The organism is Paraburkholderia sp. USG1 (assembly GCF_031570135.1).
In the GTDB taxonomy this organism is placed as follows: domain Bacteria; phylum Pseudomonadota; class Gammaproteobacteria; order Burkholderiales; family Burkholderiaceae; genus Paraburkholderia; species Paraburkholderia dioscoreae.
The window spans coordinates 1-57,671 of sequence record NZ_JAMWXW010000012.1 but is presented as its reverse complement, the minus strand read 5'-3'; the positions used below and the strand labels follow the sequence as shown (position 1 = coordinate 57,671).

Annotated in this window: 39 protein-coding genes and 4 pseudogenes; 15 read left to right on the top strand and 28 right to left on the bottom strand. The window is 63.1% G+C overall.

What is annotated here, in order from left to right:
• Positions 1-155 precede the first annotated feature (155 nt).
• Positions 156-1,865: a ShlB/FhaC/HecB family hemolysin secretion/activation protein gene (locus NE850_RS17310; RefSeq protein ID WP_007182280.1), complete on the top strand. Its 1,710-nt coding sequence runs from the start codon at positions 156-158 to the stop codon at positions 1,863-1,865.
• Positions 1,866-2,111: 246 nt separating this feature from the next.
• Complete coding sequence (locus tag NE850_RS17305; protein ID WP_007182281.1) at positions 2,112-2,597, top strand: DUF2147 domain-containing protein; 486 nt, start codon at positions 2,112-2,114, stop codon at positions 2,595-2,597.
• Positions 2,598-2,765: 168 nt separating this feature from the next.
• Here NE850_RS17305 and NE850_RS17300 read toward each other — a convergent pair whose 3' ends face one another.
• The 5 genes from NE850_RS17300 to NE850_RS17280 form a co-directional block, all read right to left on the bottom strand.
• Positions 2,766-3,215: a transposase gene (locus NE850_RS17300; protein WP_007182282.1), complete on the bottom strand. Its 450-nt coding sequence runs from the start codon at positions 3,213-3,215 to the stop codon at positions 2,766-2,768.
• A gap of 163 nt (positions 3,216-3,378) precedes the next feature.
• A complete protein-coding gene (zapE, locus tag NE850_RS17295; RefSeq protein WP_007182283.1) occupies positions 3,379-4,476 on the bottom strand; it encodes a cell division protein ZapE in 1,098 nt (365 codons plus the stop codon).
• An 88-nt stretch (positions 4,477-4,564) separates the two neighbouring features.
• Positions 4,565-5,995, bottom strand: a complete 1,431-nt coding sequence (gene lpdA / locus NE850_RS17290; protein ID WP_007182284.1) for a dihydrolipoyl dehydrogenase — start codon at positions 5,993-5,995, stop codon at positions 4,565-4,567.
• Positions 5,996-6,145: 150 nt separating this feature from the next.
• Positions 6,146-7,429, bottom strand: coding sequence for a 2-oxoglutarate dehydrogenase complex dihydrolipoyllysine-residue succinyltransferase (gene odhB, locus NE850_RS17285; RefSeq protein WP_007182285.1), 1,284 nt, complete (start codon positions 7,427-7,429; stop codon positions 6,146-6,148).
• Between the two features lie 140 nt (positions 7,430-7,569).
• Entirely contained in the window at positions 7,570-10,431 is a 2,862-nt protein-coding gene (locus NE850_RS17280; protein WP_310698979.1) for a 2-oxoglutarate dehydrogenase E1 component, read from the bottom strand.
• Between the two features lie 546 nt (positions 10,432-10,977).
• Here NE850_RS17280 and NE850_RS17275 point away from each other — a divergent pair.
• On the top strand, positions 10,978-11,985 hold the full coding sequence (locus tag NE850_RS17275; protein ID WP_310698978.1) for a hypothetical protein: 1,008 nt from the start codon (positions 10,978-10,980) through the stop codon (positions 11,983-11,985).
• 161 nt (positions 11,986-12,146) lie between these two features.
• On the opposite strand, the gene typA is transcribed toward NE850_RS17275, so the two are convergent.
• On the bottom strand, positions 12,147-13,973 hold the full coding sequence (gene typA / locus NE850_RS17270; protein ID WP_007182288.1) for a translational GTPase TypA: 1,827 nt from the start codon (positions 13,971-13,973) through the stop codon (positions 12,147-12,149).
• A 319-nt stretch (positions 13,974-14,292) separates the two neighbouring features.
• On the opposite strand from typA, the gene NE850_RS17265 reads away from it, so the two are divergent.
• The 4 genes and pseudogenes from NE850_RS17265 to NE850_RS17250 form a co-directional block, all read left to right on the top strand.
• Positions 14,293-14,811, top strand: coding sequence for a MarR family winged helix-turn-helix transcriptional regulator (locus NE850_RS17265; protein ID WP_007182289.1), 519 nt, complete (start codon positions 14,293-14,295; stop codon positions 14,809-14,811).
• Between the two features lie 49 nt (positions 14,812-14,860).
• Complete coding sequence (locus tag NE850_RS17260) at positions 14,861-16,369, top strand: efflux transporter outer membrane subunit (protein WP_007182290.1); 1,509 nt, start codon at positions 14,861-14,863, stop codon at positions 16,367-16,369.
• A gap of 81 nt (positions 16,370-16,450) precedes the next feature.
• Positions 16,451-17,698, top strand: coding sequence for an EmrA/EmrK family multidrug efflux transporter periplasmic adaptor subunit (locus tag NE850_RS17255; RefSeq protein WP_310698977.1), 1,248 nt, complete (start codon positions 16,451-16,453; stop codon positions 17,696-17,698).
• 1 nt (position 17,699) lies between these two features.
• A pseudogene (locus NE850_RS17250) lies at positions 17,700-19,292 on the top strand (DHA2 family efflux MFS transporter permease subunit); the annotation flags it as partial.
• A 129-nt stretch (positions 19,293-19,421) separates the two neighbouring features.
• On the opposite strand, the gene truB reads toward NE850_RS17250, so the two are convergent.
• The 9 genes from truB to NE850_RS17205 form a co-directional block, all read right to left on the bottom strand.
• The gene (truB, locus tag NE850_RS17245; RefSeq protein ID WP_007182293.1) at positions 19,422-20,357 is read right to left on the bottom strand and encodes a tRNA pseudouridine(55) synthase TruB; all 936 of its coding nucleotides are present in this window, start codon (positions 20,355-20,357) and stop codon (positions 19,422-19,424) included.
• Between the two features lie 93 nt (positions 20,358-20,450).
• Positions 20,451-20,816: a 30S ribosome-binding factor RbfA gene (gene rbfA, locus NE850_RS17240; protein ID WP_007182294.1), complete on the bottom strand. Its 366-nt coding sequence runs from the start codon at positions 20,814-20,816 to the stop codon at positions 20,451-20,453.
• 218 nt (positions 20,817-21,034) lie between these two features.
• Positions 21,035-24,004, bottom strand: a complete 2,970-nt coding sequence (gene infB, locus NE850_RS17235; protein ID WP_007182295.1) for a translation initiation factor IF-2 — start codon at positions 24,002-24,004, stop codon at positions 21,035-21,037.
• A 93-nt stretch (positions 24,005-24,097) separates the two neighbouring features.
• Positions 24,098-25,573, bottom strand: a complete 1,476-nt coding sequence (nusA, locus tag NE850_RS17230) for a transcription termination factor NusA (RefSeq protein ID WP_007182296.1) — start codon at positions 25,571-25,573, stop codon at positions 24,098-24,100.
• On the bottom strand, positions 25,570-26,028 hold the full coding sequence (gene rimP, locus NE850_RS17225; protein WP_007182297.1) for a ribosome maturation factor RimP: 459 nt from the start codon (positions 26,026-26,028) through the stop codon (positions 25,570-25,572). Before rimP ends, nusA begins: the two co-directional genes overlap by 4 nt.
• A 549-nt stretch (positions 26,029-26,577) precedes the next feature.
• Positions 26,578-28,458, bottom strand: coding sequence for a 23S rRNA pseudouridine(2605) synthase RluB (rluB, locus tag NE850_RS17220; RefSeq protein WP_007182298.1), 1,881 nt, complete (start codon positions 28,456-28,458; stop codon positions 26,578-26,580).
• 64 nt (positions 28,459-28,522) lie between these two features.
• A complete protein-coding gene (gene scpB, locus NE850_RS17215; protein ID WP_007182299.1) occupies positions 28,523-29,731 on the bottom strand; it encodes an SMC-Scp complex subunit ScpB in 1,209 nt (402 codons plus the stop codon).
• A gap of 383 nt (positions 29,732-30,114) precedes the next feature.
• Complete coding sequence (locus tag NE850_RS17210; RefSeq protein ID WP_165185643.1) at positions 30,115-31,341, bottom strand: pyridoxal phosphate-dependent aminotransferase; 1,227 nt, start codon at positions 31,339-31,341, stop codon at positions 30,115-30,117.
• 311 nt (positions 31,342-31,652) lie between these two features.
• Complete coding sequence (locus tag NE850_RS17205) at positions 31,653-32,555, bottom strand: LysR family transcriptional regulator (RefSeq protein ID WP_007182301.1); 903 nt, start codon at positions 32,553-32,555, stop codon at positions 31,653-31,655.
• A 409-nt stretch (positions 32,556-32,964) separates the two neighbouring features.
• On the opposite strand from NE850_RS17205, the pseudogene NE850_RS17200 reads away from it, so the two are divergent.
• Together NE850_RS17200 and NE850_RS17195 are read left to right on the top strand one after the other, a co-directional pair.
• A pseudogene (locus tag NE850_RS17200) lies at positions 32,965-33,360 on the top strand (transposase); the annotation flags it as partial.
• A 313-nt stretch (positions 33,361-33,673) separates the two neighbouring features.
• On the top strand, positions 33,674-33,928 hold the full coding sequence (locus tag NE850_RS17195) for a hypothetical protein (protein WP_007182302.1): 255 nt from the start codon (positions 33,674-33,676) through the stop codon (positions 33,926-33,928).
• 338 nt (positions 33,929-34,266) lie between these two features.
• Here the strand turns inward: NE850_RS17195 and NE850_RS17190 are convergent, their stop codons facing one another.
• Complete coding sequence (locus NE850_RS17190) at positions 34,267-34,590, bottom strand: hypothetical protein (protein WP_007182303.1); 324 nt, start codon at positions 34,588-34,590, stop codon at positions 34,267-34,269.
• A gap of 265 nt (positions 34,591-34,855) precedes the next feature.
• Between NE850_RS17190 and NE850_RS17185 the strand changes: the two genes are divergently transcribed.
• The 3 genes from NE850_RS17185 to NE850_RS17175 all read left to right on the top strand — a co-directional run bounded on the left by NE850_RS17185 (position 34,856) and on the right by NE850_RS17175 (position 36,612).
• Positions 34,856-35,575: a YdcF family protein gene (locus tag NE850_RS17185; protein ID WP_232064138.1), complete on the top strand. Its 720-nt coding sequence runs from the start codon at positions 34,856-34,858 to the stop codon at positions 35,573-35,575.
• Positions 35,576-35,823: 248 nt separating this feature from the next.
• A complete protein-coding gene (locus NE850_RS17180) occupies positions 35,824-36,063 on the top strand; it encodes a hypothetical protein (RefSeq protein WP_007182305.1) in 240 nt (79 codons plus the stop codon).
• A 291-nt stretch (positions 36,064-36,354) separates the two neighbouring features.
• Positions 36,355-36,612, top strand: coding sequence for a hypothetical protein (locus NE850_RS17175; RefSeq protein ID WP_007182306.1), 258 nt, complete (start codon positions 36,355-36,357; stop codon positions 36,610-36,612).
• Positions 36,613-36,715: 103 nt separating this feature from the next.
• Here NE850_RS17175 and NE850_RS17170 read toward each other — a convergent pair whose 3' ends face one another.
• Positions 36,716-37,006, bottom strand: coding sequence for a putative quinol monooxygenase (locus tag NE850_RS17170; protein WP_310698972.1), 291 nt, complete (start codon positions 37,004-37,006; stop codon positions 36,716-36,718).
• Between the two features lie 545 nt (positions 37,007-37,551).
• On the opposite strand from NE850_RS17170, the gene NE850_RS17165 reads away from it, so the two are divergent.
• Complete coding sequence (locus NE850_RS17165) at positions 37,552-38,874, top strand: EAL domain-containing protein (protein ID WP_007182308.1); 1,323 nt, start codon at positions 37,552-37,554, stop codon at positions 38,872-38,874.
• On the opposite strand, the gene arfB is transcribed toward NE850_RS17165, so the two are convergent.
• Positions 38,871-39,275 carry an alternative ribosome rescue aminoacyl-tRNA hydrolase ArfB gene (gene arfB / locus NE850_RS17160; RefSeq protein ID WP_007182309.1) on the bottom strand — a complete coding sequence of 135 codons (405 nt, stop codon included), beginning with the start codon at positions 39,273-39,275 and terminating at the stop codon, positions 38,871-38,873. The genes NE850_RS17165 and arfB overlap by 4 nt on opposite strands.
• A 151-nt stretch (positions 39,276-39,426) precedes the next feature.
• On the opposite strand from arfB, the gene NE850_RS17155 reads away from it, so the two are divergent.
• A complete protein-coding gene (locus tag NE850_RS17155) occupies positions 39,427-40,068 on the top strand; it encodes a VC0807 family protein (protein WP_007182310.1) in 642 nt (213 codons plus the stop codon).
• Between the two features lie 92 nt (positions 40,069-40,160).
• Here the strand turns inward: NE850_RS17155 and NE850_RS17150 are convergent, their stop codons facing one another.
• The 3 genes from NE850_RS17150 to recC are packed head-to-tail and all read right to left on the bottom strand — an operon-like array spanning position 40,161 to position 49,344.
• A complete protein-coding gene (locus NE850_RS17150) occupies positions 40,161-42,275 on the bottom strand; it encodes an AAA family ATPase (RefSeq protein WP_310698971.1) in 2,115 nt (704 codons plus the stop codon).
• Entirely contained in the window at positions 42,272-45,964 is a 3,693-nt protein-coding gene (gene recB, locus NE850_RS17145; protein WP_310698970.1) for an exodeoxyribonuclease V subunit beta, read from the bottom strand. Before recB ends, NE850_RS17150 begins: the two co-directional genes overlap by 4 nt.
• A complete protein-coding gene (gene recC / locus NE850_RS17140) occupies positions 45,961-49,344 on the bottom strand; it encodes an exodeoxyribonuclease V subunit gamma (protein ID WP_310698969.1) in 3,384 nt (1,127 codons plus the stop codon). Before recC ends, recB begins: the two co-directional genes overlap by 4 nt.
• Before the next feature lie 203 nt (positions 49,345-49,547).
• Between recC and NE850_RS17135 the strand changes: the two genes are divergently transcribed.
• Complete coding sequence (locus NE850_RS17135) at positions 49,548-52,181, top strand: FUSC family membrane protein (protein WP_007182314.1); 2,634 nt, start codon at positions 49,548-49,550, stop codon at positions 52,179-52,181.
• Between the two features lie 135 nt (positions 52,182-52,316).
• On the opposite strand, the gene NE850_RS17130 is transcribed toward NE850_RS17135, so the two are convergent.
• The 7 genes and pseudogenes from NE850_RS17130 to NE850_RS17105 all read right to left on the bottom strand — a co-directional run bounded on the left by NE850_RS17130 (position 52,317) and on the right by NE850_RS17105 (position 57,510).
• The gene (locus NE850_RS17130; protein WP_007182315.1) at positions 52,317-52,526 is read right to left on the bottom strand and encodes a hypothetical protein; all 210 of its coding nucleotides are present in this window, start codon (positions 52,524-52,526) and stop codon (positions 52,317-52,319) included.
• Between the two features lie 169 nt (positions 52,527-52,695).
• A pseudogene (locus NE850_RS17125) lies at positions 52,696-54,231 on the bottom strand (ShlB/FhaC/HecB family hemolysin secretion/activation protein); the annotation flags it as partial.
• Positions 54,224-54,490 carry a hypothetical protein gene (locus NE850_RS39485; RefSeq protein ID WP_405044850.1) on the bottom strand — a complete coding sequence of 89 codons (267 nt, stop codon included), beginning with the start codon at positions 54,488-54,490 and terminating at the stop codon, positions 54,224-54,226. The pseudogene NE850_RS17125 and the gene NE850_RS39485, both read right to left, overlap by 8 nt.
• An 825-nt stretch (positions 54,491-55,315) precedes the next feature.
• Positions 55,316-55,472: pseudogene (locus tag NE850_RS17120) on the bottom strand (IS3 family transposase); the annotation flags it as partial.
• Positions 55,473-55,667: 195 nt separating this feature from the next.
• Positions 55,668-56,123, bottom strand: a complete 456-nt coding sequence (locus NE850_RS17115) for a hypothetical protein (RefSeq protein ID WP_310698968.1) — start codon at positions 56,121-56,123, stop codon at positions 55,668-55,670.
• A 39-nt stretch (positions 56,124-56,162) separates the two neighbouring features.
• Entirely contained in the window at positions 56,163-56,411 is a 249-nt protein-coding gene (locus NE850_RS17110) for a hypothetical protein (protein WP_310698967.1), read from the bottom strand.
• A 262-nt stretch (positions 56,412-56,673) separates the two neighbouring features.
• Complete coding sequence (locus tag NE850_RS17105; RefSeq protein WP_310698966.1) at positions 56,674-57,510, bottom strand: hypothetical protein; 837 nt, start codon at positions 57,508-57,510, stop codon at positions 56,674-56,676.
• Positions 57,511-57,671: the final 161 nt, after the last annotated feature.

Here is a 57,671-nt window from a genome sequence, read left to right as displayed (position 1 = left end):
CTCCGCGTTTTTTCACGCAAGGCTCAAGCCTCACGGAGCACGTGACGTAATACATGCAAGCATCGCAGTACGCGTCGAGCCACCTATAAGCGTTCGCGACCCGCCCGGCCAGGCGGAGCGTGCGCGACACAAGAACGGCATACGAGGAAAATCCGATGAAACTCGGGTATGGCAGCACATGGACCGTCGTACTCGCGGCGATTGCGGCGAGCGCCCTGCAGATGCAGGCACACGCGCAGTCCCGCCCAGGCGGTTCGGCGGTCGGCGGCAATCCGATGGATTCGCTGCCGCAGATCAAGGCACCCGACAAGGGGCCGAACGTGACCGTGCAAGTCGCGCCGCAAGCGCCCCAACTCGAGGCATTGCTCGCCCGCCACATCACGCCGTCGCGTGTTCAGGTGGAGGGCGTGAAGTCCCTTCCGTTCGACGACGTCGCCCAACGTTTCGCGCCGCTCGTCGGTAAGGACACGACCATCGGCGATCTGATCCAGGTCGCCAATGGCGTCACGAAGCTCTATCAGGACCGCGGCTTCGCGCTCTCGTTCGCGTTCATTCCGGCGCAAACATTCGAAGGCGGCGTGGTGCGCGTGACGGTGGTGGAAGGCTACGTGTCCGCGGTCAAGGTGACGGGCAAGGCCGGCGCCGTGGAAGACAAGATCCGCGCGATCGCCGATCACATCACCGCCGACCGGCCGTTGCGGCGCGCCACCTTCGAGCGTTACGTGAACGTGCTCGGCCTGCTGCCGGGCGTGAAAGTCGCGGCCAATGTGCCGCCGCCGCAGAACACCGACGGCGCCACCACGCTCGAACTGAACGTGGAGCGCAAGCCATTCGACGTCAGCACCGGGATCGATTTCAATCACCCCGGCGTGCAAGGCTTGCTGACCGCCACCGAAAACGGACTGACCTCGTTCGGCGAACAGTTGAGCGTGTCGGCCTTGCTGCCGAAGGGGCGTGACAACGTCACCTATCTCGCTGCCCACGGCGCGGTGCCGATCGGCAGCAACGGGCTGATCGCGAAGATCGACGCCTCGCACTATCGCGGCAATCCGACCGACAATCCCGGACTCCCCTCTTCCATCGAACGCACGGTGATCAACGACAAGGTGGGCGGCTCGCTGGCGTATCCGATCCTCTTGAGCAACACACAAAGCGTGATCGGCACGGCCTCGGTCTATGCGTCGCACGACGAGGATCGCTACCATAACCACGACACCGGTGCGCAGCTCGGCTTCCGCTCGCAAATACGGGTCATGCAGTTGCAGGCCGACTACACCAGCGTGCAGACCGGCCAGGTGCGCCGCGCGAGTGTCAACGTGGCGAAGGCGTTTGACATTCTGGGCGCATCAAAATCCGGCGACTCGAATGTGCCGGGCTCGCCCGTTACCAATCCGGCGTCGATCAACTTCGTGCGCACCGGCGCCAGCTTTTCGCAAACCAACGAGTGGCCGTTGAAGATCGGCACGGCGGTCTCGCTGACCGGTCAGTACAGCGGCGTGTCGCTGCCGACTTCGGAGCAGATCTCGTTCGGCGCGCAGCGTTTTGCGCAGGGCTATCAGCCGGGTGAAGCATCGGGAGATTCGGGCTGGGGCATGATGCTGGAAGTCAACCGTGCGTTCACGCCGGGCTTCACCTATCTGCGCACCCTCACACCCTATGTCTCGTTCGACATGGCGCGCGTCTTTCTACATGCGGGCACGCCCTCGCCGTCGAAGCTTTCGTCGATCGCTTTCGGCTTCCGGATCTCGGATGCGAAGTACTACAGCCTGGATTTGTCGGTGGCCAAAGCGATTGGCGACGCACCGGTGGAAAGTGCGTCACGCAGCCCGCGCATCAACGCGACATTCTCGTACCAGCTGAACTGATCCGCAAAAGTGCCGCGTCCTGATTAGAGGGTCCACTATCAAACGGGGCGCGCACTTTCACGTATTCTGCGCTGACGATGTTGCGACCAGCGGCGCGCAAGCCGCATTCCACGGGTGGCGCATCAGGGAAATAGAAGTAGAACCTGAGGGACCAGGCATCACGGCGGCCCAGGTCAGAAGAACGCCCGAGATGCCGATAACGCCGCGCGACCATGATCGCGCCGTCTTTAATCAAGGAGGAAGACAATGACGCAATTCACACAACGCGCTCGCGCAATGGCGCTTCGCACGGTCAAACACGCCGCGCTCGCCGGCGTATTGCTCGCCAGCGCCATGACGGCTATGGCGCAGGCCGACAGCCCCGTAGGGACGTGGCAAACCATCGACGATCACACCGGACAGCCGAAAGCGCTCGTGCAGATCGCGCAGGACGGCAGCGGTTCGCTCAGCGGCAAGGTGATCAAGGGGCTCGGCGCCAACGACCAGCCGGATCGCCGCTGCACGGCATGCACCGACGCGCGCAAGGATCAGCCGATCCTCGGCATGACGATCATCAGCGATATGAAAAAGGACGGCGACGCCTGGGACCACGGACAGATTCTCGACCCGGAAAACGGCAAGCTCTACAAGTGCAAGATGCACCTGGAAGACGGTGGCAACAAACTGGTCGTGCGTGGCTATATTGGCGTCTCGCTGCTCGGCCGCTCGCAGACGTGGGTGCGCCAGCAATGATGCGCGGGTAGTTCAGGTTTGACGCGCTGATGCGCCGCGGCTCCAGCCGGGCTCATAGCGACCGGCGCGTTGGGGCTCCTGGCAGAGCCCTGGCAGAATCACCTGAACCGGCCGACGATCACAATCGCTCGACCGGTTCTTTTGCCTGAAGACACCCGCTTGAATCGTTCATGCAGCGTGTTTGAACGGCGAATTGAACGCGAACGGCGAGGACGGCAGCGGCTGGGGTGATGCCGGGCTGTACACCGCGGGCGCGACGACCGGCGCCTTTTCCGCCTCAACGCTCTTCTGTTCCGCATTCACATGCGAACGCATGCGCGCTTCCATCAGCGCACAAAGCTCTTCGCTCGCCGCGCCGAACAGTTGCTCCATCACGCGTTTGAGCACACCGGATTCATACCACGCCTTGAAGCGCCGATGGCAGGTTTGATACGACGGGTATCGACGCGGCATGGCGGACCAGGTGGCGCCGCTGTACATGACCCACAGCACGCCGTTGAGCACCGAGCGCGTATTGGCGAGCGGCCGGCCGCGCAGCTCCGAACGCGGACGCAGTTCCGGCAGCAGCGGTGCGATACGTTGCCATTCTTCGTCGTTGATATCACGGTGGGGATTCATGGTTTCTCCTTTGTCAGAACGTTGACAAAAGATATCCAGTCGTCCGCAGCCGGAAAATAAGACCAATCCGAATCTTGAAAATACGCCGCGTAAAGGCGCCTCGTCGGCCAACGCAGCGCGATGATCTATCGCAAAAGCACCGTCGGCCGTGCCTGGCCGCGCCTCAGGTTAGCGACGTATCGACGATCCGCCGTGGCGCGTCGAGGTATTCCTTCGACTGCATTTCGACGATGCGCGACACCGTGCGCGTGAATTCGTTGGCCATCGGACCGTCGACATACAGTTGCTCGGGCGGCACCGCGGCGGACATCAGCAGCTTCACCTTGTGGTCATAAAACACGTCGATCAGCCAGGTGAAGCGGCGCGCTTCCGAGGCCATACGCGCCGACATCTGCGGCACGCCGGAGAGGACTACGGCGTGAAAGCGGCTCGCCAGTTCCAGGTAGTCGTTCTGCGAGCGCGGTCCGCCGCACAAGGTGGCGAAGTCGAACCACACCACGCCGTCGGCACGGCGCAGCGCCTTCAACTCGCGTTTTTCGATATGCAGGATCGGGCTCTCGTCGGGGACCGCGGCGAGGCGCCCGAACGCGTCGCGCAACGCCTTGTCGGCGGCGGCGCCAAGCGGCGTGTGATACACCTCCACCTGAGCCAGCGTGCGTTGCCGGTAGTCGATGCCCGCGTCCACGTTGATCACGTCGAGCTTTTCCTTGATGAGTTCGATCGCCGGCAACATCCGGTCGCGATGCAGTCCGTCCGGATACAGCGTGTCCGGATCGTAGTTGGACGTCATCACGAACTGCACGCCGTTTTCGAACAGCTTGTCGAGCAGGCGGTACAGGATCATCGCGTCGGCGATATCCGACACGTGGAATTCGTCGAAACAGATCAACCGGTAGCGCCTGGCAATCCGGCGCGCGAGTTCGTCGAGCGGATCGGCCGTGCCTTTCAGTTCTTCCAGCTCTCGATGCACTTCACGCATGAACTCGTGGAAATGCAAACGCGTTTTGCGCTGCACCGGCACGATCATGTAGAAGCTGTCCATCAGGAAGCTCTTGCCGCGCCCTACGCCGCCCCACATATACACGCCACGCGGCAGGTCCGGGTGGATGATCAGCTTCTTGAACGCGTTCGAGCGGCGCGACTTGTACTCGGTCCACTCTTCATAGCACCGCTGCAGACGGTCGACCGCCGCGCGTTGCGCCGGGTCCGATTGGTAACCCCGCGTCTGCAGTTCTTTTTCGTAGTATTCGGTGACGTTCATGTTGTGCTGCAAATAGAAAGGCGGGAGGGAGTGAACCCGCCCGCCTTTGTGGTAATGCCGGAGTACTGTCAGTCAGGCGTGCGCGTGATTACATGTTCAGCGCGCGCTTGTCGACAGCGAGTGCCGCCTCGCGCATGACTTCCGACAGCGACGGGTGCGGATGGCAAATGCGGCCGATGTCTTCCGACGCCGCCTTGAATTCCATCGCCACCACGGCTTCCGCGATCAGGTCCGATGCGTTCGCCGAGATGATGTGCACGCCGAGCAGTTCGTCGGTCTTCGCGTCGGCGATCATCTTGACGAAACCTTCCGCCTTGTTGATGCCGAGTGCGCGGCCGTTCGCCATGAACGGGAACTGGCCCGTCTTGATCTCGCGGCCTTCAGCCTTCAGTTGCTGTTCCGTCTTGCCGACCCACGCGATTTCCGGTTCGGTGTAGATCACCCACGGAATGCAGTTGTAGTCGATATGCGGCTTCTGACCGTCGATGATTTCAGCGACCAGCACGCCTTCGTCTTCAGCCTTGTGCGCGAGCATCGGGCCACGCACCACGTCGCCGATCGCGTACACGTTCGGCACCGCCGTCGCGCAATGCTCGTCGACGTCGATAAAGCCGCGTTCGTTCGCCTTCAGGCCGATCGCTTCGAGGCCGAGGTTGTCGGTGTTCGGCACGCGGCCGATCGACACGATCAGGCGATCGGCTTCGAGCGTCTGCGCGTTGCCGTCCTTGTCCGTGTAGGCGATCGTCACGCCGTTGGCGGTCGTCTTCACTTCGCCGACCTTCACGCCGACGTGGATGTCCAGACCCTGCTTCTTGAACTGCTTGGCCGCTTCTTTCGCGAGCGCCTGGTCGGCCGCGCCGAGGAATTCCGGCAGCGCTTCGAGCACGGTCACTTCCGCGCCCAGACGGCGCCACACCGAACCCAGTTCCAGACCGATCACGCCAGCGCCGATCACAGCCAGCTTTTTCGGCGTGGATTCGAAGCTCAGCGCGCCTTCGTTGTCGGCGACGATCTTGTTGTCGACCGGAATGTTCGGCAGATGGCGAGCCTTCGAACCCGTGGCGATGATCACGTTCTTTGCCGTGACCACTTCGGTTTCGCCTTCGCCGCTCACTTCGATCTGCACGCCGGCGTCCGTCTTGCCGGTGAACTTGCCGTGACCCTTGAGCCACGTGATCTTGTTCTTGCGGAACAGGAATTCGATGCCCTTCGTCATCTTCTCGACGATGCCTTCTTTACGGGCCATCATCTTCGAGATATCGACCTTCACGTTTTCCACGGAAATGCCGTGGTCGGCGAGGTGATGCGATGCGTTTTCAAACTCTTCCGACGACGCGAGCAGCGCCTTCGACGGAATGCAACCCACGTTCAGACACGTGCCGCCGAGCTTCAGCGCGCCGGCCGGGTTCTTCCATTTTTCGATACATGCGACGGTCTTGCCGAGCTGCGCTGCGCGAATTGCGGCAATGTAGCCGCCGGGGCCTGCGCCGATCACGACGACGTCAAATTCTTTGGACATGACAATCCTTTGGATGGCGGAACAGCGCGCCGCCACACTTCGTGGCGCGCGCCTTTCCTGTACTGCGGAATGCGAAAGACGTGCTGCCTGCCTGATGCTTATATGGTGCCGGCTTGCACGATGACAAGCCGGCACCGCCCGGGCCGGCGCTTACAGGTCGAGCAGCAGGCGAGCCGGGTCTTCCAGCGCATCCTTCATGGCGACCAGCGACAGCACCGCTTCGCGACCGTCGATGATCCGGTGGTCGTACGACAGCGCCAGGTAGTTCATCGGGCGGATCACGATCTGGCCGTTTTCGACCACAGCGCGTTCCTTCGTGGCGTGCACGCCCAGAATTGCGGATTGCGGCGGGTTGATGATCGGGGTCGACAGCATCGAACCGAACACACCACCGTTCGAGATCGAGAACGTACCCCCGGTCATTTCTTCGATCGACAGCTTGCCGTCTTTCGCCTTCTGGCCGAATTCGGCAATCTTCTTTTCGATTTCGGCGAGGCTCAGCTGATCCGCGTTGCGCAGGATCGGCACCACCAGACCGCGCGGCGAACCGACAGCGATACCGATGTCGAAGTAGCCGTGATAGACAATGTCGTTACCGTCGATCGACGCGTTCACCAGCGGGAACTTCTTCAGCGCATGAACCGCCGCCTTCACGAAGAACGACATGAAGCCGAGCTTCACGCCATGTTCCTTTTCGAACTTGTCTTTGTACTTGTTGCGCAGATCCATGACCGGCGCCATGTTCACTTCGTTGAACGTGGTGAGAATGGCGTTGGTTTGCTGCGACTCGAGCAGACGCTCGGCGATACGCGCACGCAGACGCGACATCGGCACGCGTTGTTCCGGCCGGTCCTTCAGCCATTGCTCAGCCGAAGCCGGCGCCTTCACGTCCGGCAGCGACGGCTTCGCAGCCTTCGGTGCGGCGGCCGGAGCCGGGGCAGCAGCCTTCGCAGCCGGTGCGCCCGCGCTCAGCACGTCGCCCTTGGTGATGCGGCCGTCGCGGCCCGTGCCGGCGACGTCGCCCGCGCCCAGACCCTTCTCGGCCATCAGCTTGCCGGCGGCCGGCGAAGCAGCGGTGTTCGCACCCGTTGCGGATGCGGCTTGAGCCGCCGGAGCCGGTGCAGCGGCGGGCGCCGGAGCGGCTTGCGGAGCGGGCTTCACTTCGGCTTCGACAGCAGCGGCGCTTGCCGTGCCTTCGGTGTCGATCTTGGCGATCACCTGATCAGCCGTGACGGTGTCGCCGTCGTTCGCGATGACTTGCGCGAGCACGCCGGCCGAGGGTGCCGGCACTTCGAGCACGACTTTGTCGGTCTCGATTTCGATGAGAATTTCGTCTTGAGCAACAGCCTCGCCGGGCTTCTTCTTCCACTGCAGCATCGTGGCTTCCGAAACCGACTCGGAGAGCTGGGGAACCTTGACTTCAACAATAGCCATTATGAATATCCTGAATACGTATCGGGTGACGGCGCGCGATCTGGGATCCTACGACCGCCTGCGAACCTCGAATGCCGCAATTGATCTTTTCGGATGCGGCACGGGAAAGCGCACTGCGCTTTCCCGGTTCGGTCTGGTGTTTATTTAGCGATCGACGCGCTCTTCAGCCGGCCGAAAGCGCCTTCGATCAGCGCCTTCTGCTGCTCGTAGTGCTTCGCGTAATAACCGACTGCCGGCGAGGCCGAAGCCGGACGTCCGCTGTATGCCAGCTTCTGCCCTTCCTTCATGCCGTCCTTCAGGTGGTGCTCGATGTAGAACCACGGGCCTTGATTCTGCGGCTCGTCCTGCACCCACACCACTTCGGTCGCGTTGTCGTACTTCTTCATTTCCGCTTCGAACTGCTTGTGCGCGAACGGATAGAGCTGTTCGATACGGATGATCGCGACGTCGTTCGACTTGGATTCGCGGCGATGTGCGAGCAGGTCGTAGTACACGCGGCCCGAGCACGCGACCACGCGTTTGACCTTCTTCGCGTCGATGGCTTCGTCGACTTCGCCGATGATCGGCTGGAACGCGCCCTTCGCCAGTTCGGACAGATCCGACACGGCTTCCTTGTGGCGCAGCAGCGACTTCGGCGTGGCGACGATCAGCGGCTTGCGGAACAGGCGGATCATCTGACGGCGCAGCAGGTGGAAAATCTGCGCCGGCGTGGTCGGTTGAACGACCTGCATGTTGTGGTCTGCGCACAGTTGCAGGAAACGCTCGATACGTGCCGACGAGTGCTCCGGACCCTGACCTTCGTAGCCGTGCGGCAGCAGCATGGTGAGACCCGACACGCGGCCCCACTTCACTTCGCCCGACGAGATGAACTGGTCGATCACGACTTGCGCTCCGTTCACGAAGTCGCCGAACTGCGCTTCCCACGCGACGAACGTATTCGGCTCAGCGGTCGAGTAACCGTATTCGAAGCCCAGCACTGCTTCTTCCGACAGCACCGAGTCGATCACCGTGAACTTGGCCTGACCTTCGGCGATGTTCTGCAGCGGTACGTACGTGCCGTCGTTCCAGCGCTCGCGGTTCTGATCGTGCAGCACCGCGTGACGGTGCGTGAACGTGCCGCGGCCCGAGTCCTGACCGGTCAGGCGAACTGCATAGCCCGACGCGACCAGCGACGCGAATGCCAGGTGTTCGCCCATGCCCCAGTCGAGCTTCGCTTCGCCACGGCCCATCGCGCGACGGTCATTGATGACGCGCTCGACCAGCGGGTGAACCTTGAAGTTTTCCGGAATCGTGGTGATGCGCTCAGCAAGGCGCTTCAGTTCCGCGAGCGGCACTGCGGTATCGGCGGCGTCGGTCCACTTGCGGTTCAGGAACGGCACCCAATCCACCGCGTACTTGCTCTTGTAGTTCGAGAGCACCGGGTCGACCGTGTGATGACCTTCGTCCATGGCCTTGCGGTAAGCCTTGACGTATTCGTCCGCGTCGGCAGCCGTGATCACGCCTTGCTGCACCAGTTTTTCAGCGTACAGCGCGCGCGTGCCCGGGTGCTTGGCAATGGTCTTGTACATCAGCGGCTGCGTGACGGCCGGCGTGTCCTGCTCGTTGTGACCCAGCTTGCGGAAGCAGACGATGTCGACGACGACGTCCTTGTGGAACTGCATCCGGAAGTCGATAGCCAGTTGCGTAGCCAGAACCACCGCTTCAGGATCGTCACCGTTCACGTGCAGCACCGGCGCTTCGATCATCTTGACGACGTCCGAGCAGTACAACGTGGAGCGCGAGTCGCGCGGATCCGACGTCGTGAAGCCGATCTGGTTGTTGATGACGATATGCAGCGTGCCGTGCGTGCCGTAACCGCGCGTTTGCGCGAGGTTCAGCGTTTCCATCACCACGCCCTGGCCCGCGAAGGCCGCGTCGCCGTGGATCTGCACCGGCAGCACTTGCAGGCCGCTGTCGTCGCCGCGACGGTCCATACGGGCCTTGGCCGAGCCTTCGACCACCGGGTTGACGATTTCGAGGTGTGACGGGTTGAACGCGAGCGACAGGTGAACCGGGCCGCCTTCGGTCGAAACGTCCGACGAGAAACCCTTGTGGTACTTCACGTCGCCAGCCGGCAGATCGTCGACGTGCTTGCCTTCGAATTCGGCGAACAGGTCGGCCGGCATCTTGCCGAGCGTATTGACCAGCACGTTCAGACGGCCACGGTGAGCCATGCCGATGACGATTTCCTGAACGCCGTTGGCGCCGCCGTGACGCACGACTTCGTCCATCGACGCGATGAAGCTTTCGCCGCCTTCGAGCGAGAAGCGTTTCTGGCCGACGTACTTGGTGTGCAGGAAGCGCTCGAGGCCTTCAGCGGCCGTCAGGCGATTCAGGATGTGCTTTTTCTTTTCGTTCGAGAAGTTCGGCGTGGAACGGATCGATTCGAGCTTCTCTTTCCACCAGCGCTTCTGTTCCGGATCGCTGATATACATGTACTCGGCGCCGATCGTGCCGCAGTACGTGTCGCGCAATGCCTTGACGATCTCGCGCAGCGAAGCACGCTCGAATCCGAAATACAGATTCGTGGCGCTGAACTCCTGGTCCATGTCGGCTTCGGTGAAGTCGTAGAACGCCGGTTCGAGTTCGGGAATAGCGGGACGTTCGCGGCGCTTCAGGGGATCGAGGTTGGCCCATTGCGAGCCGAGGAAGCGATATGCGCCGATGAGGGACTGCACATAAACCTGCTTGCGAGCGGTAGCGAGATCTTCGCCGCCACCTGCTCCGCGCGGGATGAAGGCATTAGCCTTGGCCCGTTGAGCAAACGATTCGACGATCGGGCCGTGGGCCACGTCGTTGGCATTGCTGCCATCCGATGCAGGGACGTTCTGCAACGCGTCGAAATAGCTACGCCAGTTCTCGGGCACTGACGCCGGATTATCGAGATACGCTTCGTACATTTCTTCTACGTACGGAGCATTGCCGCCGAACAGGTAAGAGTTCGACTGGAATTGCTTCATCATTTTTACGCTCACCTTTCTTCGAGTTTCTCGAGAAATAGCGGGTTACAGAACCTTCCGCGACACGGCCTGACCGTTTAGCGGATTGCGCGAATCAAGTCTTGCTTGGAAGGACCTAAAACTTTGCACCCGGGGAGCATATCACAGAACAGATGGTGCAGATAGCAGACGGACGGGAGCTCAAGCCCCTCGTGACGGGGTTTTGCGGGTGTTTTCCAGAGTTCGCAACAGTGCATGACAGTGTCCGCAAGAATGTCCCGGCTCGGCAAACGGGCGCGGGAAACACAGGAAGAACACGCACACCTTGCGCAGTGCAACCTTATCGTTTCGCCGGCGAGCAGGCGTGATCCGGCCGGCGACCCGCTTCCGCACAAACCGCGCCACGTCGCGCAGTATCCGGTCAGCACCCTGCGCCGGAAGATGTCTCACAGAATGATCCGGCGCTATACCGTTGCGTCTCGAACGCATTCATGTCCCAAGTCATCAAGGCGCACGCGGGACAGCGCGCAATTACTTCCATGATGTTTCACGATCGAAAAGGCAAGCCAGATGAAACTCACCGTTAGCAGCATAAGCGAAGTGACACAAAGCCAGACCTTCCAGGCTAACAGCCCCATGGACTCGAAGTTGCTCCATGCGGCCCCTCAGTCCAGGATGTATCCCGCCCACATTGCGCTCGGCGATGGACGTACCACAAAGAATTCAGCGCAAGCCGATGCGCCGCTGGATCGACAAAAGCGCGGTCAAGTACTGGGTGCATGCGCGAAATCCAAATTCCGGGAGTGCAAGGGAGGCGACGCGCTTGAGGAGCATTCATCACGGCACGAGAAGTTCGATCAATTCGATCACGATCGAACAAAAGGCGGAAAGGACGGAAAAGGTACCTGCGATGGCATTGTTCGCGAAGCGATGCGCCGCATCGATCATGCCACGGATGGCGCAGCAGAACCGGATACATTGCCGTCCGCGGTTCACAATATGAACAATGCCATGGCCAGCAACACCGCTGGAAATCCCGGCGAAATCTACGACCGCATCGATCAATTCCAGACGGGGCAAACTCCGCTTCCCCTCGCGAACTATCGCCTGTCGTCGTCTGTCGACATCAACCCCACCCACGACGCGACGCGTAATGACCGCATCAACAGTCTGATCGGAAGCATGAGCGCGGACAACAACATGCCTGAGGGCGGCCTCGCATACATACGTATGGGCATTCAAGCTGGTGACGCAATGAACGGCCCCGAGAGGTACGGTCACGTCCTGCTTGCCCAACATCTTCCAAACAACCATTACGCCATTTTCGATCCAAACAACGGCGTCTTCACTTACGATAACAAAGAAAAAATGATAAACGCCCTGAAGGGATACATGCAAACAGCATACAACGAAGGTGGTCAGGCAGTCGCACCAGACAGCATTCGCTTTTACACTCCGCACAACGCGCGGGACTTTGGATCAGCGCAGGTAGTCACTAAGTTTCCCGGCCTCGGCAACGGCTTGCCTGAGCCCGGTGGATTGCTGAATCACTTCGGCCTTCCCAACCCCGAGCTTTAAGCCCTGATTCCTACAGCACCAAGGTTACAACCGGGCAACCTCACGAATCAGAGCTAGCCCATAAACGAAAAAAGCCGTTCCGGGCATGCCCGGAACGGCTTTTTTCATGTGCCCAACGCAGGTATCGGGAACAGCGTTCCTTCAATCCGCCCGTAACTCGCTCAGTCCACCGCGCCCTTACGGCTTGCGCTGCGGCGCTCGTGTTCCTTCAGGTAACGCTTGCGCAGACGGATGGATTGCGGCGTGACTTCGACCAGTTCGTCGTCGTCGATGAATTCGACCGCGTATTCCAGCGACATCTGGATCGGCGGCACGAGGCGCACCGCTTCGTCCGTACCCGACGAACGCACGTTGGTCAACTGCTTGCCCTTGATCGGGTTCACGACCAGGTCGTTGTCACGGCTGTGAATGCCGATGATCATGCCTTCGTACAGCGGCTCACCAGGGGACACGAACATACGGCCGCGATCCTGCAGCTTCCACAATGCGTACGCGACTGCCGCGCCGTCGTCCTGCGAAATCAGCACGCCGTTGCGACGCTCGCCGACCGCGCCTTCCTTGACCGGCTGATACGAGTCGAACGTGTGGCTCATCAGACCCGTGCCGCGCGTGAGCGTGAGGAACTCCGACTGGAAGCCGATCAGGCCACGCGCAGAAATACGATACTCCAGACGCGTACGGCCACGGCCATCCGACGCCATGTCGAGCATTTCGCCCTTGCGGCGACCGAGTTCTTCCATCACGCCGCCCTGGTGGCCGTCTTCCATGTCGACCGTCAGGTTTTCGTACGGCTCGTGCTTCACGCCGTCCACTTCCGTCATCACCACGCGCGGGCGCGACACGGCCAGCTCGTAGCCTTCGCGGCGCATGTTTTCCACCAGAATGGTCAGGTGCAGCTCACCGCGGCCCGCCACTTCGAACGTGGTTTCGTCGCCGGTTTCTTTCACGCGCAGCGCGACGTTGTGGTTCAGTTCCTTCATCAGGCGGTCACGGATCTGACGGCTCGTGACGAACTTGCCTTCGCGGCCGGCCAGCGGCGACGAATTGACGAGGAAGTTCATGGTCAGCGTGGGTTCGTCCACGGTGATCATGGGCAGCGCTTCCGGTTGTTCCGGTGCGCAGATGGTCACGCCAATGCCGATTTCTTCAATGCCATTGATCAGCACGATGTCGCCGGCTTCAGCCGAGTCGACCTGCACGCGCTCGAGGCCCTTGAACGACAGCACCTGGTTGATCTTGCGGTTCAGGATCGCGCCGTCGGGGCCCGAACGCACGGCCACCGACATGCCCGGCTTGATCGTGCCGCGCGTGATACGGCCCACGCCGATACGGCCAACGTACGACGAGTAATCCAGCGACGTGATCTGCAATTGCAGCGGAGCCGACGGATCAGCCGGGCGAACCGGTACGTGTTGCAACACCGCCTCGAACAGCGGGCGCATATCGCCTTCGCGCACGTCCGGCGTCAAGCCTGCGTAGCCGTTCAGACCCGACGCGTAGACGATCGGGAAGTCGAGTTGTTCGTCGGTTGCACCCAGCTTGTCGAACAGGTCGAACGTCTGGTTGATCACCCAGTCGATCCGCGCGCCCGGCCGGTCCACCTTATTGATCACGACGATCGGCTTCAGGCCGAGCGCCAGTGCCTTCTTGGTCACAAAGCGCGTTTGCGGCATCGGGCCTTCGACGGCGTCGACCAGCAACAGCACGGAATCGACCATCGACAGCACGCGCTCCACTTCGCCGCCGAAGTCGGCGTGGCCCGGGGTGTCGACAATGTTGATGTGCGTGCCTTCGTATTCGACCGCGCAGTTCTTGGAAAGAATCGTGATGCCACGTTCTTTTTCGATGTCGTTCGAGTCCATCACACGTTCAGCGATCTGCTGGTTGTCGCGGAAGGTGGCGGTCTGGCGGAGCAGCTGGTCGACGAGCGTGGTCTTACCGTGGTCGACGTGGGCAATGATGGCGATGTTGCGTAGGGCGCGAGTCATAGGAACCTGGAGACAGTTGAGTGCGCCAGCAAAGCAGCATTGTGTACGAAGCCAACAAAGCCCAAAGCGCACTTTTGGGAACCCAACATTATAGCACGCGTAAATGAAGCTTTCTGGCATTCCCTGACGGGCCGACCGGCTTCCATTGCGCGGCGCATCGGAAATCGAGCCTAAGCAGGCGAGCGAAACCTACGCGAAATCGCGCGGATTGTCGCTTGAGCAGGAAAAGACCCTTGTCTAAGCTGTAATAACACTTGCCGCGTCAACGAACCGACCACTATACTACTGCCTAGTCAACCATTGCATTCGCACGAGAATCATGACAGAGCCGTCCACCCCACCTACGCCGGACGTCATCAGCGAGTATCAGTTTGGCGAAAGCGTCGGTTATCTGCTCTCGCGAGTGAAATCGACCATGTCGAACCTGATCAACCAGCGCAGCATGGCCGAGTTGGGCATTACCAGCCAGCAGGGCAGCATCCTGTTCATGGTGGCGAGCGGCAAGTGCCTGCTGGCGGCCGAACTGGCTCGTGAATACGGCATCGACGCAAGCGCCATCACGCGCCTGATCGACCGGCTGGAAAAACGCGGCCTGCTGACACGGGTGCGCAGCAATGAAGATCGACGGGTCGTGCGCCTCGCACTGACACCGGAAGGTCTCGCGATCGCCGCCAGAATGCCGGCTATTTTCAACGGCGTGCTGGACAGTCTGCTCGGCGGTTTCACCCCGGAAGAAGTAGGTTTTCTGAAGAGCATGCTGCGTCGCGTGCTCGTTAATTCCGGCGAACAAACGGGACTAACCCGTGATGCAGCAAGCAATTTTGACAGTAAATCGTAAGAAATTGCTTGCAGTGTCCATCATTACATTCCACTCCAAGAGTCGAGCGATGAAATCCCTTTCCCTGCCCGCGCCCGCGTTTTCGAGCCGGGCCGCTGTCGCCGCCGCGGTGACGGCGCTTGCCCTTACGGGGTGCGCGAACTACTTCGGTATGAAAAGCGACAAGCAGATGTCGTCGCCGGCCCAGTACGAGTCCGCGCAGAGCCTGCCCGCCCAGGGCGGCCAATGGCCGTCGCTCGACTGGGCCAATCAGTTCGGCGACCCGCAACTGCCCAGGCTGATCGCGGAAGCGCTGGAAGGCAGCCCGTCGATCGCGCAGGCGCAGGCGCGTATCGCCAAGGCCTCGTCCTATATCGAAAGCTCGCGCTCGGCGCTGTATCCGAAGGTCAACGGCAGCTATTCCTGGAATCGCGAACTCTTCTCCGCGAACGCGCTCTACCCGCCCCCGTACGGCGGCACCTGGTATAGCGAGAACAATGTGCTCGCGAGCGCTTCGTGGGATCTCGACCTGTGGGGCAAGAATCGCCAGCGTCTGGGCCAGGCCGTGTCGCAGGAAAAGGCCGCGGAGGCCGACATGCAGCAGGCACGCGTGACGCTCGCGGCGTCGGTGGCCAGCACCTACAACCAGCTCGCGCAGTTGTATGCATTGCGCGATATCGCCGCGCGTGAAATCGCCAATCGCGAGGATATCGGCCGCATCACCAACGGCCGCGTCACCGCCGGCCTCGACACCAATGTCGAGCGGCAAACCGCGAACGGCAATATCGCAACTAGCCAGGCCAATTTGACCGACCTCGACGGCCAGATCACGGTCGTGCGCTACCAGTTGGGCGCACTGCTCGGCAAGGGCCCGGATCGCGGCCTGCAGATCGCCCAGCCGGCTCTGACCAGGGGCGACGCCGTGGCGCTGCCGGACAATCTGCCCGCCGACCTCGTGGCGCGCCGCGCGGACATTGTCGCCGCGCGCTGGCAGGTCGAAGCCGCGATGCACGACGTGAAGGAAGCGAAGGCCGAGTTCTTCCCGGACGTCAACCTCGCCGCCGGTTTCGGCTTCGACGCGTTCGGCTGGGGCCGCTTCCTCACCTCGGCCAGCCGGCAGATCCAGTTCGGCCCCGCCATTCACCTGCCGATCTTCGACGCCGGCGCGCTGCGCTCGCAACTGCGAGGCCGCTACGCCGACTTCGAGCTGGATGTGGCGAACTACAACCAGACGCTGATCAGCGCGCTGTCGGACGTCGCGACGCAAGTGTCGTCCATCAGATCGATCGACCAGCAGCAAGGCGACGCGCAGCGCGCGCTCGACGCTTCGACCAAGGCGTATCAACTGGCTGTGATCCGCTACAAGGCCGGCCTGTCGCCGCAGCTGCAGGTGTTGACCGCCGACCAGAACCGCCTCGCCGCCGAACAGACAGTGACCAACCTGAAGATGCGCCGCCGCGATATGCAGATCGGCCTCATCAAAGCGCTCGGCGGCGGTTTCGACGCGACGCAGACCGGTCTCGTGGTGCCGACCGATGCCCCGGCATCGGCGGCCACCGCGACCGCGGCGGCCAATTGAGCGCGTGAACCACGGCCAGATCGAACACACGCACGAACATCCGAATAAACGACGACGTCTGAGAGAACCCGGAGCACATCAATGAGCACCCCCCAGCAGCCCGCGGCTAACCAACAGCCGAATCAGCCGGCACAACCGGCGAACAACGGCAAACGCAAGCGCATGATGACGCTGCTTGTGATCGTGATCCTGATCGCCGCGATCGCTTACGGCCTGTACTACTTCCTCGTCGCGCGCTTCCACGAAGACACCGACGACGCCTACGTGAACGGCAACGTCGTCCAGATCACGCCGCAAGTCACCGGCACGGTCGTCGCCGTGAACGCTGACGACACCCAGACGGTGAAGGCCGGCGATCCGCTCGTCGTGCTCGATCCGGCCGACGCCCGCGTTGCGCTGGAACAGGCTGAAGCGAATCTCGCGCAGACGGTGCGCCAGGTGCGCGGCCTGTTCGCCGACGACAATCAATACCAGGCGCAAGTGGCCCAGCGCCAGTCCGATCTGTCGCGCGCTCAGGACGACCTGAAGCGCCGTCTGACGGTCGCGCAAACCGGCGCCGTGTCGCAGGAAGAAATCTCGCATGCCCGCGACGCCGTGAAGAGCGCGCAAGCCGCCGTCGACGCCGCCCAGCAGCAACTGGCGTCGAACCGCGCGCTGACCGCCAACACCACGATCGCGAATCACCCGAACGTGCAGGCCGCCGCCGCCAAGGTCCGCGACGCGTACCTGAGCAACGCGCGTAACAACCTGCCGGCGCCGGTCACGGGCTACGTGGCGAAGCGCTCGGTGCAGGTCGGCCAGCGCGTCTCGCCGGGCACCCCGCTGATGGCGATCGTGCCGCTCGGCGGCGTGTGGGTCGACGCGAACTTCAAGGAAGTGCAGCTCAAGCACATGCGCATCGGCCAGCCGGTCGAACTGACGGCCGACGTGTACGGCTCGTCGGTGGTGTTTCACGGCAAGGTGGTCGGCTTCTCGGCGGGCACGGGGTCGGCGTTCTCGCTGCTGCCCGCGCAGAACGCCACCGGCAACTGGATCAAGGTGGTGCAGCGTCTGCCGGTGCGGATCGCGCTCGATCCCAAGGAACTCGAACAGCACCCGCTGCGTATCGGCCTGTCGATGCAAGCCGACGTGACCATCAAGGACGACAACGGCGGCCAACTCGGCCAGGCACCGAACACGGTCTATCAGACCAACGTGTTCGAGAAGTATGGTGACCAGGCCGACGCGGAAATCGCTCGCATCATTTCGGAAAACGCAGGCCCGAACGGCGGCTCGCAGAAGTCGGCCCAGGCCGGCGGCGCGAAGCCTGCCGCTGCGAAGCTGATGTAAGCCGCGCGACGAATCAGACAAGGCTTCTTCAATGGCTCAGGCTCAGGCGCAAGTCCCTCATCCGCCGCTCGAGGGCGCGCAACTGGTGATCGGCACCATCGCGGTGTCGCTCGCCGTTTTCATGAACGTGCTGGATACGTCGATTGCGAACGTATCGATTCCATCGATTTCCGGCGACCTCGGCGTGTCGTCCGACCAGGGCACGTGGGTCATCACCTCGTTCGCGGTCGCCAACGCGATCTCCGTGCCGCTCACCGGCTGGCTGACCGACCGTATCGGCCAGGTGCGCCTGTTCATGGCGTCGATCATTCTGTTCGTGATCTCGTCGTGGATGTGCGGGCTCGCGCCGACCCTGCCGTTCCTGCTCGCTTCGCGCGTGTTGCAAGGCGCGGTGGCCGGCCCGATGATCCCGCTGTCGCAAACGCTGCTGCTCGCGAGCTATCCGCGCGCCAAAGCGCCTATGGCGTTATCCATGTGGGCGATGACCACGCTGATCGCGCCGGTGGCGGGCCCGATTCTCGGCGGCTGGATTTCGGACAACATCTCGTGGCCGTGGATTTTCTACGTCAACATTCCGGTCGGTGCGATTGCCGCCGTGGCGACGTGGATGATCTTCCGCAACCGCGATTCGGTTATCAGAAAGGCGCCGATCGACGGCGTCGGTCTCGGCCTGCTGATCGCCTGGGTGGGGTCGCTGCAGGTCATGCTCGACAAGGGCAAGGATCTCGACTGGTTTTCGTCGACGACCATCGTCGTACTGGCGCTGGTCGCGGTGATCGCGCTCGCGTTTTTCATCGTGTGGGAATTGACGGCCGAGCACCCGGTGGTCGACCTGTCGCTGTTCAGCCGGCGCAATTTCACCGGCGGGACTGTCGCACTGTCGATCGGTTACGGGCTCTATTTCGGCAATCTGGTGCTGCTGCCGTTATGGCTGCAAACCGATATCGGCTACACGGCGACGGAAGCCGGTCTGGTCATGGCGCCGGTCGGCCTGTTCGCCGTGCTGCTGTCGCCGATCACGGGCAAGGTGCTGCCGCGCACCGATCCGCGCTATATCGCGACCCTGTCGTTCCTCGTGTTCGCGCTGTGTTTCTGGATGCGCTCGCGTTATACGACCGGCGTCGATACGTATTCGCTGCTGCTGCCTACCTTGATTCAAGGGATCGGCATGGCCGGGTTCTTCATTCCGCTGGTGTCGATCACCTTGTCGGGACTGCCGGGCAACCGGATTCCGGCGGCGTCGGGCCTGTCGAATTTTGTGCGGATCATGTGCGGCGGCATCGGCACGTCGATCTTCCAGACCGCGTGGGATCACCGTACGATCATGCATCACGCGCAACTGGCCGAACAGGCCAACGCGTACAACCCGGTGTTCGACCAGTCGATCCGGCAGATGGGCGCGGCGGGCTTCAGTCAACCGCAGGCGTATGGCCTGTTCAACACAATGGCGACGCAGCAGGCGGCGCAACTGGGTGTGAACGATCTGTTCTTCGTGTCCGCCGGTATCTTTGTCGCGCTGATCGCGCTGATCTGGATCACGAGGCCTGAGCGCGCCGGTGGCGACGCAGGTGCGGCGGCCGCCGCGGCACACTGATTGTCGGCGCCAGTCGCCGCAGCAGACGATATGAAAAAAGGCGGGACCGCTCGACAGCGGTCCCGCCTTTTTTCTGCACCTTCGATCGGCCGTGCGCGTCGCGCACACGGTCTACTGTCAATGCGGTATTTAGCTTGCTGTGGTGACGACCAGCCGCTCGGGCGCCAGCACGCCCTCGCCCTGCTTCGCGACGCCAAGCAGACGCCCTTGCGCGGCGTACACCCGAACACGCGGCGCATTCACCGCGTCGCCCGTGATGGTCAACTCGGACAGTTTCAACCGCTGACCGTGTAGAAAGCGGCGCGTCGCGTCCTCGTTTAGCTGCACGAGCGGGAATGTGGACAGCAACGCATCTACCGGCTGCAGCCAGGCGTCGCGCTCGCTTTCGGTGGCGTCGGACAACGCGTCGAGCGTCACCGAATTTTCGAGCGTCAGCGCGCCGACGCCCGTGCGTCGCAGCGCCACCAGATGCGCGCCGCAACCCAACGCCTCGCCGATATCTTCGGCCAGCGTGCGCACATACGTGCCCTTGCTGCATGTCACGCGAAACGTCACATCCGGCAACGCGCAGGCGAGTATCTCAAGCTTCAGGATCGTCACCTGGCGCCCTTCCCGCTCCAATGTCTGGCCCGCCCGCGCGTACTCGTACAGCGGCTTGCCGTCACGCTTGAGCGCCGAATACATCGGCGGAACCTGGGTGATTTCGCCGAGGAATGCCGGCAGCACCGCGTGAATCGCCGCCTCGTCGCACGTTACTTCACGTGTGTCGATTGCTTCGCCTTCGGCGTCGCCGGTGGTTGTGCGAATCCCGAGGCGCATGGTGGCTTCATATGTCTTGTCGGCTTCGAGCAGGTCCTGCGAAAACTTGGTGGCTTCGCCGAAGCAAAGCGGCAGCAAACCGGTGGCCAATGGGTCGAGCGTACCGGTGTGGCCCGCTTTTTTTGCCAGATAGAGACGCTTCGCGCGAATCAGCGCGTCGTTGCTCGACAGGCCGAGCGGCTTGTCGAGCAGCAGCACGCCGTCGAGCGCGCGACGCGGCACGCGGGGGCGTTGAGATGCGGTCATGACGGAAGGACGAAGTCTTCGATGAATTCGGAAAACAGCACTGAGCGCAGGGCGACTCGGGCAAGGCAGCGAGCGCCGCGGCTAACAGCGCGCTCAGTCTTCTTTCGCGCGATTGGCGTTCGCCTCGTCGATCAGACGCGACATCTCGACAGCCCGCTCGATCGTCTTGTCGTAATGGAAATGCAGCGTCGGCACGGTATGAATATGCAAGCGCTTGAACAGCTGATTGTGCAGATGGCCGGCCGCATGCGTGAGCGCTTCGAGCGTCTGTTGCGGATCGCCGGTGAGCGTCGTGAAATAGATCTTGGCGTGTGCATAGTCCGGCGTCAGCTCGACACTTTGAATCGTGACGATACCGATGCGCGGATCCTTGACCTCGCGCAGCAGCTCGGACAAATCGCGCTGGATCTGATCGGCGATCTGCACGTTGCGATTAGGAGAAGAACGTTTCTTAGGCATGGTGTTATGTGATCCGCATCTAACGGATGCAAAAAAGTGATTCGCGCCGGCGTGGTGCGGGCCTTGGTGCGGCCTTTTTATTCAGACGGCATCAAGGGCGGCCCGAACGACCGAAAGCTTGACGGCGGGCGCTCTGCGCGACAAACGTGTAGCACCAAAAACAACGGGCGGAGCGGGCGTTAAAGCCCGCTCCGCCCCCTAGAGCCGTGCCGCGTGAATTACAGCGTACGCGCGACTTCGGTGATCTCGAAGACTTCGAACTGATCGCCTTCGACGATGTCGTTGAAGTTCTTGATCGACATACCGCACTCGAAGCCCTGACGGACTTCCTTCACGTCGTCCTTGAAGCGCTTGAGCGAATCGAGCTCGCCCGTGAAGATGACAACGTTGTTGCGCAGCACGCGCACCGACGACGAGCGCTTGACGAAGCCGTCCGTGACCATACAGCCGGCCACCGCGCCGATCTTCGGTACCTTGAAGACCTGACGCACTTCGACCGTACCCGTGACGATTTCGCGCTTCTCCGGTGCCAGCATGCCCGACATCGCGGCCTTCACGTCATCCACTGCGTCATAGATGATGTTGTAGTAGCGAATATCGACGCCGTTGCTTTCCGCCAGCTTGCGAGCCTGCGCGTCCGCACGGGTGTTGAAGCCGATGATGACCGCCTTCGAAGCCGTTGCCAGGTTGACGTCGGACTCGCTGATGCCACCCACGGCGCCGTGCACGATCTGCACGCGCACTTCGTCGGTAGAAAGCTTGAGCAGCGACTGCACCAACGCTTCCTGCGAACCTTGCACGTCGGCCTTGACGATGAGCGGCATGTACGCAACTTCGCCTTCGCCCATCTGTTCCAGCATGTTCTCGAGCTTGGCGGCCTGCTGCTTGGCCAGCTTGACGTCGCGGAACTTGCCTTGACGGAACAGTGCGACTTCACGCGCCTTGCGGTCGTCCGGCATGACGATGACTTCTTCGCCAGCCTGCGGGACTTCCGAGAGACCCTGAATTTCGACCGGGATCGACGGACCCGCCGACTTGGTCGGCTTGCCGGTTTCGTCGAGCATGGCTCGCACGCGACCGTAAGCGCTACCTGCCAACACCACGTCGCCGCGGTTCAGCGTACCCGACTGCACCAGGATCGTTGCAACCGGACCCTTACCCTTATCGAGCTTCGCTTCGATGACGAGACCCTTGGCCGGCGCGTCGACCGGTGCCTTCAATTCCAGCACTTCGGCTTGCAGCAGCACGTTTTCGAGCAGATCGTCGATGCCCGCGCCGGTCTTGGCCGACACCGACACGAACGGCGAATCGCCACCGTATTCTTCCGGCACGACGCCTTCAGCGACGAGTTCCTGCTTGACGCGCTCCGGATTCGCATCCGGCTTGTCGATCTTGTTGATCGCGACGACGAGCGGCACGCCGCCTGCCTTCGCGTGGGCGATGGCTTCCTTCGTTTGCGGCATCACGCCGTCGTCGGCTGCCACCACCAGAATCACGATGTCGGTCGCCTTCGCACCGCGAGCACGCATGGCCGTAAAGGCTTCGTGACCCGGCGTGTCGAGGAACGTGATGACGCCGCGCGGCGTTTCGACGTGATAGGCGCCGATATGCTGCGTAATCCCGCCCGCTTCACCCGCTGCGACCTTGGCGCGGCGAATGTAGTCGAGCAGCGACGTCTTGCCGTGGTCAACGTGACCCATGACCGTGACGACCGGCGGACGCGGCAGCGATTCCGCATCCGACACTTCGCCTTCGACCAGCATGGCTTCCGGATCGTCCAGCTTGGCCGCAACCGCGTGGTGGCCCAGTTCCTCGACGATGATCATCGCCGTTTCCTGGTCCAGCATCTGGTTGATCGTGACCATCTGGCCGAGCTTCATCATCGACTTGATGACTTCCGACGCCTTGACCGCCATCTTGTGCGCCAGATCGGCGACCGTGATGGTTTCCGGCACGTGCACTTCACGCACGATCGGTTCGGTCGGCGCCTGGAACGTGGTGTTCTGATCCTGATGCTTGCCGCGACCCTTCGGGCCACCGCGCCAGCCGCGATCGACACCGCCGCTCGTGTCGCCACGCGTCTTGATGCCGCGGCGCTTGGCTGCGTCGTCCTGCCAGCCGCCTTTGCCGCCGCCCGGCTTCTTCTTGTCGCCGGCGGAAGGCGTGGTCGTGGCAGCGGGAGCCGCAGCAGCCGGCTTCTTGGCTGCCGGACGGGCCGGTGCCTCGCCCGCCGGACGCGCCGGCTTGTGCAGCGTGCCTTTGGCTTCCGCGGCCTTGGCCGGCTCAGCGGGCTTCGGTGCCGGTTCCGGCGCCTTGACCTGCGCCTTGCGCGGCGTGTTCATCATTTCGCGAATCGCGCGCGCTTCGGCTTCAGCCGCGGCACGGCGCTTGGCAATTTCTTCCTGCTCGGCACGCGCTTTCTCGGCAGCCTGACGCGCTGCGTCTTCTGCTTTCTTCGCGGCTTCGCGTTGCGCTGCACGTTCTGCGGCAGCGCGCTCGTCGTCCTGCTCGCTTTGCTTGGCGACCACCGGCTCCGCTGCCTTGGCCACTACCGGCTCCGCCTTTGCGGCTGCCGGTTGCGCGGCTTGCGCGGGCTTCGAAGCCTGTGTCTGCTGCTCGCGAGCCGCCGCCTCGGCCGCAGCCGCTGCGCGCTTCTTCGCTGCTTCTTCTTCGGCGCGGCGACGCTCGGCTTCGGCAGCCGCTTCACGCGCCTGACGTTCCGCTTCTTCGCGTTCGAGTTGTTCCTGGCGAGCCTTCAGCTCCTGAGCCTGCTTTTCGAGCAGTTCGGCTTCGTGACGAGCTTCCTCTTCACGACGCTGGAGTTCGAGATCGTCGACGTCGGCCTCGGCCACATGATTCGATGCATCTCCGTTTTCGGCGGAGGTTTCGTCGCGGCGGACGAAAGTGCGCTTCTTACGCACCTCGACCTGAATGGTGCGAGCTTTGCCCGTCGCATCGGATTGCTTGATTTCCGACGTATGCCGTTTCGTCAGCGTGATCTTGCGCTTGTCAGCATCAGTCGAGCCGTGAGACTTGCGCAAGTGGTCGAGCAGACGCGCCTTGTCCGTTTCGGACAAGCTGTCGTCTTCGCTCGCTTTTGTGACGCCCGCCGCCTGCAGCTGCTCAAGCAGCACGCCTGCAGGCATTTTCAGTTCCGCGGCAAATTGGGCTACGTTGTTACTCGCCATTCATTCCTCTTAATGCAAGGACCGATTCCTTGCGGTTAGCATCGGGTCATGCGGCCTGACGGCCGCTTCAATTTAGTGCGCCATGGTCATTTCTCACTGGAACCAGTGTTCACGTGCTTTCATGATCAACGCCTTAGCGGCATCCTCTTCCATTCCGGTCATCTCGACCAGTTCATCCACAGCCAGCTCGGCGAGTTCGTCGCGCGTCTGGATCTGATGTTCGGCCAGTTTTGCGAGCAGGTCGGCGTCCATACCGTCCAGGCTCTTCAGGTCGAGCGCTACATTTTCGACCTTTTCTTCATTCGCGATCGCCAGCGTCAACAGCGCGTCGCGCGAGCGATTACGCAGTTCGTGAACGGTGTCTTCGTCGAATGCCTCGATTTCGAGCATTTCGTTGAGCGGCACATAGGCGATCTCTTCGAGGCTCGTAAAGCCTTCGTCGATCAGGATGTCGGCCACTTCTTCGTCGACATCGAGACGCGCCATGAACAGGTCACGCAGTACGCCGCGCTCCTGATTCTGCTTCTGCGCAGATTCGTCCGGCGTCATGATGTTGATCTGCCAGCCGGTGAGTTCGCTGGCAAGACGGACGTTCTGGCCGCTGCGGCCGATCGCGACCGCCAGTTCGTTTTCGTCTACGACGACGTCCATCGAATGCTTTTCTTCATCGACGACGATCGACTGGACGGCTGCCGGCGCGAGCGCGCCGATCACAAACTGTGCGGGATCCTCCGACCATAGCACGATGTCGACGTTTTCGCCACCGAGCTCGTTACGCACAGCCTGCACGCGCGAACCGCGAATGCCGACGCAGGTGCCGATCGGATCGATGCGCTTGTCGTATGCGACCACGCCGATCTTGGCGCGCACGCCCGGATCCCGCGCGGCTGCCTTGATTTCCAGCAGGCCCTGTTCGATTTCCGGCACTTCCATCTCGAACAGCTTCATCAGGAATTCGGGCGCCGTACGCGACAGTTCGATCTGCGGACCGCGAGCGGTGCGATCGACCTTCGCGATGTAGGCGCGCACGCGGTCGCCCACGCGCAGATTTTCCTTCGGAATCAGCTGGTCGCGGCGCAGCAGCGCCTCGACACGACCAGTTTCGACGATGAAGTTGCCTTTATCCAGGCGCTTCACCGAGCCGGTCATGATGTGCTCGCCGCGCTCGAGGAAGTCGTTCAGGATCTGTTCGCGTTCGGCGTCGCGCACCTTCTGCAGGATCACCTGCTTGGCGGCCTGCGCGCCGATACGGCCGAACTCGATCGACGGCACCGGCTCTTCGATGTACTCGTCGAGCTGGATCTCGGGCTTCTGCTCGCGTGCTTCGAACAGCAGGATTTCCTGATCCGGTTCCTGCAAACCGGCTTCGTCCGGCACCACTTTCCAGCGGCGAAACGTTTCGTGCTCGCCGCTTTCACGGTCGATATGGACGCGGATATCCGCATCTTCTTCGAAGAGTTTCTTGGAGGCCGAAGCGAGAGCCGCTTCGAGCGCGGCAAATACCACGTCTTTGTCGACATTCTTCTCGCGTGCCAGCGCATCCACCAGCATCAACACTTCGCGACTCATTGTTTGCGGCTCCTAAAGTCAACTTTCGGAACGAGGCGTGCTTTGTCCATGTCCGCGAGCGTGAAATCGAGCATCGCGGCGCCTTCCTTCCCTTCAAATTCCAGACCGATCGTCTCGCCTTGCGGAGCATGCAGGATGCCCCGGTACGATTTCCGTCCGTCCAATGGCTTTTTCAATGTGATTACCACTTCGCTGCCTGCGAAGCGTTCGAAATCCGCCAGTTTCTTCAGCGGGCGGTCGAGACCGGGCGACGATACTTCAAGCCGCTCGTAATCGATATTTTCGACCGTCAGAACGTGCTGGAGCTGACGCGTGACTTTCTCGCAGTCTTCGATCGCAATGCCGGCCGGCTGGTCGATATAAATACACAACATGCCGCGCCCGGTGCGCTCGAGATCGACGAGCTCGTAGCCGAGTCCCACGACCGTGGTTTCAATCAGTTCCGTCAGTTGCACAATGCCCTCTTAGATGTTCGCGCAGCGAGCCTGCCGCCTGTTCTGCAAACAACCAATGCGGGCCGCGCGCCAAGCCGGCGCACGTTCGTGCTACCCGAGATGCCGAACCACTGAGAACTGAGCGGCAAAAAAAAATGGGCTAAACGCCCATCATCTTATTACCGGTGGTCGCACCTGAGCCGCACATAAAAAGCCGCACGCCCAGCGACTTCGCGATTGTAGCCATTTTTCAGGACAAACGCAAACCGCAGAACGCCGCCCAACGCGCATTTCCGCTTGATTTCATGCGAATCCTGCAACGATATGGCGACACTTCCGGCCTTTTGCAAGGCGGCTCGCGCCGCCCCGTATTCACACGGGACCGGCGGGGCAAGTGAAATCCGCCCCCATTTCCACCGATGCTACGGTTTTATGTGCCGCATGAAAACTGAGAGAGGCACGAAACTCAGGTCGCGTCGATCGACAATGACGGTGGCTGGAGACAATCGCTAAAGAACGATCAGTGGCCGACCGCCATGCATGACCCGCTTATCGCTCGACGACCACTGCTCAACGGCCGCGCGAACGGCCGCGCGGTGCGCCGCCACCGCGATTTGCACCGCCGGGGCTGGCGTTTCCGCCGCCCGCGCGGTTGGCATTGCCGCCCCGATTGCCGGCCGGCCCGCGGTTGTTGCCGCCATTGCCCGGATTGGCACCCGCACCGCCGACACGCTTGCCGCCGCCTGCCGCACGATTGCCATTGCCCGACGGCGCGCGGTTGCCGTCGACTTCACGGCCGCCACGCGGGCCGCCCGCACCCCCACCCCCGCCCATCGGGCCGCTGAAGCCGCCGGCGCTGCGGCCGGCGCCGCGATTGCCATAGCCGCCGCCGAAACCCGCGCCCGCGCCACCAGCAAAACCGCCGCCTGCCGCACCACCGCGCCGACCCTGGCCGCGTGGCGGCTGCTGATCGAAACGGCCATGCGACATCAACACCGGCTCACGGTTAATAAAACCCATCGACGTTTGCATCGGATCCGGCTGCTTGCGCTCCGGCGCCGCGTTGCGGCTGCCTCGCTCTTCGGTCGGCGCCTTCAGACCCACCGACGCCATCAGCGCACGCACCTGGTTGTCTTCCAGCTCTTCCCAACGGCCGCGCTTGAGGCCCTTGGGCAGCGAGATCGGACCGTGACGAGTACGGATCAGGCGGCTGACCATCAGGCCGGCCGCTTCGAACATACGACGCACTTCGCGGTTACGCCCCTCGGCGAGCGCGACGTGGTACCAGTGATTGGTACCTTCGCCGCCGCCGTCGCGAATCCGCAGGAAGTTCGCCGGGCCGTCGTCCAGTTCGACGCCGTGCAGAAGCTTCTGACGCATGCCTTCGGCCAGTTCGCCGACCACGCGCACCGCATATTCACGCTCGACGCTATAACGCGGGTGCATGAAACGGTTCGCCAGATCGCCCGACGTGGTCAGCATCAGCAGACCTTCCGTGTTGAAATCGAGACGGCCGACCGCCAGCCACTTGGCGGTTTTCATCGGCGGCAGCTTGTCGAACACCGAAGGACGGCCTTCCGGATCGGCATGGCTGACGATTTCGCCGGTCGGTTTGTGATACAGCAGCACACGCGGCGGCTTGTTGGCCAGCTTGCGCTTGACCGGCTTGCCATTGATGCGAACCTGGTCGGTCGGCATGATGCGCTGGCCGATATGAGCCGGCTCGCCATTCACCGACACCCGGCCGGCGACGATCAACTCCTCCATGTCACGGCGCGAACCCATGCCGGCTTCAGCCAGCACTTTGTGCAGCTTCGGTGCGTCGTCGTCCGCGGCGAGCACGCGCTTGGGCGCGGCCGGCTTGCCACGACGCAGCATCGGAGCGCGCACCCCGCCGGTGGCGCTGTTGTCCGCGTCGAACGCGGGCGACGTGACGTACGAGAACAGATCGTCCTGACCGGCTTCCGTCGCAACCGCCGGCGCTTCACCGCCGCGGCGGTTCTGACGCTGGCCGCCTTCGCGCGGCTGACGCTCGCGCTGGCCTTCGCCCGGTGCGCCTTCACGTGCGGCGCCTTCACGCGGTGCGCCTTCGCGGCGCGCGCCGCCTGCATTGCGCCGCGATCCCTGACCCTTGGCACCGGCATCCTTGCGCGGCATACGCACTTGCGCAACGACCTCGCCGTCCGGTGGTGCCTCGCCGACGACCGGCGCCTCCTGCGCGGCGGCGCCTTCGGCGCCCTTCGTCTTCGCGCCGGCGCGGCGCCGCGCGATCAGGCTGCGCGGCCCGCGACGCAGGCCGCGGCGCGGACGGTCTTCACCGTCTGCTTCCGTGGTCTGCGCCGGGCGCTCGCCCTCGCCTGCCGACGCTTGCGTGGTGCGCGTTTCGTCGGCGCGAGCCGACGGCACGGCGCGCTCGGATTCGGACGAATCGGTGTCGTGGGTATGTGTCAAAACAACCTCAAAATGTCAGGTCGCGCACGCCCGTTGCGGGCGTGGCAAAAAAAGTTCGGTTACGTCAGGCGCTGCGCGACTCGGGTTCGTCGTCGGTCAGAATGCCTGCGTCCTGCGCCGCATCGCGACGATCCTCTGGATCGCCGTGCGCCGCCTTGGTCGGGTTCGGCTCGGCGGCGTGCTCCGTATTGCGGAGTACGCCCGAGTCGTGCGCGGGTATTGCCGGATCGGTCTGGGAGACCGGATCGTGGTTCTCTGCGGACCCGGCGGAGCCGGTCTGCGGTGCAACGTGTTCCACGTGTGCCGTTTGGGCATGTTCCTGCGCGGCGGGCGCACCAGGCGCGTCCGGATGCGACCCGGATGCCGGTGCGATTTCCACTGCGCTACCGGCCACTTCGGCCACGTATCCAGATTCCACCGGCTCAGCGTGCTGCTTCTGATGCGCTTCAGCCTGCTCGCCAGCGATTTCCGTTCCCGACGTCTCGCCTGCCGTCTCGGGCTGGCTATCATCGGCATGGCTATCCGCGCTTGCGTCTGCGAAACCGGACTGCAGCGGCTCGCCCACGGCCGGAGAAATATCCTGCAACTCGCCAGTCGCAGCCGTGCCGACAACCGTGTCAGTGGCAGCGCCCGCTTCAATTACGCCAGAATCCACCTGTTCTTCAAGCGCGCCATCTTCGTCCGAGGTCACGGCCTGCACGGTATCGGCGTCTGCGAACTCGATCGCATGCTGGCCGAGCAGATCCGCGTTCAACTGCGCTGACGGATCCGCAAGCGGCGGCAATTCGTCGAGCGCCGTCAGCCCGAGATCGTCGAGGAACTGCCGCGTAGTCGCGTACAGCGCGGGACGGCCCGGCACGTCACGATGACCGATCACTTCGATCCAGTTACGATCTTCGAGCTGCTTGACGACCTGCGTATTCACCGTAACGCCGCGAATCTCTTCAATATCGCCACGCGTGACGGGTTGCCGGTAGGCAATGATCGCGAGCGTTTCGAGTACCGCGCGCGAATATTTCGGCGGTTTCTCAGGATGCAAGCGATCCAGATACGAACGCATTGCGGGCTTGCTTTGAAACCGCCAGCCCGACGCCAGCCCGACCAACTCCACACCGCGCCCAGACCAATCCTGCTTGAGGTCTTCGAGCAAAGTCCGAACGGTGTCTGCCGACACGCCGTCGGCAAAGAGCTTGCGTAACTCGCCGAGCTTTAACGGCTCCTGCGCGCAGATCAAGGCAGTCTCGAGGACGATCTTCGCCTCTTGGGTATTCATGCAGCTAGGTCAGACCCTGTGGTCAAAGAACCGGATCAAACAGACGATGTGGAACTGAAGACGCGCTCGCCCGATTCTGATCGGTCATATTGATGGGAGCACGCACCGGGGGGAGGCGAAACAGACAATCGAACCAAACCCAGCCGGACGGAGCAGCGATATTCCTGAAAGGAATCGCGTGACTGAGCGCCATATTACGCAAAAACAATCAGTGCGTAAAGATGAAATCCCCCGCGCATTTTCCGGCGCCGCCTTGACGGACGTGCTTTGGCGAAAAAACAGGCTTAATTGGACGGAAAGCCGCGTTCTTCGGCTGTTGTTCGCCCCGCTTTGCTCAAGTTTGCTCAAAATTGTTTTGCGCAGCCGCCTTTTCCGCCCCGCAGTCAGCGGGCCGTCGTCTGCTGCGCGAGGAACCGTTTCAGACGCTCGACACCCTCGTCCAGCCGCGCCGTGTCGCAGGCATAGCACCAGCGGACGAAGCCCTCGCCTTGCGGACCAAACGCACTGCCTGGCGCCACGCCGAGTCCCACGCCGCGCACCATCGCCTTGCACAGCTCCAGACTGTGCGCCGCGCCGGGCATCGAGAAAAACAGGTACATCGCGCCTGGCGGCGCCTTCACGTCGACGCCGGGCACGGCGCTAAGCGCGCGCACCAGATGGTCGCGCGACGCTTTCAGGTCATGCACCAGTTCCCGCGTAAAGGATTCGCCCTGCTCGATGGCCGCGATGCCCGCGTGCTGAACGAACGCCGGCGCGCACGAGGTGTTGTATTCGACGAGCTTGCCCAGATCGTCCTTCAACGAGGCGGGTGCGACGATCCAGCCGAGCCGCCAGCCTGTCATCAACCACGCCTTGGAAAACGAATTGACGCAGATCACGCGTTCGTCGCGCGTGGCCAGATCGAGGAACGACGGCGCGGTACGCGGGGGCGCCTCGGGATCGGCGGGATCGGCGTCCGCATAGTAAAGGCGCTCGTAGACCTCGTCCGCGACGATCCAGATGCCGTGGCGGCGGCAATGCGTCAGCACGGCGCGCTGCTCGTCGCGGCTCATCACCCAGCCGGTCGGATTGTTCGGCGAGTTGATCAGCAGCATTTTCGTGTCGGGCGTCAGCGCCGCCTGCAATTGCTCGAGGTCGAGCTGCCAGCCGTGCTCGCCATAGCCGAGCGCGACGGTTTCGACATGCGCGCCGAGAATCTTCGGAATCTCGACCAGATTCGGCCAGAGCGGCGTAACCGCGACGACGCGGTCGCCCGCGCCCACCACGAGTTGCGCCGCAAGCATCAATGCATTGACGCCCGCGCTCGTCACCGCGATATGCTCCGGCGACGTCGCGCCGTGCAGGTTGCTGACATAGCCCGCGAGCGCGGTGCGCAGCGGCGCGATGCCCAGATTGTGCGTGTAGAAGGTCGCGCCCGCGGCCAGCGCTGCGCTCGCGGCGTCGCGGATAAAGGCCGGCGTGACGCGGTCGGACTCGCCGAACCAGAAAGGCAGTACGTCGTCGACGCCGAAGCCCGCGTTGGCGACTTCACGGATCTGCGAAGGACGCAGCGCGCGCACGGCGTCGCGCGCATTAGGGATGGATGGCACAGGCAGATCCGATTCGCTCATTGATGCTTCCAGACGGGTGAAGGGCATGGAGTGAAATTCAGCGGAGGCGACAGTTTAGCGTGGCGCTTCGTTTCGAGACGGCGAAGGCGCCGGATTTAAGAACGCCTGGTTTAAGAGCACCCGGTTTATGAGCGCCGGACTTAAGGACGCCGAACGCGAATTCGCTAACTTCAAAGCCGCCGACTGCGCATTCGCCGCCTCGAAATCTCCGTGGACGATCAACCACGGGAAGGGCCATTCAACGCGCACCACCTCCCCAACAAGCGCTCGCCAAGCTCCGGGAAACATCACGCTCACCGCACCCCAAACCACTAGGCCAAGTCCTCCGCCCGCCCCGGCAATTGACGAATCAGCCCCCACACCGCCTCCGCCGCCGGCGAAAGCGAGCGATCACGCCGGCGCACCAGTTCGACCGTTCGCTCGGCACGTGGCACGAGCGGCCGGGCAACCAGCGAAGCCCCCGCCGGCAGCGGCAATGCCAGCCACGGCAGCACACTCACGCCGACGCCCGCCTCGACCAGCCCAAAAACGGTCGCGGAATGCCCCAACTCCTGCACCACCGTGGCGCTCACGCCGTATTCCTGCATCACGGCGTCGATGATCGGCCGGCTGCCCGACGCGTAGTCGAGCATGACGAGCTGCTGGCCTTCCAGATCCGTCCACGCTATCCGCTCCTGTGCCGCCAACGGGTGATCGTCGCGGCAAACGACACAGAACGAATCCGTCATCAGCGATTCGCTGAGCAGGTCGTCAGCGGCGAACGGGCCGATGATCACGCCGAAGTCGACCTCGCCCGACTTGACCTTGCGCACCACGTCGCTCTGCACGTCGTCGCGCAAACCCAGGGCGACGTAGGGAAACTGCTGCCCGCACGCGGCCACCACGCGCGGCATGAGGCGGCACGCCACCGTCGGGCTCGCGGCCACCACCACCCGTCCGCGACGCTGCTCGCCAATTTCGCGGATCTCTCGCAGTGCGTCGTCCAGATCCGTCAGCAGACGCGACACGCTCGACACCAGGTTGCCGCCCACATCCGTGAGCTGCACCTCGCGGGTGGTGCGATCGATCAGCTTGAGGCCGATCTCGCTCTCCAGTTCGCGCACGCAGCGGCTGACGGCCGACTGCGTCAGGCCGATTTCATCGCCGGCCCGGCTGAAGCTTTGCAGACGGGCGACCTCGATGAAAACCCTTAGCTGGCGCAGCGTGACATTCATTTACCAACCTCATCAATTGCATCATTTGATGCGCATTGTATGGCGAAAGTCAGCACCACATTCGTTTTTCACTATTGCGTTGCAATGCAGCAATAAGGCGCGAACGCACGCTGGTCGGGCCTGATTGCACAAGATTGGTGATTGTCCCGATTTGCGAGATGGGTTTTTTGGATTCTTATACGCCCCTAGCTAGCGCCCGCGCTGGCCCGCTGTCACGGGGCTTTCAGGCGGTTGGACTCAACTTGGCACACTTCCTGCATTTACCTGCACACAAGGGTCGGCGCCATGATTCTGACTGCATAGCAGACCGTGGCAAGCCCGACCCTCCTTGGCACTCGCCTATCGAGTGCATGGAGAGTGCGCGGCGCGGGGCAGCGCACCGGAGTTAGCTTCGCTGAGGTGAAACATGATGCTGTTCGACGATTTGAGAGACAACGAGTGGGCGCTGGTCGAGGCGTTGTTCTGTGCGGAGCCAGCACGGAGCGAACGGCGCGGTCGGCCACGCGTAGAAGCGCGCGCGGTTGTCAACGCCGTGCTGTGGGTGCTGTCGACAGGCGAAGGCTGGTCCAAACTGCCGGGCCGTTATCCGTCGCCGCCGACTTGCCGCCGTCGCTTCGACGAGTGGCAAGCCGATGGTACGCTCGCCGAAATAGTTAAGCGACTCGGCACGAGCGGCCGCGAAATTTCGCTGCGCGGCCGTATTGGCGCGACCGCTGCGAAACCGCCGGCACCGCCGAGCCGTGACCGCCTGCGCGGCGCGTTCTGGACCAACCCGGAATCGTGGCGCGCTCCGGTCAAAATGGCCTGACGCGAACTGCTTCACTGCCTCACTGCCGGGCGCTTACGGGCGCCCGGCATATATCTGTTCCCCGGGTCGCCGTGCGCTGCAAGCCGGCGCTCGCCGCATCAGTCATGGGCACCGCTCTCCGGCGCGCCTAGCATAGTCGTCCCTCCTGTTACACCCAGCCTGCCTGTGCGCTGCTTCAGACGTCTGAAGCAGCGCGTTAGTTGCTGGTGAAACATCCATTTACTATTACTTACAGCGTGCTTTCGCGACTGGGCATACCTTATGTGTATGCAAACAGGCCTTGAGTCAATCGGCTTGACGGGAGCTCAGCATGAAACCAATGTCACTGCTTCTGTGCGGCATTGTCGTTTCATCGATGGCCGCACCGGCGCTCGCACAGCAGCGCCAACAGGCTTGGAACTGGCGGCCGGATCGTGCGGCCACCGTCGAAGCCTGGCAGCAAGGCGACACGCACGCTCGCGATTTCACGCCGCCCGCGCCGCGCGGGGATTTGCGCGGCGATATCGCCAGCAACGTGCGCACACGGCCGGAGGCGCCTCGCCAGGATCCGACGCGTCGGCATTAGCCATGCTCAGCGTATGGACAGCGATTCTCCGCCCGCCCGCAAGACAGCGTTGCGGATATTGATTAATTGGGGGAACCACCCCGCCTTATGGCAGTCTGATTTAGCGCCATTAGCGCAGCGTGGCAGTAGTAATTCCGGTACGCCCGTATCCTCGCGATACGGGCTTTTTTTTGAGCCTTTCTTGCAGCTATTGTGCGTAACCAGCGCGTGTAGATGCGCAAAGCGTCCGGTGCGGCACCGATGTGCCACACGTGGATTACACAGCAGAAGATCGGAGCAATGGAATCACGCCGGCCGCGTCGAGCGGCCGGGAAATAATGCCTGCCAGTCTGCCGGACCTATGGCCGGACTTCGAGCGCGGCGGCAGGCCGCGTGTCGGCTGTGGCCACGACGTAGTCGTTCATTCGCTGTGCAGTCCAGCTGAGCAGGCGCTCGTCGTGTGCGAGCCGCGCAAACTCCGCTCTGCCCCGCTCGGTGAGCACGGCGATATCAACCGGTGCATGAAAACCCGGAGCCGGTGCGACAGTGCGCTGCCGAACGGTGTCCATCAAGCCTAGTGCGCGAAGATATTGAAAGACGCCCGGCCTTCTGGCCCATGGAACCTGGCGATATTGCGCCCGCCGCAGCGCTTCAAGTACCGCTTCGTTGGAATACGTGGTCATCTCACTTCTTTCTTAAAGTGCAGCTATGACACATCCATGCCAACACGTCACCGCGCCACCAGTGACGCGCATAGCACCCGCCCTTGGCTGGAAGCTGGCTGCCACTGGTGCAGCCGAATTCCGCCAGGTGCTGCCTGGTCTCGTTTTCGGAACCCCCGTCTGAACGCCATGTTAGCGTTCTGTCCACGAACCGACGATGCAACCGCTGCGGCGCGATAGCAAGCTCGTAGATTTGTCCCGAAAGACATACGTTACCCCATTTAAATTGATTCTATTCACTTTATTGGCGCTTTTTTTTGCAGCAATCGTGCTATGGAAGCGTGCCAGACGGCCGCTCGCCGTCTGCACCGCTGCCTTGTTCTGGCTGCTCGCCGCCGGCTGGCTTACCGTACCCTTACTGCATCTCGCACAGCCGCGCTGGCAGACCGATACGCCCGCCCGATTCGCTCCGCGCACTGCCATCATCATGCTGGGCGGCGGCACGGTCTATGACGACGACCACGTGCTCGTACCCCCCCGCGACGTGCTCGCGCGCATCATGGCGAGCGCGCAGAACTACGCCGCCTGCAAACGTGCCGCGGCCATATGCCATGTCATCGTGAGCGGCGGCAATCCGCAGCGGCATCGCGCGACCGAGGCCGATACCTATCTGCCTTATCTGTTGCGCCAGCAGGTGCCGCGCGCGGACATCGTGCTGGAAAACAGCAGCCGCACTACCTATGAAAACGCGCGCAACGTGTCCGCCGTTCTGGAGGGCTCACGTTACGATTCGTTGATCCTCATTACCTCCGCCTACCAGATGCCGCGCGCCATGCTCGACTTCCACCGTTTCGGCCTCGCACCGCAACCGATGATTTCGAACGCGCGGCGCGCACACCTTGGTGTACTACCGCGTTATGACAATCTGGTGAGTGCGGAGATCGCGTTGCATGAACTGATCGGGATCGCACAATTTCATGTCTATCGTGCAATCGGCTGGTTCTAGAATCCAGACAACATCACCAACCAGTTTATTTAGAGATGCGAAGGTTGTGGTTAGGCATTCAACCCTTGCCGTGACTTGGGCGTGAAATCAGCCCGTGTCGCGACGGGGCGTGAGCGTAACAAGATGTAACGAATTGTCATCGCGCTTACAAAACCTCCCGCTGGAGCGGATATTGCTGACTAGAATGCAGTGTCTTTCCGTCTGGACAGGCAACTACTCGGGTCCACAACCACTCTGCGGAGGTAGCAATGAAGAAAGTGTCCCTGGCGATCCTGGTTTCCCTCAGTGCCGTAACGGGCGCGGCTTATGCGCAGGACAACGGCGTCATGATGAGCACCGATCCGGCCAAGGCCGCCGACGTCGAGCAGCGTGCGCAAGATTTGCAAAACCGCCAGCAAGCAATGGAAAGCGCACCGGCCGCGACAATGAAACACCATAAGGGAGGCATGCATCACAAAAAAGCTCCCAAGGCGGACGCCGGGTCGTAAGCACCCGGGTCGCAAGCGCAATTACTCACTCACCTGCGGCCCTGCCGCGGAGGTGAAAAGCCGAAGCCGGCACCGCCGGCTTCGGCTTTTTGTTGTCTAATCGACTGGCGAGAGCGCTAGCGAAGCAGCTGGCAAAGGACTTGCAAGCCCCGGATCAGCGCGGCGTGCCCACCAGGCGCGAACGGGCCGCTCGAGCCCTGCGGCGCGCAGCCGACGGTGTGCTAAAGTCGCGCACCGACCGGCACCCAGCCGGAATCCCTAACCCGTGCGCACCCTGGTGCGGAGGACAGCATGAGCAACATCCAGCTTGATATCGAATGGACTGAGGCCGCATCTCGCAAAATCGAAAAACTGATGCCGCGCGGCGGTCAGGAGGCGTTTCTGGCGCTGCCGCCCGTCGAATGCCTGCCGATGGAAGGCGACGTGCTGTTTCTCGGGCCGGACGGCAAGCAGCAGCCGTTCATCGTCGCGGAACGGCAGTATCACCACGACGGCGACGCCGACTGGACCATCATCCTGATCCTCGACGTTCCGCAAGCCACGCATTAACAGCCCGATGTAATCAAACGGCACGCGGATTTGCCGGGCCAACTCATTCGGCCGGCAACCCGCGCGCCGTTGCGCGACGCGCCGTCTGTCGCCGCCCGCCCGTTCAGGCGATCTTCGACACGACGCGAACTTCCGCGTGCTCGACCCAGTCCGCCACCACTTTCCTGTAAGCCGTGATGTGCGCGGATTGCGCATGCGCCGCCAGGGCTTCCTGGCTTTCCCAACGCTCGACAAATACGAACCGGCGCGGCTCCTGCACGTCGCGGTGCAAATCGTATTGAAGCGCTCCCTGTTCCTTGCGCGTCGGCCCGACCAGCCCTTCGAGCACCTCACGCAGTTGCTCCTCGTAGCCCGGCTTCGCCACCGAGATTGCGACCACCGCGATTTCCGACATGCCTAACCTCCGTTTCACAGAAAGCAGCAGCATACCGGGCGCCCGCCAAACGTGCAGGATCCGCGTACCGGCCGGCGGCTTCGCCGGCCACGCATCGTCGGGGCCGAGCCGATAACCCGTTCCTGCGCCCCTACGTCAGAGCCGCCCTTGCCTGGAGTTTGGCGGGTGTCCGCGTGGCGCCCTGTTACGCTCGTTTTCATACAGGCGATTGATTGCGACGAAGGCAATCGGTTTTGCGCACGGCAAGCGGGTGCAAAACTCGTGCGACAGGCCGGCGGCAGCATGGCGGACGGCCTTGGGAAACCGCCCGGCGGGACATCCGGCAGGAGCGCCGGCACAACCCCGCGTCTGTGATTACCCGCACATTCACGCGAATTGCAAACTGCTAGACTGGTTTTGATTAATCCGCCGGAGTTCAGCATGGCTGGCATTGCTCTGCGCGTTCCCGGGCTGTATCCGACCCGCCCCGCACACGTGAGGGCCGAGCCTCCGTTGCGCGCCGAATCGTCGAGCGCGCCCCGTCATCCGCTTGCCGCGAAGCCGCCATGTCCGCTCTCCTGCCCGCCTTTATGCCATCCGTCAGCGAATTGACCCTGAGCGGCCTGCTCCCGCATCTTGCCCGGCACGAGTCCGGCTGGACCGCGACCTGGCGCGCGCTGACTTTGCACAGCGTGTTCCAGCCGGTGCTGTCGGTGACGCACCAGTGCGTCGTCGGCTATGAGGGGCTGCTGCGCGCGTTCGACCCGGTCGGCCTGCCGGTTTCGCCGGAAGTGCTCTTCTCCGGCACCCGTTCGGCCGCCGACGCGCGCGAGCTCGACCGGATCGCGCGCTGCCTGCACGTGGCGAACTTCATGGAGCAAGGCATCAGCACCGGCTGGCTCTTTCTGAATACGCGCCCACAGGTATTCGAAACCGGCTGGCCGCAACGCGCGTTCATCGACGAACTGTCGGCGCACTTCGGTCTGCCGCAGGAGCGCATCGTGATCGAAGTGCTCGAACAGCCTGCGGACGACGAATCCGCCGTCGCCAGCATGCTCGCCGCCTCGCACCCGCGCGACTTTCTGATCGCGATCGACGACTTCGGCACCGGCTTCTCGAACTTCGACCGCGTATGGCGCTTCCGTCCCGATATCGTCAAGCTCGACCGTTCGCTGGTCGCGCGCGCCGGCAAGCGCGAAGGCGACGACTCGATGATCAGCCACCTGATCGCGATGCTCCATCAGTCAGGCACGCTGGTGCTGGCCGAAGGCGTCGAAACCGACGAAGAACTGATGATCCTGATGGAGGCCGACGTCGATTTCGTGCAGGGTTTCTGGCTCGGTCAGCCGAAGAGTTCCGTGCAGGCGGCCTGCGCGAAAGTGCCGGAGCTGATCGACTCGATGTGGAGCAAGTTCGCCGACTACCAACGCCGGCATGCCGGCCATCAGCGGCTCGGGTTCGAAGGTTTCGCTGAAGCGGTGCTGGCCGCCGCCGAAACCTACCAGGCCACCGGCGATCTGCGCCAGGCAGCGCAAAAGGTGTGGCATCTGCCTGAAGCACGCCGTGTGTTCATCACCGACGGACAGGGCGAGCAGACCCTGCCTTCGGTCACGGCCGCCTCGGTGCCGCCGCCGCCGCTGCGGCTCGCGCCGCTCTATAGCGACACGCGCAGCAACTGGTCGCGGCGAGCCTATTTCAAGCACGCGCTCGCCGCGCCGGGGCGTGTCGCGATGATGGGTCCGCACTATTCGCTCGCCGACGGCCAGGACTGCTATACCGCCGCTCTCGCGTTCGAGCATGACGGCACTCATGTGCTCTGCGTCGACTTCGTGCCGACCACCGCCACGCCGGACCTGCGCCCGGTAGCGGGACGCGGCGGCAAGCGCTAATCGTCCACCCGGCCGCGGCCGGATTTGATCTCGCTGCGTTTGGCCTTGCCGTCGAGGCGCCGCAGGTTCGACGCGCGCGTCGGCCGGGTCGCGAAGCGGGGCTTGCGCGTGACGCTGACGCTTTCAATCAGTTCATCGAGTCGCGCCAGCGCCGCCGCGCGGTTCATCTCCTGAGTCCGATGCTCCTGCGCCTTGATGATCACGACGCCGTCGCGCGTGAGCCGGTGATCGGACAGCGCCAGCAGACGCATTTTCAACACCTCCGGCAACGACGAAGCGCGCACGTCGAAGCGCAAGTGAATGGCGCTCGAAACCTTGTTGACGTTCTGGCCGCCCGCTCCTTGCGCGCGCACTGCGGTCAGTTCGATTTCGTTCGATGGGATCGGATAGCGGGATGTCATGACACGGGATTGGGCTGGAAGACGTGAGTGTACACAGTGCGCCCCAACGCCGATTACGGACTATCGGGCGCGCTTGCGTAGGCGAAAAACTATTTGCATCGGCACCGCCGCTTCATCGATACTGCGCTTTTCGCTTACAGCGTAAATTCACATGAAGCTCCGTCCGGGTTTTGTGCTGGAACTGGCCGTCAACTTCCTGCTGCCATGGCTCGCTTACCGGCTCGCGCTGCCGCATCTGGGCGAGACTGGCGCGTTGATCGCGTCCGCCGTGCCGCCGATCCTCTGGAGTCTGGTCGAACTCGTGCGATTCCGGCGCGTCGACGCGCTGAGCGTGATGGTGGTGTCCGGCATCGTGCTCTCGGTTGCGGCGATGGCACTCGGCGGCAGTCCGCGCATGCTGCTGTTGCGCGAGTCGCTGGTGTCTGGCGCGGTCGGCGTGGTGTTTCTTCTTTCACTACCCATGCGCCGACCGCTGATCTTCTATCTTGCGCGCGCCACCGTTGCCCGCGAAATGGAAGGCGGCGCCGCGCGCTTCGAAACGCTGTGGCAGGAGCGCCCGGCGCTGGTCGCCGCGATGCGCCTGATGACGCTGGTGTGGGGCGTCGGCCTGACCGGCGAAACGGCGCTGCGTGCGTGGATGGCGCTCACCTGGCCGATCGAGCGCTTCCTCGTGGTTTCCCCGTTCATCGGCTACGGCATTTATGGCGGCCTGACGCTGTGGACGCTGTGGTATCGAAAGACCATGCGCGCGCGGGTCGAGGCGCGCGTGCAGTCGGGTGGAGCTGCTGGTTGAACGGTTCCGGCGCGCAATGCGGCCGTCTGCCGTTCAGTTTGTCTAGTTATCCGACCTGCCGTTGCCGGCAACGCAGCTGCTCCCACGTCATGCTATTCAGCGCCATGCCACACTTCCGCTATCCGCGCGGCCAAGCCCGAATCGCGCTGTGTCGGCGTTTCAATGGCTTGCGCCAGCACGGCGCGAGCCCCGACCACTTCCACCCGCTCACGCGCGCGGGTGATCGCCGTGTACACCAACTCGCGCGACAACACCCGGCTGAATACCGACGGCAGCATTAGCACCGCATGCTCGAACTCCGAGCCTTGCGACTTGTGAACCGTGAGCGCGAATGCGGTGTCGTGCGGCGGAAGCGCCGCCGGCGACACCGCTCGCAAGCCGCCGTCGCCGGTACGGAAATACACCCGCAACGCGCCGCTTGCGCCCGGCAGCGCTATGCCGATGTCGCCGTTGAACAGACCCAGTGCGTAGTCGTTGCGCGTCACCATTACGGGACGCCCGGCGAACCACTGCGCGCCCACTGCCAGCGTCACACCGGCCGAGCGCCGCACCTGCGCCGCCATCGCCGCATTCACCTGATCGACGCCGCGCGGCCCCGAACGGGTCGCGCACAGAATGCGGAAACGGTTCAACGCGTCGAAAAGCGGTAACGGGTCGGGCGTTTCGGCTGCAAGCGCTGCAGCCAGCGCATCGGCGTAGGGCGCGAAGCCTGCGGCAAGACGCGCGACGGTGCGCTCGGCAAGCGTCGCATGGGTGTCTTCGTAAAGCGCCGCTGCGCAAGGTTCCGAGGGATCAGCGTGTAGGACGTCGAGCGCCGCGCTCGCCGAGCCGTTACGGATCGCAAGCGACAGGCGGCCGATCGGCGATTCGAGACCGAACCGATAGTTACGCTCGAGCCAGACGACGCAATCGGCGAGCGGATTTAACGCGTGCGGTGCCGGACCCGGCGATGACGCGGCACCGTCAAAAAGCTCACCCGCGAGCGGTTCATTAAAGACGTCCTGCGAATCCGCACAGGCGAACAGATCGTCGGGCCGCGCTTCGAAAGCGTCCGGCGCATTGGACTGCTTGAAAGAACCGGTGCGCTCCTCGCCCAAGCTGCGCGATGCGTGCGGCAACGCCTGCGTCAGCCGCGATTCGTCGATGCCGAGCGCCTCCGCGATCCGCCGCAAACCATCTTGCGTGAACGCCGGACGCGCGCTGAGTTCGGCGAACACCGCGCCGGCTTCCACAGCGGCCAGTTGGTCCTTGTCGCCCAACATCACGAGACGCGTCTGCGGTGCAAGAGCGTCGAGCAGATGCGCGGCCATCGCGACATCGATCATGGACGCCTCGTCGATCACCACGACGTCGTAAGGCAGCGGATTGTCCCGATGATGCCGGAAGCGCCCGCCCGGCCCGGAACCGAGCAAGCGATGCAATGTGTACGACGTCTGCGGCAAACGGGCCGCGAGTTCGGGCGGCAAATCGCCGGCACGCCCTAGCAAGGCCTCCTGCATGCGTTGTGCCGCTTTGCCCGTGGGCGCCGCCAGTGCGATTCTCAGATCAGAGCGCGCATCGAGCAGGCAGGCAAGCACGCCGACCACGGTGGTGGTCTTGCCGGTGCCGGGTCCGCCGCTGACGATAGTGAGTTGTCCCGACAGCGCCATAACCACCGCGACACGTTGCCAGTCGACTTCGTTGTCTTTCGGCGTGCCGAAGTAGCGCAGCAGGCGCTCGTGCAAGGTCTGCGCGTTGCCGCCTGCTTCAGCACCGAGAGCGGCACGGGAACTGACACCCGCTCCAGCATGCGCGACCAGCGCGCGCGCAAGCCGCCGCTCGTAATCGTAATAGCGAGCCAGATACAACCGCCCTTGCCCATCCACCACCAACGGCCGCAACGCTGCCGCGCTTTGCGAGCCATCGCTCGCCATGCCGCTCGCGAACAGCGCCGCGCGCACTTCGGCACTCGATGCCTCGAAGCGTCGCGCCAGCAACGCGAGCGGCACGCACACGTGGCCCTCGGCCGTCGCGCGGCTCGCGGCGAACGCGCCCCGCGCCGCCCATTTGACCGCCTCCGCCGATGCACCGCCGCGCCGCGCCAGCGTGCCGATGCGACGCGCAAACCCTTCCGCGAGCGCGGTGCTGAAATCGGCCGGCGCGGGCAGATTCACGCCGATGTCGTCGAGTTCGGGCGGCACAGACGCACTCTGTTCGAACGTGCTCATGCGACACCTCCGATCATCGCCGCATCGAGCAGCGCGACCAGTTCGAATGCCGGGCGCCGCCTGTGCACGCCCGCCGGCCCGTCGGCGTCATGCCAATGCGGACGTACGCCGCGCACGAACAGATACAGATAGCCGCCGATGTGCGTGTCGTACGAATAATCGCGCACCCGCGTTTTCAGGTAACGATGCAATGCGACCGTATAAAGCAGCGCCTGCAGGTGATACGCGTGACTCGCCATAGCCGCTTCGAGCGGCGCGGCGGCGTAGTCGGCGGCCGTGTCGCCCAGATGGTTCGACTTCCAGTCGACGATCCAGAAACGTCCGTCGTGCTCGACGATCATGTCGATAAATCCTTTGACGAACCCGCGCAGCACGCCGGGTTCCAGTGCGACGTCAGGATAGCCGTGTTCGATCAGCAGTTCCCGCAACGCAGGGAAATCCAGCGACGGCGCCGCGAACAGAAACTCGAGCTCGTTCAGACGCCGGCGCGGATCCAGATTCGCGAGCCTCATGCCAGGCTGCAGTTCGGTAGCGACCACGTCCCGGAGCAGGTTGTGCATCATCGCAGGCAGGCGCGCGGCGAGCTCAGGCCCAGCCGGCGCCGGACGCTCGCGCAGCGCGCCGCGAATGGCGTCGGTCCACGTAGGCGGCGCGGTGAAATCGGCGAGTTCGAACATGCGGTGCAGACAGTCGCCCGCCGCCGCGCCGCGCGGAAACGCGAGAACATCGTCTTCCGCGTGGGCTTGAGGGTGCGGTGCAGGCACCGGCGTGACCACGAGCGCATCGGCGATTTCGTCGTGATCGGGGCGCACTTCTTCCACCGGCGCGTGCGCCTCATCAGCTTTGCTGCCCGCGGCGATCAGGCCGCTGAAACTCGCCATGCGCCACTGATCGCGCAGCGGCCTGCGATTGGCCCGCGCCTGCATATGCGCGCTGCGGTCCTGCAGGCTTTCCAGCGGCACGCGGCGCTCGGGCCTCGGCAAGGGCTGCAGCGTGATCGACCCACCCGCCAGCGCCTGCCAGCGCGCCGACAACGCGGCTTCGTCGGGCGGCTCGGCGAGCCAGTCGTCGAAACTGTGGCCGCTGCCGCCCACCAGCCAGTTCAGCACGCTGCGGCGCGATTCCCTGGTTGAGCGCGACGACTGATACGTGCCGGCAACCAGATAGCAGCGGTACACCGCGCGCGTCAACGCCACGTAGACGAGCCGCGCCCGCTCCGCCGCCTGCTCGCGCACCGCGTAGCGCGACGCATGTTCGGCTTCTTCGTCGTCGCAACCGTAGTGCAGCACCGCTGTGCCTGTTTCGTCGTGGTACTCGCGGGCATCCGGCAAGCCGGACGACGGCGGCTCGCGCAACGCGCCATCGTTCAGGAACGGACAGAACACCACCGCGTATTCGAGCCCTTTCGATTTGTGGACGGTAACGATCTGCACGAGGTTGCGATCCGATTCGAGTCGCAACTGCGCCTCTTCGCCACCGCCCTGGGTGCGTTGCGCGGCGAGCCAGCGCAAGGTCGGTGCTATACCCGGTTGCGTCGCGGCGCGCGCCTGCACGAGTTCGGCCAGGTGGTTCACGTTCGTCAGACGACGCTCGCCGTCCGGTCCGGCAACCAGCCGTTGCGCGACACGCAGCTCACGCATCAGCGTGCGCCACATCACCGCGAAGCCGCGCTCATGCCACAGCGTGCGGTAGCGCGAAAAACGTTCCACCCAGCCCATCGCGTCGGCGGCGTGCGCGGGGTCGTCGGCGGGCGACGGCGCGTCGGCCACCTGCTCGAGACGCCACAACGCGGCGGCGTCGAGGCCCAGCCAGTCGGTTGCCAGCGCGGCGCGCAAACGGCGCAGATCGCCCGGCGTATCGACCGCGGCGAGCACGCGTTCGATCTGCTCGGCATCGAGCGTCGCGAACACCGACGCCTGCGCCAGTTCCACGCTGCCGACACCCCACGCGGCCAGCACGCGTTTGATCAGACTGCCCTGCTTGTGCGTTTGCACCAGCACGGCGATGTTGCCCGGCGCGAGCGGCGCGTCGCCGATCGTCACCATGCCTTCGCGCGCGCCGCGCAGCAGCCGCACGATCTCGGCGGCGCACGCCTCGCTCGCTTCGCGCTGAGCCTCGCGCTTGTTCAATGCGGCATCGCCCTGCGGCAAGGTCCAGATACGGAAGTCGCCGGCGCTCGCCTGCGGGTCGGAGAACGGTGGCCTGCGCCGTTCGCCCGCACGCACCGGCTGATAGTCGAGACCGTCCAGCACGAATGCCTGAGGATTGGCTTCGAAGAGCCGATTGCATGCCTCGACGATCGGCGCGGTCGAGCGCTGATTGACGGCCAGCGTGTAGCACGCGGATGCCGCCTCGCGCGCCGCCAGATAGGTATGCAGATCCGCCGCGCGAAAACTGTAGATCGCCTGCTTCGGATCGCCGACCAGAAACAGCGGACCGGCCGGCGCGAAAATGCGGCTGAAGATCGCGAACTGCAGCGGATCGGTGTCCTGAAACTCGTCGATCAGCGCAGCCGGATAACGCGCGCGCAAAGCGTCGGCAAGCCAGGGGTGCGCGGCGAGCGCGCGATACAGGTTGGACAGCAGATCGTCGAACGACACGACCCGGCGTGTGCGCTTGCGCGCCACCAGTTCGGCGGGTGCGTAGTCGAGCCAGGCCTGCACGAGCGAGAGCCAGCGCGCGCGTTGCGCGGCTTCGGCCGCGACCACGGCCGCCGCCAGCGCTTCAGCGTGTTCGAAGAACGGATGCACGGGCGGCTCGAACTTCACCTTGGTGGCCTTCTTCAAGGCTGAAGCCGTCAGCTTCAACGCCGCTTTCGGCGGCGGCGCATGGCAGTCGCCCTGCGCGAAGTATTCGGTCCATGCGGCGATGGCGCCGCTCACATGATCGGGCTTGTGCGAAGTCTTGCTCAAGCGCTCCTGCGCCTCGGCCAGCAAACTGACGATCGTGTCGCGCTCTGCATGCCAGAGCTCGCAGGCCGCATCGAAGCCTGCTTGCGGATCCGCGCCATTGCCGCTCGTGTCGAGCTTACCCCAGCGCAACTGCGCCAACGGCTTTTTCAGACGCCGCGCGAGCTGCTCGTCGAGTGAAGCGGGACCGGCGTGTTTGGCCACCAGCCACGCGGCAAATGCGGGATGCGCATGTGCCACCGGCTCCACCTGCTCGCGCCAGAAATCAGCCGCCATTTCGAAGCGCAAGGCCGCGTCGTCGGCTTCCATTTCGAAAGCGAACGGCATGGCCGCGGCAAACGGCGCTTCCTGCAACGCGCGCTGACAGAATGCGTGAATGGTGTGGATCGCCGCCTGGTCGAAGGTGCGCAGCGCGCGTCGCACCATTTTCAAGGCGGCCTCGCGCTCGATGCCCCGCTCCGGCGCCAGCGTCGTTTCAAAGAGACGGCGGACGAACGGATCGCCGCCGTCGTCGTCCATTTCGATCGCCCGGTGCAGTTCGGCGAGACGGCCGCGAATGCGCTCGTGCAATTCCGCCGTCGCCGCCTTAGTGAACGTGACGACCAGAATCTGATCCGCATTCAGGTTCTTTTCGAGCAGCAGCCGCACATACAACGCGCAAATATTCCAGGTCTTGCCGGTGCCCGCCGAAGCCTCGATCTGATTCAGGCCGTCGAGCGAACAGGCGAAGACGTCGAGTTCCTCGGCCACCAGCGCGTAACTCCGCTTGCCCCCGCTCATGACGCGCTCCGCAGATGCTGGATGAGCGGCTTGAACACGATCGCGGCGAGACTGCCGAACGGTTCCTCGAGCGTGAGCGGCGTGCCGCGCAAGGCGATGCGCAACGCGGGGTCGTCGGACTCGCCGCGCACGCGGTCGTTGATCCAGACGCCCAGCGCCGCGGATTCGCTTTCGCTGACCCGGGCCCACGCGCTCTTCGGGAAAAAGCGCAGCGGCAGCATGCGCCCTGCCTTGAACAACGCGGCAAGCGGCGCCAGTTCGTCGAGCGGCGCGGCGACCGGTGTGAGTTCGAAGCTCTCGCCGCTGCCATGCCATACGGTGCGGCGCGGACCGTCCGGCCGTGCGGCGCAATACACCAGATGCGCGAGCCACGCCGACAGATAGTCGCGTGCGGTAGGTTTGGCGTAGCGGAAAATCACTTGTCCTGTTTCGGTGAGCAGATTCAGACTGCCGTGCAGTTGCAGCGGCGTTTGCGCGGCTTGCCGCAGCAGCGCGTCATGCGGGCCGAAAAGCGGGCCGGCGATCTCCGCGCTCTCCGGCCAGCGCGGTGCGATGTCGAGCACGAACGGCAAACGCTCGACACCCGAAGCCGCTTCGCGGCGCACGCTGTCGGCAAGCTGGCGCAACGCGCCGAGCTCACGTGCGCGCCACACCGCGCCGGTCGCGCCGCCCGGCAATTCCGGGCTGGCCGCCGCCACGCGGCGCACGCGTTCGAAGATGACGTCGTCTTCCGTAGCGGCGTCGAGCAGGACTGGCAAAAGACGATCCGCCAATGCATCGCGCCCGGCGTAATCCAGTTCGAACGGCTCGGTGTCGAGCAATTCGCCCTGTGCGTCCGACAACACGATGCCCAGCCGGTCACGCAACAACGCCCGCGCAGGATGACGCCAGAAGCGCACGAATTCGTCGAAGGCGATCGGCGCCGGCTCTTCTGGCGGCAAGGGTCGATCGAAGAAAGGTGCGGCGGCGGGATGTGCGGGCGCGGCCAGTAACGTGGCCAGCTCGGCGCGATCCGCGTCGTAGCTGAAGAGACCGGATTGCGGCGAGAAATAGTCCGATGCGAATGCCTGCAACGGATGTTCGACAATGAACGCATGCCGCGCGCTCCCGACTTCAGCCGGACTCGCGCCCTCGCCCGCCGACACCTGCGCAAGATGGTCGAGCAATTCGTCGACCAGCGCGGCCGGCGGCAATGGCGCGTTGTCGCGAATGCTGCGGCCCGTATAAGCAATGAAGAGGCGATCGCGCGCGGCGAGCAGCAGATCGAGGAACAGATTGCGTTCGTCGTCGCGCCGCTGGCGGTCGCCGGCTTTGCCGAACGCGGCCATCAGATCGAACTCGTCGGCGCGCGCGAGACTCGGCAGCACACCGTCGTCCATGCCGAGCAGGCACACCACGCGATACGGCAACCCGCGCAAACTGGTCAACGACGAAAACGTCACGCTGCCCCAGGGCACGCCGCCGCGCGCCGGGTCGTCGAGCGCTTCGGTGAGCGCGCCGCGCACCACTGCGGCGGGCATCGCGACCTCTTGCGCGCCGGCTTGCATTGCGTCACCCATTTGGTCGATCGCGTCGCGCACGGCGGCGAGCGAATGGGCGAATTCAACGCCGCCGTCGAAACACTGCGCGAGCGTGTCGAGCAGCAGTTGGGTCCATTCGGCAGGCGTGCGTTCGACCGCGCAATTCGCCGCGAAGCTGTCAATGTCGTCCACGAAGCGCGACAGGCGGCCGAGCAGCTCGGCATCCGCGCCGTCGGCGCCTTCGACCGGCAGCCACGCGTCAACCGGTTCGCCGCCGTCCGGCATGGCGTAGCCGAGATACAGACGCGTAAGCGCATCCGCCAACGTATGACGCGCGATCGGCACATGTTCGCCGGTCGGCTCGACCGGTGAAAGCCCACGACGCGCGCCGGCCGCGGCCAGCCATTCCTGTGCGGCTTCGAGCGAACTCGCGTCGATCCCGTAACGCACGGCAATGGCGTCGACACGCAACCATTCGATCAGGTCCGGCGCGCCCACGCTGCGCTCGGGCAAGGCCAGCCAATCGAGCAGCAACCGCGCGACCGGATTGGCCTGCGACGGCGGCAAGCCGGTGATCCGATACGGAATGCGGCGGGTGTCGCCAGGCGGCGTGGTGCCGAACACGGCGTCGATCAAGGGGCCGGCCGCCGCGAGATCGGATACGGCGACCAGCACGTCGGACGGCTGAAGGTCGTCGAATTCGTCGAACCAGCCGAGCAGGCGATCGTGCAGCACTTCGAGCTGCCGCGACAGACTGTGGCAAACGTGGACCTCAATGCCTTGCTCGATCGGCAGTTCGTCGGCGTCGGTCTCCTTGCGCAGATCGAGGATGCCGTTCTGCACGGCGGCAAGCCAGCTCGGTTGCGGATTTTCCGTGAAATCGCCGGTCTCGCCGGAGGCCGCGCTCTCGGTCAGCTCGTGCAGCATGTGCAATTGCGCCTGGGTCTGCCGGCCCCACTCGGCGAGCAGCGGATGGCCGACTTCCTGATAGTCGAGCTGGCCGGCGGCGTCGAGCGCCTGAACACGCCCTTCGCTGACCACGTCGAACCAGAACTCGCGGCACGGGTTCATCACGTACAGGCGCACGTCGACCCAGCGCGAAAGCGCGCGCAGCAGCGCCACGTGCAACGGCGGCATGGTGGGCAGCGCGAAAACGCTGACCGCTTCGGGCCACTGTGCGTTCGAGATGGCCTCGAGATCGAGCGTGCCGATTTCATCCAGAAAACGGTAGGCGGGCGGCAACGCGGCTGCGGCCGTTTGCCCGTTTCCCGCCAGTTCCGCGAGCACCGCGCGCCACAATGCGGCTTGCCAGCGCTCGTCTTCGCGCGCCGCTTCGCTCGCGCCGACAAGACGCGGGCCGGAGTCGTCCGCCGCACCGCTCGCGAAGATCGAGCCGCCCTTCTGCCATTGCAGCAGCCATTCCGGGCGATACGTCAGATAGTGGTCGAGCACGGTCGCCACGCGCCGCGCCAGTTCGTAGCGCATCGAAGCGTCCGCCGCGTCGAGATACGTGCGCAGACGCGGCGACGCATTCCAGGGCAGCGTTTCTCCCCCGTCGTTCAGTTGGCCCAGCAGCCGGTAGCAGCGCCATACGAGCCGGTCTGGCGCGAACGGCGAATGCTTCGGCACCTCGATCACGCCGCCGATCTGCGCCCACAGCCATTGCGCGAGATAACCAAAGTTGACATTCGCGCAGATGCCCTGGCGCGCGGCGATATCGAGCTCAAGACGGCGCCGCACGGCAGCGCTCGGGACGATCACGGGCTGCGCGGTCCAGGGGTCGGACGGCGCTTGCGCCAGGTCGTCGAGCAGCGCGCCGACAAGCGTTTCGTAGCGGTTCGAGTAGAAGAGCTGGAGCATGGATCCTGGGGTTTGCATGCGGCACTGGCGGAACGCCGGAGCCGCGACAGACAGTGAAGCGACAGCATAACAAACGCATGCTCAACGCAGAACCTGGCCGAACGGACGAGGTCAGATCACCCATGAAATCAGTTAGACTCGACGGCAGTTTGGGTCTGCCCCTTCAACCGCGGTTTTCTCAGTGAATGGAATCCAGGCAGTCGATGCGCTATTCGGTCGAAATAAAAAAATTCCTCTATAGCCAGTACTTTTATGGCGGCCTGCGCATCGCAGTCGGCGTGTCGTTACCGGCGGTACTGTGCCTGATCGTGTTTCACGATCGCGATCTCGGCTTCACGATCGCCACCGGCGCGCTCGGCGCGTGTGTGGTCGACATGCCGGGTCCGCTCAAGTACAAGCACAACGAAATGCTGGCGTGCACGGTGATCGGCTTCCTGTCCGCGCTCGCCACCGGCCTCGCCACCGTGAACGCGGTGGCGCTGTGGTGCACCGTCGTGCCGCTCACCTTCCTGCTGTCGCTGATCGTCGTATATGGCAACCGCTGGCCGCAGATCAGCTTTGCCACGCTGTTCATGATGACCATGACGCTGGAAGAGCATTTCACGCCGGTGCAGGCGCTCGTCAACGCCTCGTGGATTCTGGTGGGCGGCCTCTGGTACACCTACTGGTCGACCTTTGTGAGCCGCTGGATGATGCACCGCATCGAACAGCAGGCGCTGGCCGAAAGCGTGTTCGCGTGCGCCGATTATCTGCTGGCGCGCGCCCAGTTCTACGACCTCGATAACGATCTGGACGAGTGTTATCGCAACCTGGTCGACAAGCAGATCGCCGCGGTGGAGCGCCAGGATGCCGCACGCGACATCGTGCTGCGCAACCTGCCCAAGCTCAAGAGCGGCAAGCTCGAGCCGCGCCGTGCCATGCTGTTCAATCTGTTCATCAACACAGTCGATCTGCACGAGCTGTTTGTCGGCGCGCACACCGATTACCCGCTGGTGCGCAACACGTTCGGCGGCTCCGATCTGCTGGTGTTCTATCGCGATCTGATCCGCAAGGCGGCCGCCGATCTCGAGGAGATCGGGCTCGCGGTGCTGCAAAACCAGGCGCCACGTACACGTGTGAACGTCAAGGCGGAATTGCGCGCCATCGAATTCGAAATCGAGTTGATGCGCAAACAGAACCTGCCGGCAAAAAACCATGAGGCCTATGCGGCGATCTCGTCGACTTTCCGGCGCATCTGGAGCGCCACGCGCCTGATCGACAAGATGCGCAAGAGTCTCTCGAACGAACCCAGCACTACCGAGACCGAATTGCGCCTCGACCAGGCGCTCACGCGTTTCGTGTCGAGCCGCCGCGTGCCGTTCGGCCAGATCTTCTCGAACCTGACAATGGCCTCGCCGAGCTTCCGCCATGCGCTGCGCGTGACGATCGCGGTCGCCGTGGGCTTCTGGCTCGGCCGTCTGCTTCCGCTCACCAACGCGTACTGGATCGTGATGACCACCGTCATCATTCTGAAGCCCGGCTATTCGCTCACCAAGCAGCGCAACGGGCAGCGGATCGTCGGCACGCTGATCGGCTGCGCGGCAAGCATCGCGCTGATCGTATTCGTCAAGGAACCTCACATCCTGCTGGTCGTGATGTTCGCGTCGATGGTCATGAGCTACAGTCTGCTGCTGTTCAATTACACGGCGAGCGTGGTGTTCACCTCGTCGTATGTGCTGCTCATGTTCCATCTGCTCGCGCCGGGCAGCATGCGCATCATCGGCGAGCGCGCGATCGATACCGTGGTGGGCTGCGCAATCGCAATTGCGGCAAGCCACCTGTTCCCGTACTGGGAATACCGTTTGATGGGCAAGCTCGTCAACAACATGATCAGCGCGACGCGTCAATACCTGGAAGCAAGCTGGTGGTGGAGCGGCAAGCCGGCCGCGGCGGTGGTCGCCACCGTGACCGAGGCCGGCGCGCGCGCGCCCGCGGCGGCGATGGCCGATCCGGCGATCGACTTCGGCAAACCGGCGCTCGCGACGGCAGGCGGTGGCGTAAGCGCGGCGGCGGGCAGAGGCGTAGGTGTTGGTCCGAACGGCGGAGCAGGCGGTGCGGTAAGTCAGGGTGTAAGCGCTGCCTCAAGCGGTGGCGCAAGCGGTGCAGCAAGCCAAGGCGTAAGTGCTGCCTCAAGCGGCCGCGCAAGCGCCTCTGAAGGCAACAACGCAAACGCTCAAGCGGCCGTGGATGCCGATGCAGCAATACCGCCTGCCGACGTCGGCGCAGGCACCACCACGGTCAGCAATCCGACCGCGAAGCCGGCCTCCGGCGCCTCCGCTGCCGCCGCAGCCGCGGCAACCGCGCTCGATCGCGATTACCGCTACCGGCTCGCCCGCAAGAACGTCCACGTAGCGTTCGCCAATCTGGGCCAGGCGTTTCAACGCATGATGCTCGAACCGAAGTCCGCGCAAAAGTTCGTGCCGGAACTGAACGGCCTGCTGGTGCGCAGCCACGTCCTCGCTTCGCAGATCACCGCGGCCGCGCCGCTGCTGCGCACCACGGCGCAACAACAGGCCGAAGGCATCTCGCTACAGCCGCTGCAACGCGCGTTGAGCGTGGTGCGCGACAATCTCACCGAAGCCGAAACCGGCACCGCGCCGCCCGCCGATCAGGCCGAGCAGATCAAGCAGTTGAACCGTGAGCTCGATGCGATGGTGGTCGAAACGGAAAAGTCGCCGGACTATTCGGCGGACGCCGTGCACGATATGAAATTGCTTGCGCATCAATGCAAGCAGATGCTGGCGGCGGCGGCATTGATCCGCAAGGATGCAAGCGTGATTCGCCTGCCGGATGAGTGAAACGGCGTGGCGTGAGCCGACATCTCGCGTTGTGCGGCCGGTGTGCTCTTACGTTTTGGATAGGTCGGCGTTTTGCCTGGCGGCGAGCGTCGCGCGACGATCAGGCGCGGTGCTCAAACCAGAGTGCGTGCAGTCTTACTGAGCCGCGCCGCTTGCCGGCTTCGCCGCGGTGGCCGCTGCCGCCGCGTCCGATGAAATCGACGGTGCCGGTTCGTTCTGGCTGTCGAAATCGTGCTTTTCCTTGATGGCGTTATAGAAGAGCGTGGCGATCACCAGCAGTACCGCGACCACGATGAAGACAGCAATGCCAAAGGTCGGGTTCTTCTTGCGCGGCGGTTTGTTCATGAGGCGGGCTCGGTTCGCGAGGCTGTCGCGGATGGGGTCTGGGAAGGCGGCATTCTACGCCCACCGAGCTTGCACTCGGCTTGCAATGGGCACAGACCAGGTGTCAAAGGGCATGCAAGCGCGCTATGGCTATAGATCCGAACGGTGGGACTGACAAACGCCCAGGGGTCTAGAACTGTGCGGTCAACTGAAAACCCGCGGAGACTCGCGTGGTCGGAAATCCCGACGGCTTGTAAATCGGCGTACCGGCGAAAAGGTCGTACGCTAAGCTGCCGAGACGAGCCGGCATGCTCCCGCGCAGACCGATCACAACGCCCGCCAGTTGCGTGCCCGCGAGAAAGGCGGTGCTGGGGCCGAAAACCTGGCCATAGTCGATACCCGCATAGAACGAATGTCGCGTCTGGCCGATCGGCAGCTGGAGTTCGTTTCGCCAGTAAAACCCCCGCTCCGCCGCGAGCAGCGTTTCCCCGTCGAAGCCGCGCACCGTGTAGCGGCTGCCGATGGTCAGGTCATCGATGTAGTTCAGCGTGTTGTTCGTGAACTGACCGTGAAAGGTCGTCACATATCGCAGGCTCTGGCTCGCGACAGAAAACGGCACCGACAGGTTCGCATCGAACACGGCCATGTGAAAGCGGTACGTCGGGCCGTTCGCCGTATCGGGCATCGCACCGAGCCAGCCGATGCCCTCCCGGTAGGCCAGCGTGCCGTCGAACTGTGCGGCGCCGAAGTAGTGGCGGTCGGTCAGCCCTGCCTCGATGAACGTGTTGTCGCGATGCTGCTGCGGAATTTCGGTGTCCTCGATGAAGCTTGCGCCCCAGCGTTTGGTCAGTTGCGCCTCAAAGCCGAACACGTCGTCCTGGCTGCGGCGCAACACACGTTGCAGTTTCAGCCCTGCTATCTGTGAATTGCCGCTTGATACAAACGTCTGGTTCACCGCAGCGATCTGCTGGTAATAAGTATTCGTGTTGCCGAAGAGCGTAGCCGTCCAGTAACCCCAGGGAACCGAATAGGAGCCGTTCCAGCCGTGCGAGCCGAGGCTTTTGTCTCCCAGTTCGAGGTCCTGATTCGCGCCCACGTTGAATATGTCGTTCAGTCCGAGTGGATTGTCGATGCCGACGCCGAGGTTGCCTTGCAGCTTGCCGGTGGCCCGCGTGCCTGAGTTGTCGACGGAAGCAACGACGCTCCACGGCTTTGTGCGTTTTACGGTGATCTCCACATCGCTCTCGCCCGGTGTTCCGGTCGGCACGACCTGCATGTCGACATCCTGACTCGCGACGCGCTTCATCTGTTCGAGTCCCTGTTCGAGATCGCGCAGGTCGAGCAGATCGCCGCCGCGTGCCGGAAATGCCGACTTCCACGTGCCACGCGTTGCGGAGTCGGCGAAGCGTAACTGGCGAATAACACCGGGCACGAGCGAGAAGCGCAGCGTGCCTTTCGACAGGTCCTGTTCCGGGACAAGGACGCGCGTGGTGATGTAGCCCCGGCTGAGAATCACCTGCGCGAGGCCCTTGACGATCAACTCGACGCCCTGCTTGCCGACGCATTGTCCGCTGTAGTGATCGAGCCATTCGCGGGCAAAGGCAAAGCGGTCCTGCGGCAGCGCCGAGGCGCCTTGTGCACGAACGGCATCGGGCAAGGTCTCCGGTATGTCCAGAACGAATGACTGGATGCGGAAGCAGGGAGTCCCGGCAGGCAGTTCAGGCCAGCCGGCGGCCTTGGGCGTATTTGTAGCGCGCCATGAAACCGTCGTCGACATTGACTCGCTGTGGGTCGCTTTCCCATGCATTGGAGTAGCACGCCCCCACTCTGAACGACGCGGCTTGCTGGTCGTTGCCCGACTTGATACGCACACGTGCTGAAATACGAGGATCGTAGTCGGGAGTTCCAGTTGTGACGTAATGCGCTGGCGCGCATCCGGCGGTGAATGCGAAGGTGAAGAGGATACCTGCTGTCAATGTGCGCATTATTGCGCCTCCTTTATTATCATTGGCTCTCCGGCTGGAATGTGAAATGGGATTGGACTCTAACCCCTTGTGCGGCAAGGAATGACGATCACTTCGTCGGCTTTTAAAGGGGTTGGCCTACGTGAAACGTGCAGTCGAGAGCGATTGACTTATCCAGCCCGACGAGCTTGTTCATTTCTATTGCTTTATCGGCGTGAACGTGACGGTCGCTTCGGTATGCGGCGTGAATATTTAGATACTGCTCTTGCTGCGTTAAGGTTAAACACCGCCCCGGAAGTAATCGGACCGTAATAATAAATCTTCCTGGCCGAAAACTGTGCGCTAATTGCGCTGTTGATAGGTGGAGCAGCGGTCGTCGCCTCTGTTACGGATTGGTCCAATAAGGCTTTGCAGTGCTGTCGTGTGTGCTTGCGGCATTTGGACTCACGTCTGTGCTCGGGAATGCCTGTTTGCTGTTGGCAACGTATGAATCTGGCGATCACCGCCACCCGCCGGCGACCCGACCGCGCTGCCGGCGTTGCCGACTGCGGCAATCGTGCGCAGAGAGGGCCCTGAGCCCGTTCATCCTGACTGCTAGCAGCCGCCTGCGACTGCTGGATCGTGTTATTGATCGCATCCCCCTGCACTACCGCCCAGCCCGAGCGTGACGCCGCTCGTCTTCGTCTCCTGCGTCTCGTCATGGTGATTCGTACCCGTCGCCGCATCGGGCGTGGCGCTCGCAGCCTTGCCTGTCACATCCCGCGCCGCGATCACATCCCGTACGAACAGGGCAAACGGACTGCTTTTCCGTGGATGCAGGTCACCGACGCGATGCTCGAATACATGGGACTCCTGCCCGGACAGCCATTCGATGGGTGCACTTGCCGGCGTCGTGTCGAAGCGTTGCTCGACCGCTGCGAGCATCACATCACGCACGACGGCCGCTATGGCCGCCAGTAGTCGCTGCCCAACTGATAGCTTCCCGGTCATGGCAGTCCAGCGCAGGCTCGTCATCATGCCGGACTGAATGACCCCATAAACAACAGACCCGGCGCAAGGCCGGGTTTGTTGTTTCAGCTAAAGAAGATATTCTTTACCACCACGTACGCGATGAAGCTCATCAGCGCCGTGAAGACAACCGCACCCACTATTTTCTGGCCTCTTGTTTTAGGCGTTGAGCCAGGAATACCAACCATAGTTACCACCCCATTCTTGTTTTGCCCTGGTCACTGCTATACCCACCTCCAGTGCCGCCAATATTGGTGTTCTTGCCTGCGCTCACTCCACCACCAACGCCAACAACTGTCGCGGTCCCATTGCCCGGCGAGTTCATAATGCCAGCACCAAATATGCCATAAGCGGCAGACATGCCACCAGCATAGCCCCCGGCGAAGTTATTCGTCTGGCCTGGTGCAACGCTGGATTGATTAAGCCATCCAGCAGTAATGCTAGCTGATGCTTGAACCGGATTCGGAAGCGCCATATTTACGCCCGTACCGAAGAACGCATTCCCATCCCGTGTGAACGTTCCCCACACACTACCCACGAAGTAATCCACCTGGAAGTTCACAAAGTCCGGCAACCGGAACAGCCCCGGATTCGAGCCAGTCGTCGTCGCCTGATACGTCAGACCGCTGCCCTGTGCACCGCTCACAATGTACGCCTGTAAATTGGGATCGCCCGCACCAAGGCTTTACGCCCACATCTGCTGTCCAGCCTGGTTCACGCCGTACGGCGTCCAGCTCGTTCCATCGTTTGGCTGATCCCCGACCGCCACCCGCACACCTCCCGATTCCGTCTGGCCGCTTGTTGCCAGATTCATCTGCGCCATCTGCTCCTCGATCTGCTGCTCGGTGTACTTGCCCCCGCTTTCATCGGCCAGCTCTTGCGCAAGCGTTTTTTCCTTCGCATGCAACTGCCGGTTGAACCGGTCTGTGTTCATGGCTTGAACCAGGGACCGAATCTCTCAGGTTCATCACTGATCATTCCGGCTTTACGCAATGACTTGGGCAACACACGGATAAGCCAGATAGTGATCCCAATAAACAAGGGGATACCAACCCACAGCATGGACTCATTGTCACCAAGCTTGAATATTATTCGGCAGAGCCCCGCAACTACAAATGACCAAAGCCCCGCACCACACAATGCGAATAACCCAACGGTAAAGCATATCTCTACGGTCGCATAAAGCCTTCGCCAGTTCATTTCTGATTCCTTGAATTGCGAATATCATTTATGACTGTCGCGCCCTTGGATCCTACGCCATACACCAGAATGCCCTGTGTGGTCCCGTAGGGCGCCGCCTGATTAATGAACGGAATGAGCGTGTTGTTGTTAATGCGTGGCACCGTCACGTCGAACATCGAACCAGGACGATTCAAACCGTCAGCTGTTCCCATCTTGAGCGGAACCTGCGCCCTTAGCGCCAAGATGGAAATCCCCAAGTTGAATGCATCGTACGCAGTATCGCCCCACGTTGGGTTCAACTGGTTAAACCCATACTGCAACGGATTCACTCCCGGCGAATTGATGCCGTTGTAACGGTTGTACAACCCATCCGCACCTTCGGCTATATCACTCAGGCCAACGGCAATCATTCCTGCACCAGCCACACACCCTGCACCAGTCGTCGCGCAAATACCTGCGCCGGTCTTGGCCGTCACTCCGCCGAGCACCACCTTGGCCGAATCTTTTGCGGTCCCCAGCGGATCACTTTTCACCATGTCCGTGATCTTCTGCCCCGGCGAGTAGTTGAACAATCCCGCTTCCTGCTGACGGTTCACCCACTCAATCTCCGGCCCAAGCTGCGTCGCCTCAAGCTGACTCACATAGTTGGCATTGTACTGGTCGCTTCCCTGCGGATACTCGGCCCAGCATTTCACTGCGAGACATGCCGCCTTTGTCAGTTTGTCCTGTTCCGCCTGGTCGCCGTTCGCCTGTTTTGCTATCGCGCTCTTTTCATCCGGGTGAAGTTGTCTGTTGAACCGAACCGTATTGCTACCGCCCGTAGGAGTCGCACCGAACGTTATCGCCGTCATTGATTTGCTATCCGTTCGGACAGGCCCGTCGCTAAGAGACCATTTCAAAAAGACCCCGAGGGGGCTGTTAACCTTTTCGGCAAGCTGTTAACCTTGGCCATCTGAACAACAGGAACCAAGGGGATGGGCACGCCGATCATTGATGACGAACTGTGGGCATT

What these genes read in the sequence shown, in the direction of transcription:
- NE850_RS17310 (WP_007182280.1), top strand. Translation starts at nt 156, where the DNA reads ATGAAACTCGGGTATGGCAGCACATGGACCGTCGTACTCGCGGCGATT.
- NE850_RS17305 (WP_007182281.1), top strand. Translation starts at nt 2,112, where the DNA reads ATGACGCAATTCACACAACGCGCTCGCGCAATGGCGCTTCGCACGGTC.
- NE850_RS17300 (WP_007182282.1), bottom strand. Translation starts at nt 3,215, where the DNA reads ATGAATCCCCACCGTGATATCAACGACGAAGAATGGCAACGTATCGCA.
- zapE (WP_007182283.1), bottom strand. Translation starts at nt 4,476, where the DNA reads ATGAACGTCACCGAATACTACGAAAAAGAACTGCAGACGCGGGGTTAC.
- lpdA (WP_007182284.1), bottom strand. Translation starts at nt 5,995, where the DNA reads ATGTCCAAAGAATTTGACGTCGTCGTGATCGGCGCAGGCCCCGGCGGC.
- odhB (WP_007182285.1), bottom strand. Translation starts at nt 7,429, where the DNA reads ATGGCTATTGTTGAAGTCAAGGTTCCCCAGCTCTCCGAGTCGGTTTCG.
- NE850_RS17280 (WP_310698979.1), bottom strand. Translation starts at nt 10,431, where the DNA reads ATGATGAAGCAATTCCAGTCGAACTCTTACCTGTTCGGCGGCAATGCT.
- NE850_RS17275 (WP_310698978.1), top strand. Translation starts at nt 10,978, where the DNA reads ATGAAACTCACCGTTAGCAGCATAAGCGAAGTGACACAAAGCCAGACC.
- typA (WP_007182288.1), bottom strand. Translation starts at nt 13,973, where the DNA reads ATGACTCGCGCCCTACGCAACATCGCCATCATTGCCCACGTCGACCAC.
- NE850_RS17265 (WP_007182289.1), top strand. Translation starts at nt 14,293, where the DNA reads ATGACAGAGCCGTCCACCCCACCTACGCCGGACGTCATCAGCGAGTAT.
- NE850_RS17260 (WP_007182290.1), top strand. Translation starts at nt 14,861, where the DNA reads ATGAAATCCCTTTCCCTGCCCGCGCCCGCGTTTTCGAGCCGGGCCGCT.
- NE850_RS17255 (WP_310698977.1), top strand. Translation starts at nt 16,451, where the DNA reads ATGAGCACCCCCCAGCAGCCCGCGGCTAACCAACAGCCGAATCAGCCG.
- truB (WP_007182293.1), bottom strand. Translation starts at nt 20,357, where the DNA reads ATGACCGCATCTCAACGCCCCCGCGTGCCGCGTCGCGCGCTCGACGGC.
- rbfA (WP_007182294.1), bottom strand. Translation starts at nt 20,816, where the DNA reads ATGCCTAAGAAACGTTCTTCTCCTAATCGCAACGTGCAGATCGCCGAT.
- infB (WP_007182295.1), bottom strand. Translation starts at nt 24,004, where the DNA reads ATGGCGAGTAACAACGTAGCCCAATTTGCCGCGGAACTGAAAATGCCT.
- nusA (WP_007182296.1), bottom strand. Translation starts at nt 25,573, where the DNA reads ATGAGTCGCGAAGTGTTGATGCTGGTGGATGCGCTGGCACGCGAGAAG.
- scpB (WP_007182299.1), bottom strand. Translation starts at nt 29,731, where the DNA reads ATGAATACCCAAGAGGCGAAGATCGTCCTCGAGACTGCCTTGATCTGC.
- NE850_RS17210 (WP_165185643.1), bottom strand. Translation starts at nt 31,341, where the DNA reads ATGAGCGAATCGGATCTGCCTGTGCCATCCATCCCTAATGCGCGCGAC.
- NE850_RS17205 (WP_007182301.1), bottom strand. Translation starts at nt 32,555, where the DNA reads ATGAATGTCACGCTGCGCCAGCTAAGGGTTTTCATCGAGGTCGCCCGT.
- NE850_RS17195 (WP_007182302.1), top strand. Translation starts at nt 33,674, where the DNA reads ATGAAACCAATGTCACTGCTTCTGTGCGGCATTGTCGTTTCATCGATG.
- NE850_RS17190 (WP_007182303.1), bottom strand. Translation starts at nt 34,590, where the DNA reads ATGACCACGTATTCCAACGAAGCGGTACTTGAAGCGCTGCGGCGGGCG.
- NE850_RS17180 (WP_007182305.1), top strand. Translation starts at nt 35,824, where the DNA reads ATGAAGAAAGTGTCCCTGGCGATCCTGGTTTCCCTCAGTGCCGTAACG.
- NE850_RS17175 (WP_007182306.1), top strand. Translation starts at nt 36,355, where the DNA reads ATGAGCAACATCCAGCTTGATATCGAATGGACTGAGGCCGCATCTCGC.
- NE850_RS17170 (WP_310698972.1), bottom strand. Translation starts at nt 37,006, where the DNA reads ATGTCGGAAATCGCGGTGGTCGCAATCTCGGTGGCGAAGCCGGGCTAC.
- NE850_RS17165 (WP_007182308.1), top strand. Translation starts at nt 37,552, where the DNA reads ATGTCCGCTCTCCTGCCCGCCTTTATGCCATCCGTCAGCGAATTGACC.
- arfB (WP_007182309.1), bottom strand. Translation starts at nt 39,275, where the DNA reads ATGACATCCCGCTATCCGATCCCATCGAACGAAATCGAACTGACCGCA.
- NE850_RS17155 (WP_007182310.1), top strand. Translation starts at nt 39,427, where the DNA reads ATGAAGCTCCGTCCGGGTTTTGTGCTGGAACTGGCCGTCAACTTCCTG.
- NE850_RS17150 (WP_310698971.1), bottom strand. Translation starts at nt 42,275, where the DNA reads ATGAGCACGTTCGAACAGAGTGCGTCTGTGCCGCCCGAACTCGACGAC.
- recB (WP_310698970.1), bottom strand. Translation starts at nt 45,964, where the DNA reads ATGAGCGGGGGCAAGCGGAGTTACGCGCTGGTGGCCGAGGAACTCGAC.
- recC (WP_310698969.1), bottom strand. Translation starts at nt 49,344, where the DNA reads ATGCTCCAGCTCTTCTACTCGAACCGCTACGAAACGCTTGTCGGCGCG.
- NE850_RS17135 (WP_007182314.1), top strand. Translation starts at nt 49,548, where the DNA reads ATGCGCTATTCGGTCGAAATAAAAAAATTCCTCTATAGCCAGTACTTT.
- NE850_RS17130 (WP_007182315.1), bottom strand. Translation starts at nt 52,526, where the DNA reads ATGAACAAACCGCCGCGCAAGAAGAACCCGACCTTTGGCATTGCTGTC.
- NE850_RS39485 (WP_405044850.1), bottom strand. Translation starts at nt 54,490, where the DNA reads ATGCGCACATTGACAGCAGGTATCCTCTTCACCTTCGCATTCACCGCC.
- NE850_RS17110 (WP_310698967.1), bottom strand. Translation starts at nt 56,411, where the DNA reads ATGAACACAGACCGGTTCAACCGGCAGTTGCATGCGAAGGAAAAAACG.
- NE850_RS17105 (WP_310698966.1), bottom strand. Translation starts at nt 57,510, where the DNA reads ATGACGGCGATAACGTTCGGTGCGACTCCTACGGGCGGTAGCAATACG.